This is a genomic window from Nonomuraea ceibae, assembly GCF_019396325.1.
GTDB lineage: Bacteria > Actinomycetota > Actinomycetes > Streptosporangiales > Streptosporangiaceae > Nonomuraea > Nonomuraea ceibae.
In genome coordinates this window covers 1-57671 of the sequence record NZ_JAHKRO010000034.1, presented here as the reverse complement: position 1 = coordinate 57671, position 57671 = coordinate 1, and the positions used below count along the sequence as shown (strand labels likewise).

51 protein-coding genes and 2 pseudogenes (1 of these 53 running past the window's edge) are annotated in these 57671 nt (G+C 68.5%); 28 read left to right on the top strand and 25 right to left on the bottom strand.

The window, feature by feature from the left end; translation table 11 throughout:
• The 4 genes from KME80_RS22055 to KME80_RS22040 all read right to left on the bottom strand — a co-directional run.
• A protein-coding gene (locus tag KME80_RS22055) for a hypothetical protein (RefSeq protein WP_219507915.1) crosses the window boundary here: on the bottom strand, positions 1 to 906 show its 5' portion. Its footprint begins 54 nt before the window's first position; the window shows 906 of its 960 coding nt (coding positions 1-906); its start codon is at positions 904 to 906; its stop codon lies beyond the left edge, outside the window.
• A 72-nt stretch (positions 907 to 978) separates the two neighbouring features.
• A complete protein-coding gene (gene asnB / locus KME80_RS22050; RefSeq protein WP_219507914.1) occupies positions 979 to 2823 on the bottom strand; it encodes an asparagine synthase (glutamine-hydrolyzing) in 1845 nt (614 codons plus the stop codon).
• Between the two features lie 64 nt (positions 2824 to 2887).
• The gene (locus tag KME80_RS22045) at positions 2888 to 4285 is read right to left on the bottom strand and encodes an aldehyde dehydrogenase family protein (RefSeq protein WP_308125877.1); all 1398 of its coding nucleotides are present in this window, start codon (positions 4283 to 4285) and stop codon (positions 2888 to 2890) included.
• 29 nt (positions 4286 to 4314) lie between these two features.
• A complete protein-coding gene (locus tag KME80_RS22040; RefSeq protein WP_219507912.1) occupies positions 4315 to 5262 on the bottom strand; it encodes a mevalonate kinase family protein in 948 nt (315 codons plus the stop codon).
• A 149-nt stretch (positions 5263 to 5411) separates the two neighbouring features.
• On the opposite strand from KME80_RS22040, the gene KME80_RS22035 reads away from it, so the two are divergent.
• Positions 5412 to 5903 (top strand): NUDIX domain-containing protein, encoded by a 492-nt coding sequence (locus tag KME80_RS22035; protein WP_219507911.1) that lies wholly within the window; start codon positions 5412 to 5414, stop codon positions 5901 to 5903.
• Between the two features lie 23 nt (positions 5904 to 5926).
• Here KME80_RS22035 and KME80_RS22030 read toward each other — a convergent pair whose 3' ends face one another.
• From KME80_RS22030 to KME80_RS22020, 3 genes are all read right to left on the bottom strand, one after another.
• The gene (locus tag KME80_RS22030; RefSeq protein ID WP_219507910.1) at positions 5927 to 7021 is read right to left on the bottom strand and encodes a radical SAM protein; all 1095 of its coding nucleotides are present in this window, start codon (positions 7019 to 7021) and stop codon (positions 5927 to 5929) included.
• 69 nt (positions 7022 to 7090) lie between these two features.
• Positions 7091 to 9151 (bottom strand): glycosyltransferase family 2 protein, encoded by a 2061-nt coding sequence (locus tag KME80_RS22025; RefSeq protein ID WP_219507908.1) that lies wholly within the window; start codon positions 9149 to 9151, stop codon positions 7091 to 7093.
• Between the two features lie 418 nt (positions 9152 to 9569).
• A complete protein-coding gene (locus KME80_RS22020) occupies positions 9570 to 10151 on the bottom strand; it encodes a flavoprotein (protein ID WP_219507906.1) in 582 nt (193 codons plus the stop codon).
• A 105-nt stretch (positions 10152 to 10256) separates the two neighbouring features.
• Here KME80_RS22020 and KME80_RS22015 point away from each other — a divergent pair, with 105 nt between their 5' ends.
• Positions 10257 to 11510: a helix-turn-helix domain-containing protein gene (locus KME80_RS22015; RefSeq protein WP_219507905.1), complete on the top strand. Its 1254-nt coding sequence runs from the start codon at positions 10257 to 10259 to the stop codon at positions 11508 to 11510.
• Positions 11511 to 11732: 222 nt separating this feature from the next.
• Here the strand turns inward: KME80_RS22015 and KME80_RS22010 are convergent, their stop codons facing one another.
• The 9 genes from KME80_RS22010 to KME80_RS21970 all read right to left on the bottom strand — a co-directional run bounded on the left by KME80_RS22010 (position 11733) and on the right by KME80_RS21970 (position 20139).
• A complete protein-coding gene (locus KME80_RS22010) occupies positions 11733 to 11912 on the bottom strand; it encodes a hypothetical protein (protein WP_219507904.1) in 180 nt (59 codons plus the stop codon).
• A 411-nt stretch (positions 11913 to 12323) separates the two neighbouring features.
• Complete coding sequence (locus KME80_RS22005; RefSeq protein ID WP_219507903.1) at positions 12324 to 12509, bottom strand: hypothetical protein; 186 nt, start codon at positions 12507 to 12509, stop codon at positions 12324 to 12326.
• Positions 12510 to 12778: 269 nt separating this feature from the next.
• Positions 12779 to 13567 carry a hypothetical protein gene (locus KME80_RS22000; RefSeq protein WP_219507902.1) on the bottom strand — a complete coding sequence of 263 codons (789 nt, stop codon included), beginning with the start codon at positions 13565 to 13567 and terminating at the stop codon, positions 12779 to 12781.
• A gap of 396 nt (positions 13568 to 13963) precedes the next feature.
• A complete protein-coding gene (locus KME80_RS21995; RefSeq protein ID WP_219507901.1) occupies positions 13964 to 14791 on the bottom strand; it encodes a hypothetical protein in 828 nt (275 codons plus the stop codon).
• The gene (locus KME80_RS21990) at positions 14788 to 15615 is read right to left on the bottom strand and encodes an SAM-dependent methyltransferase (protein WP_219507900.1); all 828 of its coding nucleotides are present in this window, start codon (positions 15613 to 15615) and stop codon (positions 14788 to 14790) included. The genes KME80_RS21995 and KME80_RS21990 overlap by 4 nt, the downstream gene beginning before the upstream one ends.
• Positions 15616 to 15635: 20 nt before the next feature.
• Positions 15636 to 16238 carry a GTP-binding protein gene (locus KME80_RS21985; protein WP_219507954.1) on the bottom strand — a complete coding sequence of 201 codons (603 nt, stop codon included), beginning with the start codon at positions 16236 to 16238 and terminating at the stop codon, positions 15636 to 15638.
• A 375-nt stretch (positions 16239 to 16613) separates the two neighbouring features.
• Positions 16614 to 17783: a methyltransferase gene (locus tag KME80_RS21980; protein WP_219507899.1), complete on the bottom strand. Its 1170-nt coding sequence runs from the start codon at positions 17781 to 17783 to the stop codon at positions 16614 to 16616.
• The gene (locus KME80_RS21975; RefSeq protein WP_246645405.1) at positions 17780 to 18709 is read right to left on the bottom strand and encodes an ABC transporter substrate-binding protein; all 930 of its coding nucleotides are present in this window, start codon (positions 18707 to 18709) and stop codon (positions 17780 to 17782) included. Before KME80_RS21975 ends, KME80_RS21980 begins: the two co-directional genes overlap by 4 nt.
• A gap of 635 nt (positions 18710 to 19344) precedes the next feature.
• Entirely contained in the window at positions 19345 to 20139 is a 795-nt protein-coding gene (locus KME80_RS21970) for an SAM-dependent methyltransferase (RefSeq protein ID WP_281427116.1), read from the bottom strand.
• A gap of 342 nt (positions 20140 to 20481) precedes the next feature.
• Here KME80_RS21970 and KME80_RS21965 point away from each other — a divergent pair, with 342 nt between their 5' ends.
• The 6 genes from KME80_RS21965 (at position 20482) to KME80_RS21940 (ending at position 28314) form a co-directional block, all read left to right on the top strand.
• Positions 20482 to 21678 (top strand): helix-turn-helix domain-containing protein, encoded by a 1197-nt coding sequence (locus KME80_RS21965; protein WP_219507895.1) that lies wholly within the window; start codon positions 20482 to 20484, stop codon positions 21676 to 21678.
• A gap of 1042 nt (positions 21679 to 22720) precedes the next feature.
• Entirely contained in the window at positions 22721 to 23638 is a 918-nt protein-coding gene (locus KME80_RS21960) for a hypothetical protein (protein WP_219507893.1), read from the top strand.
• Between the two features lie 101 nt (positions 23639 to 23739).
• A complete protein-coding gene (locus KME80_RS21955) occupies positions 23740 to 25551 on the top strand; it encodes an MFS transporter (protein ID WP_219507891.1) in 1812 nt (603 codons plus the stop codon).
• Positions 25552 to 25648: 97 nt separating this feature from the next.
• The gene (locus KME80_RS21950) at positions 25649 to 26389 is read left to right on the top strand and encodes a 2,3-dihydro-2,3-dihydroxybenzoate dehydrogenase (protein WP_219507889.1); all 741 of its coding nucleotides are present in this window, start codon (positions 25649 to 25651) and stop codon (positions 26387 to 26389) included.
• 58 nt (positions 26390 to 26447) lie between these two features.
• A complete protein-coding gene (locus tag KME80_RS21945) occupies positions 26448 to 27608 on the top strand; it encodes an isochorismate synthase (RefSeq protein ID WP_219507887.1) in 1161 nt (386 codons plus the stop codon).
• Between the two features lie 43 nt (positions 27609 to 27651).
• Entirely contained in the window at positions 27652 to 28314 is a 663-nt protein-coding gene (locus tag KME80_RS21940) for an isochorismatase family protein (protein ID WP_219507885.1), read from the top strand.
• A 195-nt stretch (positions 28315 to 28509) separates the two neighbouring features.
• Here the strand turns inward: KME80_RS21940 and KME80_RS21935 are convergent, their stop codons facing one another.
• On the bottom strand, positions 28510 to 28665 hold the full coding sequence (locus KME80_RS21935; protein ID WP_219507883.1) for a hypothetical protein: 156 nt from the start codon (positions 28663 to 28665) through the stop codon (positions 28510 to 28512).
• Between the two features lie 799 nt (positions 28666 to 29464).
• On the opposite strand from KME80_RS21935, the gene KME80_RS21930 reads away from it, so the two are divergent.
• The 9 genes from KME80_RS21930 to KME80_RS21890 all read left to right on the top strand — a co-directional run bounded on the left by KME80_RS21930 (position 29465) and on the right by KME80_RS21890 (position 38802).
• Positions 29465 to 30418 carry an alpha/beta hydrolase gene (locus KME80_RS21930; protein ID WP_219507881.1) on the top strand — a complete coding sequence of 318 codons (954 nt, stop codon included), beginning with the start codon at positions 29465 to 29467 and terminating at the stop codon, positions 30416 to 30418.
• Positions 30419 to 30422: 4 nt separating this feature from the next.
• Entirely contained in the window at positions 30423 to 31139 is a 717-nt protein-coding gene (locus KME80_RS21925; RefSeq protein WP_219507879.1) for a GPR1/FUN34/YaaH family transporter, read from the top strand.
• 28 nt (positions 31140 to 31167) lie between these two features.
• On the top strand, positions 31168 to 33066 hold the full coding sequence (locus KME80_RS21920) for an amidohydrolase (protein WP_219507877.1): 1899 nt from the start codon (positions 31168 to 31170) through the stop codon (positions 33064 to 33066).
• Positions 33067 to 33220: 154 nt separating this feature from the next.
• Positions 33221 to 33883: a hydrolase gene (locus KME80_RS21915; protein WP_219507875.1), complete on the top strand. Its 663-nt coding sequence runs from the start codon at positions 33221 to 33223 to the stop codon at positions 33881 to 33883.
• A gap of 10 nt (positions 33884 to 33893) precedes the next feature.
• Positions 33894 to 34442, top strand: coding sequence for a DoxX family protein (locus KME80_RS21910; protein ID WP_219507873.1), 549 nt, complete (start codon positions 33894 to 33896; stop codon positions 34440 to 34442).
• Positions 34439 to 35050 (top strand): Dps family protein, encoded by a 612-nt coding sequence (locus KME80_RS21905; protein WP_219507872.1) that lies wholly within the window; start codon positions 34439 to 34441, stop codon positions 35048 to 35050. The genes KME80_RS21910 and KME80_RS21905 overlap by 4 nt, the downstream gene beginning before the upstream one ends.
• A 112-nt stretch (positions 35051 to 35162) precedes the next feature.
• On the top strand, positions 35163 to 36026 hold the full coding sequence (locus KME80_RS21900; RefSeq protein ID WP_219507870.1) for an alpha/beta hydrolase: 864 nt from the start codon (positions 35163 to 35165) through the stop codon (positions 36024 to 36026).
• A gap of 11 nt (positions 36027 to 36037) precedes the next feature.
• The gene (locus KME80_RS21895) at positions 36038 to 36835 is read left to right on the top strand and encodes an alpha/beta fold hydrolase (protein WP_219507868.1); all 798 of its coding nucleotides are present in this window, start codon (positions 36038 to 36040) and stop codon (positions 36833 to 36835) included.
• Complete coding sequence (locus KME80_RS21890) at positions 36832 to 38802, top strand: copper-translocating P-type ATPase (protein ID WP_308125876.1); 1971 nt, start codon at positions 36832 to 36834, stop codon at positions 38800 to 38802. Before KME80_RS21895 ends, KME80_RS21890 begins: the two co-directional genes overlap by 4 nt.
• 110 nt (positions 38803 to 38912) lie before the next feature.
• On the opposite strand, the gene KME80_RS21885 is transcribed toward KME80_RS21890, so the two are convergent.
• The gene (locus tag KME80_RS21885; protein WP_281427105.1) at positions 38913 to 41171 is read right to left on the bottom strand and encodes an ATP-binding protein; all 2259 of its coding nucleotides are present in this window, start codon (positions 41169 to 41171) and stop codon (positions 38913 to 38915) included.
• A 297-nt stretch (positions 41172 to 41468) separates the two neighbouring features.
• Here KME80_RS21885 and KME80_RS53575 point away from each other — a divergent pair.
• Positions 41469 to 41678: pseudogene (locus tag KME80_RS53575) on the top strand (zinc finger domain-containing protein); the annotation flags it as partial.
• 136 nt (positions 41679 to 41814) lie between these two features.
• Positions 41815 to 42483: a phospholipase A2 gene (locus KME80_RS21880; protein WP_308125879.1), complete on the top strand. Its 669-nt coding sequence runs from the start codon at positions 41815 to 41817 to the stop codon at positions 42481 to 42483.
• A gap of 433 nt (positions 42484 to 42916) precedes the next feature.
• Here KME80_RS21880 and KME80_RS21875 read toward each other — a convergent pair whose 3' ends face one another.
• Complete coding sequence (locus KME80_RS21875) at positions 42917 to 43174, bottom strand: hypothetical protein (RefSeq protein WP_219507861.1); 258 nt, start codon at positions 43172 to 43174, stop codon at positions 42917 to 42919.
• A gap of 323 nt (positions 43175 to 43497) precedes the next feature.
• Positions 43498 to 43779, bottom strand: a complete 282-nt coding sequence (locus tag KME80_RS53230; RefSeq protein WP_372455374.1) for a LuxR C-terminal-related transcriptional regulator — start codon at positions 43777 to 43779, stop codon at positions 43498 to 43500.
• A 637-nt stretch (positions 43780 to 44416) separates the two neighbouring features.
• Between KME80_RS53230 and KME80_RS21865 the strand changes: the two genes are divergently transcribed.
• Positions 44417 to 44629 (top strand): hypothetical protein, encoded by a 213-nt coding sequence (locus KME80_RS21865; protein ID WP_219507858.1) that lies wholly within the window; start codon positions 44417 to 44419, stop codon positions 44627 to 44629.
• Positions 44630 to 45429: 800 nt separating this feature from the next.
• Here KME80_RS21865 and KME80_RS21860 read toward each other — a convergent pair.
• Positions 45430 to 45852 (bottom strand): hypothetical protein, encoded by a 423-nt coding sequence (locus KME80_RS21860; protein WP_219507856.1) that lies wholly within the window; start codon positions 45850 to 45852, stop codon positions 45430 to 45432.
• Positions 45853 to 46323: 471 nt separating this feature from the next.
• Entirely contained in the window at positions 46324 to 47679 is a 1356-nt protein-coding gene (locus KME80_RS21855) for an alpha/beta hydrolase (protein ID WP_219507854.1), read from the bottom strand.
• Between the two features lie 476 nt (positions 47680 to 48155).
• On the opposite strand from KME80_RS21855, the gene KME80_RS21850 reads away from it, so the two are divergent.
• A complete protein-coding gene (locus KME80_RS21850) occupies positions 48156 to 48485 on the top strand; it encodes a hypothetical protein (RefSeq protein WP_219507852.1) in 330 nt (109 codons plus the stop codon).
• A gap of 375 nt (positions 48486 to 48860) precedes the next feature.
• Here KME80_RS21850 and KME80_RS21845 read toward each other — a convergent pair.
• Positions 48861 to 49208: pseudogene (locus KME80_RS21845) on the bottom strand (STAS domain-containing protein); the annotation flags it as partial.
• A gap of 389 nt (positions 49209 to 49597) precedes the next feature.
• On the opposite strand from KME80_RS21845, the gene KME80_RS21840 reads away from it, so the two are divergent.
• Positions 49598 to 50536, top strand: coding sequence for a MerR family transcriptional regulator (locus KME80_RS21840; protein ID WP_219507850.1), 939 nt, complete (start codon positions 49598 to 49600; stop codon positions 50534 to 50536).
• On the opposite strand, the gene KME80_RS21835 is transcribed toward KME80_RS21840, so the two are convergent.
• A complete protein-coding gene (locus tag KME80_RS21835) occupies positions 50508 to 51485 on the bottom strand; it encodes an NADP-dependent oxidoreductase (protein ID WP_219507849.1) in 978 nt (325 codons plus the stop codon). The two genes, KME80_RS21840 and KME80_RS21835, sit on opposite strands and share 29 nt — an antisense overlap.
• Before the next feature lie 123 nt (positions 51486 to 51608).
• On the opposite strand from KME80_RS21835, the gene KME80_RS21830 reads away from it, so the two are divergent.
• Positions 51609 to 52595 (top strand): GlxA family transcriptional regulator, encoded by a 987-nt coding sequence (locus KME80_RS21830; protein WP_219507952.1) that lies wholly within the window; start codon positions 51609 to 51611, stop codon positions 52593 to 52595.
• A gap of 96 nt (positions 52596 to 52691) precedes the next feature.
• Positions 52692 to 52847: a hypothetical protein gene (locus KME80_RS21825; protein ID WP_219507847.1), complete on the top strand. Its 156-nt coding sequence runs from the start codon at positions 52692 to 52694 to the stop codon at positions 52845 to 52847.
• Between the two features lie 457 nt (positions 52848 to 53304).
• Here KME80_RS21825 and KME80_RS21820 read toward each other — a convergent pair whose 3' ends face one another.
• The gene (locus tag KME80_RS21820; protein ID WP_219507845.1) at positions 53305 to 53733 is read right to left on the bottom strand and encodes a MarR family winged helix-turn-helix transcriptional regulator; all 429 of its coding nucleotides are present in this window, start codon (positions 53731 to 53733) and stop codon (positions 53305 to 53307) included.
• A gap of 127 nt (positions 53734 to 53860) precedes the next feature.
• Here KME80_RS21820 and KME80_RS21815 point away from each other — a divergent pair, with 127 nt between their 5' ends.
• The 4 genes from KME80_RS21815 to KME80_RS21800 form a co-directional block, all read left to right on the top strand.
• Positions 53861 to 54748, top strand: a complete 888-nt coding sequence (locus KME80_RS21815) for an MBL fold metallo-hydrolase (protein WP_219507843.1) — start codon at positions 53861 to 53863, stop codon at positions 54746 to 54748.
• A gap of 18 nt (positions 54749 to 54766) precedes the next feature.
• Complete coding sequence (locus KME80_RS21810; protein WP_219507841.1) at positions 54767 to 55972, top strand: MFS transporter; 1206 nt, start codon at positions 54767 to 54769, stop codon at positions 55970 to 55972.
• 198 nt (positions 55973 to 56170) lie between these two features.
• Entirely contained in the window at positions 56171 to 56701 is a 531-nt protein-coding gene (locus KME80_RS21805) for a PadR family transcriptional regulator (protein WP_219507839.1), read from the top strand.
• A gap of 207 nt (positions 56702 to 56908) precedes the next feature.
• A partial coding sequence (locus tag KME80_RS21800; protein WP_219507837.1) for an alpha/beta hydrolase occupies positions 56909 to 57671 on the top strand: 763 nt, incomplete at its 3' end.

Genomic DNA, 57671 nt, shown 5'->3' with positions numbered 1-57671 from the left:
GTCTGACGGGTTCATGAAGATTCCCAGGCCCAGTTCGTAGGCGCCGATATGCTTGTTGATTCCGCTGGGCCGGCCGAATGCCAGTACTTCGCAGCGAAGGTGGCTGTGTTCATTCGTGGGGTTCACGTCGAAGAATGAGACTATGTAAGGATTGAAATATGCCGCTTGTGTTGCGCTGAGCGATTTTTTAACCAGATCTGCGAGCTCGGTGCACGCTTCGTCGTCGATATCGGCGAGGCTGATGTTGTGCTGCTTGGCGCTGATCCATATCTCGAAAGGCACTCGGGGTGCCACCGTTATATAGGCTGAGAAGCTGGGTGACTCGCATATCACTGTGTCGCGCTTGTGTGCAAGCTCTTCCTGATGGCAGATGCTGCACGAGGTGCGGGTGGCGCCGGTGGTGACGGCGATCCTTCTTGGTATGAAGGGTAGCCCCAAGAGCTGTCCATGGGGGTGCTCCTGGCTCTGGCCGAAGCGGTGCCCCGTAGCCAGGAAGGTAAAGATGGCTTCGATATTGTTCGTGTGAAAATGTTCACGGTGCCGATCGCGGAGGCGCTGCAAGAAGCGCGAGATTCTCCCGGAATCGCATTTATGCAGGAACTCGTTGTGCGTGGGGGTGTAGATGACCACATCATTGACGCCGGCCACACGATCGCAGGCGTTGTCGCGGGTCAGTAGCTGTCCCTGGCTGATGTCTGCGTAAGAGACGACGGGATGCTCGTTGGGGAAAATCAAGGAGTCATAGTGCTCCGTAGAGAGACGGGTGGGCGGGCAAAACGGGCATTGCTCGAGATGTGTGGCGGTGATGCTGATGCTCGGGTCTTGCTCGGCGCTGAGAAGAGGACTTATTCCTCCTCTTCCTGGGATCAGGAACACCCAGTCGGCCTGATCATTCAATCGTGCCATGCTGGCTATGCTGCTCATAAGGCTATCTCCGCGAGTGACAGGTGCGCGTTCAGGCGGGCCGGCGGCCGGTTATCACACCTTGAGGGTCGGTTGGTACGCGTCCATCCATGCCGCGATGTCCAAGGACCGTTCGAGGACGAATCGGCCGAAGGAGTCCGAGGCGCTGGTGCTGTTCGCGGCGTGTTTGAGGGCGGCTGGGTCGACGATGGTGAAGACGGCGTTGGATCGGTCGGTGAGCAGGTCCCGGGCTTGTATTTTCAGCAGGTCCATGTAGCCCAGATTCTGAGTTGACGGATAGGGCGACTTCTTGCGCTGGATGACGGAGAGAGGCAATAGGGGTGCCGCGACGCTGCGCAACAGCGACTTTTCGCAGCCGTCGTGGTGCTTCAGTCGCCAAGGGGCGTTATAGACCGCGCTGACGAGTCGATGGTCGCAAAACGGTACGCGGATCTCCAATCCCACGGCCATGCTGAGCCGGTCCTGGCGGTCCAGCAGGAGGCGAACGAATCGGGTGAGGTACAGGTAGGTGATTTTCCGCATGGTCCATTCGAGCTGGTCTTCTCCGGGGGCCCGCTCGATGGCGGACACCGCGGCGCTGTAGCTGTCCTGTACGTAGTCGGGCAGGGCCAGCGCTCGTTGGAACTCAGGATGAAACACCGACGGCTGGCGGGGGCTGATGGCGGCGTACTGCGGCAGGTGCGGGTCGGCGAGCCAGGGAAACGACGTCTCCGCTCGCCCTTGTGGGGAGAAGAACTGGTGGTAGCCGCCGAACAGCTCGTCTGCAGACTCCCCGGACAGCGCCACCACTGCTTGCTCACGGATGGCTTTGAACAGCAGGAGCATCGAGGCGTCCATGTCGCCGTGCCCCATGGGGAGGTCGTAGGCCCGAATCACCAGCTCGCGGATCTTCGGATCGGCCAAGGTTTCAGGGGTCAGCACCACGTCGGTATGGTGCGAGCGGACGTGTGCCGCGACCTCGTGCGCGAAGGGCGTGTCGGGTGCGGGTCGTAGTGCGTCTGGCCGGAAATCAGCCGTCTGCCCCTCGAAATCCACCGAGAAGCTGCGCAGTTGCTGTCCGCGGCCGGCCAGCTCCGCGGCCGCCAGGGCGGTTAAGGTCGAGGAGTCCAATCCTCCGGAGAGCAGCGTGCACAGTGGGACGTCGGAGACGAGTTGCCTCCTGACCCCCTCCTGCAAGATTCCCGCCACATGCTCCACAGTTTTATGCAGATCGAGGTTCGGCGACTCGGTTGTCAGCCGCCAGTAGACGCTCTCGCGCGACCCGTCTCGATCGACGACCACCGTGGTGCCCGGTTCGATCTCGGAGATGCCCGACCAGACGGATTGCCTTGGCGACTTCACCATTGAGAACAGCTCCCTAAAGCCGTCGAGGTCGACCGCGGCGGTCACTGACGGATGTGCCAGGATCGCCTTGGGCTCGGAACCGAACAGCACGCCGTTGTCGAGTGCGTGGACGAAGAGCGGCTTGACCCCCATCCTGTCCCTGGCCAGCACGAGCTTCTCCTCACGCCCGTCCCAGATGGCGAAGGCGAACATGCCGTCCATGCGCTCGGCCGCTGCCGGCCCCCACTGAAGGTAGGCGTGGAGCACTACCTCGGTGTCGGAGCGCGTTCGGAACCGATGGCCGGCGGCGCCCAGCTGCCGGCGGAGCTCGGCGAAGTTGTAGGTCTCCCCGCTGTAGACGATCACCACAGGCCCCGATGCCGTCTCGACCGTCATCGGCTGGTTGCCGTGCTCGACATCGATCACCGAGAGCCTTCGCTGTCCCAGTGACGCGTGAGGGCTGGTCCAGAGGCCTTGGCCGTCCGGTCCGCGGCATGCCAGCGTCGCTGTCATCGCCGCGGTGATCGCTTCGCTGGGGGCCCGTCCGAACTCGATCCAGCCGGCAATGCCGCACATCATCCGGTCCTTTCGTGAGACAGCGATTCCTGGTTCTCGGCCGATGCGGGAGGTCGCCGTGCGGTCACTGACCGGCGATGTTGAGGACCCTGGCGTCGGTCAATCCCAGGACGCCGTGGATTCCGCCCTCCGCGCCGAGCCCGCTCCATCTGCGCCCGCTGAAAGGCGCGCCGGGGATCTGCACGTCGTGCGTGTTGATGTTGACCACGCCCGTGTCGAGGCGTTCGGCGACGTCGCGCAACGTGTGCGGGTCTGTTCCCCAGACCGAGCTGGTGAGTCCGAACGTGGAGTTGTTCGCCCGCGTCACTGCCTCGTCGACATCCTCGTAACGCAGGACAGGAAGGGCGGGGCCGAACTGCTCCTCCGCGACGATCCTCATGCCGTCGGTTGCTCGCGTGAGCACCGTCGGCGGATAGAAGTAGCCGGGCCCGTCGTGGGCCCGGCCGCCTGCCGCGATCACGGCGCCCTCATCGACCGCCTCGGCGACGAGGGTTGTGATGCGCTGAAGCTGGGCCTGGTTTTGGAGGGGGCCCATCTGCACACCGTCGGTCATGCCGTTACCGACCTTCAGGCAATTGGCCTGCCAGGAAAGCTCTCCCACCAGCTGATCATGGATCGAGGCGTGCACGTAGAGGCGCTTGACGGTGGCGCAGATCTGGCCGCAGTTTCTGAAGGCGATCGCGCAGAGATCGGCTGCCACGGCTGCGGGGTCGGCATCGGGCAAGACGATGGCGGCGTCGTTGCCGCCGAGCTCGAGCACCAGGCGTTTGAGGTCGCTGGCCGCTGCCCGGGCAACCGCCTTGCCGGACGCCACTGATCCGGTGAACGTCACGGCACGTGTCGTGGGATGCCGTACCAGGGCTGAACCCAGGTCATCTCCACCGGACAGGAAGTTCGCCACCCCGGCGGGAAGGGTCTCCCGCGACAGGGCGCCGGCCAGCAGGGTGGTAACCGGTGTGAACGGGGACGGCTTGAGGACGACCGTATTCCCGCCGAGGAGCGCCGCACCCAGCTTCGACATCGCGATACTGAAGGGGAAGTTCCACGGAATTATGGCGGCCACCACCCCGCAGGGCTGTCGACCCACCTGCGAGGTGATCGGGCCATCGGCGGCGAGAACGTCGAGCGGCAGGGAAAGCTCCGCATAGGCGCGGAGAATCTCGATCCCAGCGGTGATCTCTTGTCGAGCCTCGCCCAGGGGTTTGCCCTGCTCGCTCGTCAGCGCTTCGGCCAGCAGGCCGGCGTCTCCAGCGAGGGCGTCAGCGAAGGTGCGCAGCGCCGATCTGCGCAGGGGTTCGTTCCCGGACCATGCCACCCCTGCCTGCGCGGCGGTCCGCATCGCTTCCGCCAGCTGGTGATCGGAGCAGATCGGAGCAGTGGTGAGCTGCGCGCCGGTTGCCGGGTTGAAGACCGGATAGCAGTGTTCGGACGGCGCTGCGCGTCCGTCGATGGTTTGCTGCACTGAATCCCAGGCCACACGGCCTCCCTTCGTCATGGCTGAATTCCCACCAGGGGCGGCGCGGCGCGGAAGCCGTCCAGCCCCTCGGCGACCTCGCAGTGATACACAGTCGTCGGCTGGATGTCCGCCTTGATCAAAGCCGCGCGCAGGGTGGCTTGCTCCTCGCGGGGATGCAGGGTGAACAGGCATCCGCCGTTGCCCGAGCCCGTCAGCTTGAAGACGTATCCCGTGGCGGCCATCGCGGCGTCACGTAGCCCTTCGATCCGGGGATCACTGAGTCCGTACCTGTCACGCATGAGCGCGTGGGCCTGGTCCATTCCCGCCAGCACGCCCTTGAGCTCGCGCTCGACGACCGCCTCCCACACCTGTGCGGAGACCGCATCGAGGTCGTGGACGTAGCTCTGCAAGCCGGCGCAGTGATCACGCTGCAGCCGGCGAAAGCGCCCGATCGCATCACCGCAGTCCTTGGACAGGCCGGTGTCGATGAGGGTCACCGACCATGGCGGGCCGTCAGCCGCACTACGAAAGCCGATCGTCGTGGGCAGGCCGCTGTCGCATCCCAGCGTGAACAACCACCCGCCACGCGCGATGGACAAGTGGTCGACGCCGCCGCCGCGGGTCCGCTCGAACTCAAAGCGGTAGGCGAGAGAGACCGCCTCTGCAGGATCCATGCCACACCGGCGCAGGATCTCGCGAAGCACGCCGATGCAGATCGACGACGATGTCCCCAGCCCTCCCGGGCTCGGGGCGGTACACGTGGCGGCCAACGTCGTGGGTTCGACGGTGACACCGCGATAGGCGTCGCGGACAAACTGCTCAAGATCCCGCGTCAGCGTCTCATGCTCAGGGCTGGACCACACGCTGCGGCCGATGTCGGTGACGGTGGTGGGCAGATCGATCGCGGCGCACACCGTGTGCCCGCCGAGGTAATCCAGGGCGTCGCCGGCCAGGCAAACACGTGTCGCCACGACCGAAGTCATGTCGTTCTCCTCCGCTAGTGAAGCTCAGCTCTGAACACTTTTCTGCCGGACAACATCACGTGACATCACGCTGCGCGGGTAAGATCACCTGCCGTGGCCGCGTGACGCGCTCGACTGAATGACGTGATAATGGGCGATGGGTGATTAGCGTGACATTTAGAGACTCCTACCTGGGCTTGTTGCGCCAGGAGGTCGGCTCCCGCTTGCTGCTCGTTCCCGGTGCTCAGGTCCTGCTGATCGACGACCTCGACCGCGTGCTGTTTCAGCGCCGATCCGACAATGGTGATTGGGAGATCCCAGCCGGCTCATGCGAACCCGGCCAGGACTTTCGTGGTGCGGCAGCAGCCGAGCTCGGTGAAGAGACTGGTTTGACGGTGGCACCCGATGACCTCATCCCGTTTGCGTGCTTGTCCGACCCTGCCGTGCATACGCTGCGCTATCCCAATGGTGATCTTGTCCACGCTTTTGCGATGTGTTTCTACTCCAGAACATGGACAGGAGACTTGCACGGGGATGACGAGGTGCTCGAACATCGCTTTCTGCCGATCTCCGATCCGCCGTCTCCAATTCATGAGCCGACCCTCGTCGTTCTCAATTTGTATTTGACATACAGGGCCTCGGGGATGTTCCAAGCGCGTTGAGGCCATCCCGATTGATGAGCCCGTTACAAGAAGCGGTCGAACTCTTCGCGGGGATGAGGATTCTCCGGCACCGCCGCCATGCCCGCGATCGCGAGATTGATGTCATTCCTTGCGCAGTGGAACCGGCAGTCACGGGACGGGTCGATGATCGACAGGTCGGCCTTCTCCCACAGCGCGGAGAAATCCTCGTCGACGGCATCGCCCAGCCGCGCCTTGTCATTGCCGCGGTGATAGGAGCAGATGTAGACACCATTCGGTGTCACCAGCGTGCGCAGCTGCGCGACCGAGCAGGTGTGATATGCCTTGCCCTGATGGGCGGGGCGCCGGTCCTCGGCAGAGGCGAACGTCGAGGAGATCTCCAGATCGAATGAGTCGTCGCGCAGATCCCGGGCCTGCTCGATCTGCGCGCGAACGGACCTCAGCAGGGCATCCGGCAGTTGGACGACAAAGTGCTGCTCGTCGAACAAGGTCTTCAGCTCGAAGTAGTCACAGCCGATGTCTTTGGCCAGACGGGCGGCGGCCAGGACCTCGTGGTGATTCGAATAGATCACCTTGCCCTCGTCGTCCATACGCGTGACGAGTAGGAACGAGTAGCCCAGGGCTCCCTTCTTCGTCTGGGCGAGCGCGCGCATGTTGGCGATGACCTTGTCGAACACGCTGCGGCCTTTGCGGTCCGGCCGCACCTGGCCGAAGGTCTCCGGGGTGGCGGCATCGACAGACACGCGCAGCCACGTCACGTACTCGGCTATCACATCGAGGTGACGATCGATCATCGTGCCGTTGGTGACGACTCCGATATGCAGGCCGGAGGTGCCCAGGATCTTGATGACATCGCGGGTGCCAGGATGAGCGAGGGGCTCGCCGCCGCCGATGAGAACCACGGCCTTGACTCCTGCCGTGCAGAGTTCGCGCGCCAGGGCGGCTAGCCGTTCTTTCGTGAAGCGTCCTTTGTTGAGAAGAGTCCCGCTGATGCATTCCGGGCAGGCCAGGTCGCAAAACGTCGTCGGGTCGAGATCCACAACGAGCGGGGCCGTCAGACGCTCGCCTGCGGCGACCTTCTTGGCATATGGCCACACGGTGTCCTGGGACAACTTCGCGACCAGGTCAAGGCGGCTCAAGATAACTCCTTGATGTTGTCGTTCAACGACAACGGATATCGGGTGAATTGATGGAGGGTCTGTCTTCTCTTAGATGGGAGGGCTTTCCATCAAGTCGTTGAAGAAGACACCCCGCCATCGCATCGACTCGTTGTCGGTGAAGTAGGTATTGGCGACGTCCCAGGTGTGGTTTTCTGGGGTGCACCGCCGGTAGATGTAGTTGAGGCTGTGCCCGCGGTACACGTGCCCGCCGGCGGCGCGGATGGCGATGACCATCTCGCCGTCCTCGTACCTGGGCACGAGTTTGAAGCCTCCCACGGCTTCGAAGGCATTGCGGGACAGCAGGACCGTGCCACCGGTTACTCTGCCGGTTTCCGTCATGGAACTGGGTAGCTCGGTCAGGATCTTGCGTTTTATCGTCTCGTCAGACTCTTCGAGATAGACGAATTCGGCAGGTGTCCCCACCATCTCCGCGCCGGAGTACTGGCGCGCGAGAAGCAGGTCTGACAAGTGATGGGGCCCGTACCAGTCGTCGTCATCCATTTTCGCGATGGACGAACCTGTAGCGCGCGCTGCGAGATGATTCAGCGCTTCGCCGAGAAGAAGGCTGCGCTCCAGCTCGACGACCGTCAGCTCTCCATCGTAGGCTTTGACAGCAGCGACGACCTCAGGATCGTCCCGCGATATGCCGTGCAGCCCGAGAACGAGCTCCACCGAGACGTCACGCTGACGAGCGACCTGCTGCAGGGCCCGCGTGAGCATCTGCCGGCGGCGCGTGCACAGAACGACGGACACCGGCCGCTGCTCAAGGACCGGTAACCGGCCCGCTCCCACCATGTCCTTCCAGCGGGCCTCCATTCCGAAGGCCGTCAATGCATATCGGCGAAGCCGGATACTGTACTGCTCCCGCCGCAACGGATCCTTGAGGTCTTCCACCGTCGCGTCACCGACCAGGTTCGTCAGCCCGTCGCCCAGCACGCCCCGCCAGCCGGCCCGGGGGCCGTCGAAGACCAGGGGCACACCGGCCGCGGCCAGATTCATCGTGATGCGAGCCAGCACACGGCCGTCATGGTGGGGGTCTGCAGCCTCCAGGCGCACGCCGGCCAGGCGTCGAAGCGCCTCGATCTCCACCTCAGAGACAGCTCCCGAGCCGGGCAAGCGCACATCCGACCGCCCGTCCGAGACCTGGAAACCGTACCCATCCCGCATCAGGCGCCCCACCGTGCCATCAGTGCGCTGGATGAAGCCCGTCGGGTTCACCGACCGCACATCAACGGGCGGCACCTGAGCGACCAGAGGATGGCTGAGCACGGTGCGCCGGCCACTGCTCTGACCGGCAGCGCGAGCGCCACCCGCGGTGCCAGCCCGTCCATCGCCCAGGAGCCCGCGGCGCGTGACGCGCAGATCCGCCCGGTCCTCAGGCATTCCCTGCAGGGCCGGCTGAACTGCCCCTGGTCCACTGGGGCCGGCGAGAAGACCGAGGCCCGCTGAACGGTGCCCGTCAAGACAACGCGACAGAGCGTTCGCCACCATCCCCGCGGGTGTGCGGTTCCTGAACAGGCACGTGATCTTCCACGCATATGCCGTGCCCTGCGCGACGGCGACACTGGTCGCGTTACGCCAGGGATCGGGCCGGCGGTTGGGAATGTCGCAGGAGAAATCCTGCCGCCAGACATCCTCATCGCCTACGGACGGGACCGGGATCGTCCGCCAGCGCGCCGCGGCAACGATGATGAACTCCACGTGCTCGGCGGCAGGCAGCAGGTCGTCAAGTTCCGTCATGCGCCGCAGGTCTGTGGGGGTGCGCGCCACGACACTGACGCCCTCGGCATCGACCTCCCGCAGCTGGGCGGGACCTTTGTCTTCGTCGAGGTTGACCGCCGCAGTGTGGGCGCCGAGCCCGTAATGCGCCGGGTGGAAGGCGTGCGCTCCATCGTCGAAGCCCATGTGAACGACGAGATGGCCGGTGCAGTGGCAGACGCCACGGTGATCGTTCACGAGCAGTTCGCCCGTGTCGACGCCGAGCACGCCACACAGCGTCCGCAGCGTTTCGAGATCCACCTGGGCGGAGGTTCCCTCCCAGATTTCACGGAGCTCACGCTCGTGCGGCATCTGGCCCGCAGTCGCCAAGACGTCGACCAGCGCTGCCAACTGGTGGATGCCGCGTTCGCCTGCAACGCGGCGGAGGTCCCATCTCACCTGCTGCCCCCACGAGCCGCGCCGGACGCTGCGCCTTCCGCGTCCGGTCTTTCGCCAGACGCAGCGACGGACAGATGACTGCCATGCACCCTGGCAGGCGTTGTGTGCGGCGCCGACGTCGAGCGGGCGCGCCAAGAGGGGGAGCTGGACCGCTGCCCGACCCGGGCCCGCCCGCTGCGACTGTTCCTGGGGCAGGGCAGCACGGTCGAGACGCAAGGGAGCGCCTCCACGTCCGTGTTCTTCGACATGGCTCGACGCTAGGCCCGCCCGTCCACCGGATACCCAACAAACTGTTGGGTATCGCCAAACACTCATGAACGTGCTATAAGTCCGCCGCTGTGCTCGCCGTGGCGCTCACGCCCCGGCGCAGTCAGGCGCGCGCGATGCGCTCCACACACAGTTGGTACATCCTGGTCAACTCCTCCTGCAGCGCCGCCCAGGGAAACGTGGCCGCCCCCGGCGCCCCCGAGGAGGGCTGGGGCAGCCGTGCCGGATCCAGCAATACCGAGATTCCCCAGGAGGTCAGCCGTTCCACGCTGACCGGGAACACCGGATGGCGGGCCAGAGCCACATTCGGCCACGGCACAGCGACCAGCGGCAAATCCAGACCGATCGCCTCGTTCAGCAGCCCCAGCGCGAGGGTGTCGGAGATGCCCCCCGCCCATTTGTTGATCGTATTGAACGTGGCGGGCACCACCGCCATGGCATCGGCCGGCGGCAGGACATCCGGGTCCTCGGGCCGCTTGTAGTCATGCCGCACCGGGTAACCCGTCAGCATGGCCAGCCGGTCGGCGTCCACGAACTTCTGCCCCGACGGCGTGGTCACCACGCACACCGTCCAGCCCCCCGCCTGCAACGCGGTAACCAGGTCCGGCAGCTCACCCGCAGGGCGACCGCCACACGCGATCACGTACAGAACGGGCTTTCGGTCACCCTGCCTGGCGTCGATCATCGTCAAACTCCTACCTCGCGGCGGAAGAGGCCGGTAGCGTCCCCTCAAGAGCGACGCAGCCGGTGCGGTCGGGGGCACATTACGGCCATCACACGAGGACGCGCCATGACCAAGACCAGCGCACCGATCGACGCAGTCGACCGGCAGATCGGCGCTGCCGTGCGCACCTTGCGCATGCACCGCGGGCTCACCCTCCGCGCATGCGCCGAGCTGTGCGGCAACAGCGAGGAATGGCTGCGCCTGATCGAATCCGGCCGCCGGCCGCTGGATCGGCTGTCCACCGTCATCACGCTCGGCATCGCCCTGGGCGTCGACGACCTCGCCGTCCTGCTCGGCCCGAGGCTCCGCCGCCTGCGCGGCACCCTGCACGACAGCGCGCACGTCCAGCATGAAGCAGTCCCCGTGCTGCAGAGGCTGCTGTCGACCCCCACCTACCCGCAGGAGACCACCCGCGACCTCGACACTGAGCCCGAACGCATCCGCCGCCGACTGTCGCTGGCCTGGTCCGCCTGGCACCGCTTCGATCGTCCCTACACCGCGCTCGGCCTCGTGGTGCCCGACTTGCTGCGCGACGCCCTGGCCCTGCACCGCGCCAGCCCCGCCACCGGCCGCCGCCTCACCTGGCAGTTACTCAGCGAAGCCTTCCAGATGGCCCAACGCTTCCTCTACTGCGTCGGCGAGCCACACCTGGCCGCCCGTGCCGCCGACCGCGCCATGGTTGCCGCCGAGGAAACCGACGACCCAGCCCTCATCGCCGTCTCCGCCTGGTCCTCGGCAATGGCCGCGCTCGGCCGCGCCGAAGCCGACGAAGCCCACGCCATCGCCCGCGACGCCACCACTCATCTTCGCCCCCTCCTGGCCACCTCCCCCGCGGCCATGTCCACCTGGGGCGCGCTACACCTGTTCGACGCCATCGCCCAAGCCCGGCTCAGACGCCCGGCCAGCGCCTGGCACAGTTGGAGCATCGCCCAGCAAGCCGCCGACACCCTTGGGCCAGAGCATCACCACCCGCTGACCATGTTCGGGTGCGCCAACGTGGCCATCTACGCCGTGGCCATCAACGTCGAAACCGGGCAGGCGGCCAACGCGATCCAAAGCGCGAGCCGAATCGACTTGAACACCATTCCTTCCACCAACAGGCGGGCCCAGCACCTCATCGACCTCGCCCACGGCCACCTGCGTCGCAGCAACATCGACGCGGCCCTCACCGCCCTGCTGGCCTCCGAGCAGCAAAGCGGCGAGCCCATCGCCTTCAATCCAGCGGCCAGCGCCGCCATCACGGAAATCGTCGAAGGGACCAAGCGCCCTCCCCGCGCCGCCCTCGATCTGGCCACACGAGTCCTCAAGGGCAAGACCTGACTGCCGGCATAGGTGGACAGCACGCCGGTCGGATCCGTGGCTCATCGGTAGCTTCTTGACGACGGGCGGGAGACGGCGGACGCCGATACCTCGCTGTGGGGCGAGCGCTGGCGATGCGGCTCGAGCAGCGGCTCCACCACGGGCCGTGTGGTCGCCTGCGGCATTCTCGCGTCCGATCGTGCTGCACGGGCTCACATCCCCGATGCTGGTGTCGGCGTACTCCTATGAGTGCTCCACCTTAGGGGCCTGCCCCACCTGTTCGGCGGTCAATCCGGTTTGGGCCGTGACGGCTGGTGTGACCGGGGCGAACGCGGGCGGCCTGATGAGCGAGGAGCTGGCCTCGAAGTCCATGACCACGAACGTCGTCGCCGCGAAGGCGGGGTCACCGGTCAAGCCGCCCATGTGTCCACCGTTCTCACAGGGTGCACGGCGGTGCCGACCCGCGCCCGCCGTATCGAGAAGAGCATGTCTGAGTGCTGGTCGTCGTGTGCCGTCATCGACCAATGAGGTCGGTTATCGCCTGTGTGGCAGCGTGGAGGTCCGGCGCGTTCCAGCGGCGCTCCCCGGCCCAGGCCTCGCTCAGCGACCGGTAGAGGTTCGACATCGCCGGCATGAACGCGGACGAGAGAGGCGCCGGCCGTGGCCACTGGCTCCGGGGCGCGGCACGCCGTCGGCGATCAGCTGGCGGGTTGGTATGTCGAGCCCGTTGGCCACGCACCAGTTCCACAAAACCTGCTTGCCGCAGTGCACGCCGTCGTACCCAGGCGGCTTTCGTCGGGTGTGCCGGGACTGTCGGCCAGCACGATGCGCGCATCACTCGACATCAGAAATTATGTCGCCGTGGGCTTCATGGTCTGCTGCCTGGCTCTGAGAGCGCCAGTCCCCAGAGGCTTCACGCTGGGCATCTACCTCATGGGCCAAAAGTCTGCTGATCAAGCTTTGCATCTGCGCTTCCTGCATGATCAGGTCCCAAAAGCGAGCTTCTCCCAGATATGTCATGCCCGTCCCTTCTGGCAACTCCATCGCGCCGCCCCGCTAAAGCCCCGCCTGAAATGAGCCTTGTATCCGAGACCTGCCCTGATGACTAACATTGGCAGCGCGACCCAGCCCTCGTTCCAGACGCGCAACATGACGGGATGGCCGAGCGTGGCACCGTTATAACGATCATGTGTCGCGTAGCCAGGCGCAGGACGCGGCTGCCAGTCGTTCGTGCACGTCCAATAACGGTGTGCCGCTCTGCCAGGCCATCCACTGATAGACCAGGCCGGTCAAGGCGACGATGGCGGCCACGTGCTCATGCGGGCTCTCATGCCAGGCGGGCTCTCATGCCAGGCGGGCAGTCCGCTCAGCAGGTCCTGGACGTCGTTGACGCGATGCCCGGCCATAATCAGGTGCGGGATCAGTTGCGCTGCTTCCACCCACGCGGGCCCCTTGCAGGCGTCATACCAATCGGTGAGACATAGCCCTTCGTGGCCGTGACGGGCGACACGCAAGGTGCGCGGGGACAAGCTGAAGTGCAGCAGTGTGTCGCCTCTGATGGTGTCCGGCGCGAAGCGGGACAGCGCCTGCGCGTACAGGCTCCGGCCGGGCAGCGTCGCGGTGCGCAGTAGCGTCTCGGCGGTGCGCCAGAACGCCTTGAAGCGCTGAGCCACCGGGGGCACGGGGAACGGGCAGGGAGTCTGCAGGCCAGCAAGCCGGGCAAGGAGCTCCATCGTGGCGGCAACATCCGGCGAACCGGGTGACAGATCGACCGCCGGATAGGCCCGCTGATCAACGACGGTCACGCCCCAAGGGTCTTGCCGCGTGCTCCATCGAACGGCGGGAACAAGCACGCGGGTCGACAGCGCGGGCAGAAGGGTCTGTTCCAGCACGATGCCGTCGGTCGTGGGATAGCCGAGCAGACCGGCCTTGCACAGCAGGCCCGGTCCGTCCACCGGCATCAGGGCGGTGAATCCGTGCGCGTGTCGGGTAAGCGGCTTGACCGCGGTGATCCCCAGCGCCTTGGCCATGTCGCGGCGGATCTGCTCTGGAAGGCTCGTCCAGTGCAGCTGGTTCATGACGTGCTGCTCTCCCTGTTTGGGGTTGGGGATCTGTGGCGAAGTGTTCTCGGCCGCCGCCACTCGCTGCCCGGAGGGCTGCGAGCGAGTGACTGCTCGATGCAGGCGTAGGTGGCTCCCTCGCTAGCTCCTGACGGCGGATGGGCCCTGAGCATGACAGCGGAAGCAGACCAGGGGATCAGGGCCGGGCGGCACCATGGGACGTAGCGCTCGCCCTGAGCACGTGATCATCCCACAGCTGTCTGTGCGGTACCGCTAGCCGAGATGTCCGTCCGGTCGGGCAGGTCCGGACCTCGCCCAGGTCCGGGCCTGCCCAGCCGCCGCACGGATCCCGCCTTCGTGCGGGAAGGGCACAACACCATAGCCGGGGGCAGGCTGCGGCATTGTGCCGTGGCTTCAGGTAGGGCGCGCGTGGCGAGCATGCATCGGCCCGCCGGCTTGGGAAGGGAGGTGCGAGGCGCGCTCACCCGTTTGGAGGAGCCGATGAGCCGCTGATGCAGCGGTGGCGGCGTAAGCAATCAAGGGCCGGCCGGTCGCACTCCGGCGTGCACTGATCCAGCAGATGCCGGCGCCGTCGGTGAAGGCGATCGTCTTATCGGCCAGTTCCGCCATGGCCACCCATGGATTGACGGGCATGACGTTGGTCGGGCCGCGAGCGGCGATCAGGTGCTTGAGGCAGACGGCCATGTCATACGCGGCGCTGGCGCGTTCCGCATTGGGCAGGCGCGCGGCGGTCAGGTCGTCAAGGCCCAGCGCGCCGTTGAGGTGCGCACGGACCGCGCCCGTCATCTCCTCTCGCGCGCTCACCGCAGTGAGCGCACTGCCTTCCGGCGCGTGATCGGCCATCACGGCATATGGGGCCGGATCTCGGGGCAGCGGGGCGAGTACCGCTTGCCGTCCGGGAGGCAGGCCGGTGACGAGCGCCTGGTTGACCAGCTCGGACAGCTCCCAGGCTGCCGCCGGCAGCGATGCCGCGGTGATCGTGTGCTGCGCGGCCGGCGAGGAGGCAGAGCCGGGCAGGTGCACGAACAGTCCCGGGGACATGACGCGCACGAGCGCGACTGCCTGCCCGATGAGCAGATGGGGGACGCCGCGCCTGAACACCAGGCAGGACGGCAGGTGCAGGTCTTCGAGGCAGGTACGCAGGCTGACAAGCAGCCGAGCCGGCCGCGCAGTGGCAGGAAAGGCAGCGGGCCCGCCGGGCCCGCGGGATCGGCTGCTCATGCCACCTTCTCCGGGTCAGGGATGGCGACTCCGCCGTAGAACCGGATACTCCGCGAGGCGCTGTCGGCGAGTATGGGATGTGCGGTGTGGTGAGGGCGCCACTGGTCGACGGGGACCAGACCCGGCTTCGTCCACGTCCACCCGTCTCCGAACAGGGCGGCAAACTGCGAGGCGGTGCGGACATGGATCGTCGTCTCGGCAGCGGCGTAGGCGCGCCGCAGCGCGTCGAGTTGATGCTCGGGGGTGCTGTGGTCACTGCACAGGTGTGAGACAAGCAGGCGTCCAGCCGGCGGCAGTTCACGATGCCAGGTGGCGATGAGCTGCGCGGCGTCTTCGTCGTCCATGAACTGCAGCAGGCCCGCGGCCACCACCACAGCGTGACTGTCGTCGGTCAGCATGTCCTGCATGCGCGCATGCTTGAGCAGCAGTGGCGTGTCACGGGCATCGAGTGTCAGTACTTCCGTGCGATCGTCGGTGGCGACGAGTGCGCGGAAGTGAGCGGTCGCGTACGGGTCGATGTCGACGAAGACCAAGCTCGCCTGCGGCTGAACGTCCCGGACGGCGCGGAGCATGCTGAAGTCGGGCGGCAGTCCGCAGCCGAGATCAGCGAAGCGGTCAAAGCCCAGGCTGGCGAGCGCGACGGCGGCTCGCGTGACGAAGTCCCGATGCTGGTGCAGGCGCCCGCGAAGGCCCGGCACCTGATCCAGAAGTTTCTCGGCCACCTGCCGGTCGGCGGCGAAGTGGTCCTTTCCGTGCAGCAGGTAGTTCGATATGCGTGCAGCGGACGGCCGCAGGGGCGTATCCGCGGAGAACAGGGTGCTCATGTCATGCACTTTCGAGGTCTTCACCGGCAGGTGCCGGCGGCAGTCTGGGGGCGTGGGGCCTGATCGCACTGATAGGTGGAGGAGAACTGGCGCGAGGCGAGGACGTGCTCGACCAGGTGGATGAGCGTGTCCTTGGCCGAGTCTTTCGAGCGGGCATCCAGGCGCACCAGCGGGATATGCGGGGCGAGGGTGAGCGCGTCGCGGACCTCGGCGTCGGCGTGGAGCTGGTGTCCGTCCCAGTCGTTGACGCCGATGAGAAAGGGAAGCTGCCGCTGCTCGAAGTAGTCGATGGGCGCGAAGCTGTCGGCCAGGCGGCGGGTATCGACCAGGACGACCGCGCCGATGGCCCCCTGGATCAGGTCGTCCCACATGAACCAGAAGCGGTTCTGTCCTGGTGTGCCGAACAGGTGGAGGATCACATCGTGGCCGAGTGAGACACGGCCGAAGTCCAGGGCCACCGTGGTGGTCGACTTGAGCGGGGTCATGGCGAGGTTGTCGAGACCCGCGGCGGCGTCGGTCATCACGGCCTCGGTGGTGAGCGGCATGATCTCCGAGATGGAGCCGACGAACGTGGTCTTGCCCACCCCCAGACCGCCGGCCACCACGATTTTCGTCGATGTCAGGGCTGGGTCTGGACCCCGGTTTGGGCCTGCAGAGCGCACTCAACTGCCTTTCTTGGATGCAGTGCCATCCCTTGTCGCGTCTGGTGGCGTGCCGCTGCTCGAGGCGACCGGCGGCGGGCTGCTCGCCAGGGCGGCAGCCTGCCGGTGCGGCCGGTGGTGGGTGGCGCGGGCCGTGAGGAGGGCGAGGGGGCGAGGCGGTCATCGAGACGCCGGATTGCGCGAAGTGCGCCGCACGATACTGCCTGCCTAGAACAGGGCCCTGGGGCGGGAGGTCCAGGGCGGATCAGCTGGTGAGCTCACTCGGGCCTTTGAGGCGCAACGCGGCGGTGACGCCGGAGAGCCGAGCTACCCCCGGCCGGGCTGGAGTGGCCGGGGCTACTGCTCATCCAGTTGGGCGACCATCAGGGACTGCCCACACGGCAGCATGCTGGTCTTGCGGACGCGCAGACCGGCGTTGCGCACCAGGCGGGCAAGCTCCTCGGAGGTGCGCACCCCGTCACCGGGGAACAGCGCCAGCATCCGCATGTCGGTGCTGTACCAGAGACTGCGGGCGCCGGGCAGACGGGGCAGCATGCCCTCCACGATCCACACTTCGCTCCCGGCCTCGGTGGAGCGCATGGCCCGCCGTACCTGGGTGAGCAGCGCCATCACGCGCTCGTCGCTGAGGTTGTGCAACACCGAGGACAGCAGATACACCTGCGCTCCGCCGGGGACACCGTCGAACAAGTCGCAGGCGACGAACTGAACGCGCCCGGCCACGCCTTGTTCCTCCAGGCGCCCGCGAGCGCGACCGACGACGTCGGGACGGTCGACAAGAATGCCCTGAAGCCCCGGGTGGGCGTGCAGGATGCGGGCCAGCACGCCGCCCAGACCGCCGCCCAGATCCGCGGCGGTGCGTGCGGTCGCAAGTTCGGGCAACGCCGCGAGGTCCTGGCCGACGCCCGCGCTGCGAGCGTCCATGAACCGATCGAAGGCGGGACCGAGCACACCGTCGACTGCCAGATACTCGTAGGGCGGCATCGCAGATGGTTGGGGGTGGCCCCTGCGGATGGTTTCGGCCAGATCGCCGATCGCGTCCTGCCAGTACGCCGATCCTGTGACCAGGACGGCGTGCCGCTGAGAGCGTTCAGCGCCGGCGGTGAGAACCTGGCCCAGATCGGTCAGCTGGTAGCGGTCGCCGTAGATGGCGACGAAGTCGTAGCCGTGCAGCCAGCGCATCAGCCGGCGCATTGCGCGGGGGTCGGCCTGGCATGCCTCGGCCAGTTCCTCGCAGCTGCGTTCCGCATCCGACAGCAGCTCGAAGACGCCAAGGTACACCGCGGCGTGCAGGGCGGCGAAGTCCGCCACTGCATTCATCATGTACTGGACCCGCTCGAATGGGGTGATGTCGAGCTCGTCGAGGTCCAGCAAATGCGCTCTGGCCGTCGTGCGCGTCCGTCGCGGCAGAGCCTTTCGCGCCGTCGGGTCGTCGCACCGGTCTCCGGTGAGATCGCCGGACTGGCTGGGCGCCTGGTCGGTGGGCTGATCGGTGGATTCGGCCTTCATGGTGCTCCTCCCTGGCTCGGGCCGGGTGAGGACGGCAGGACGGAATCGGAAGGCGGCGTGGAACTGGGCGGTGGAGGCACCAGGAGCTTGGTGACGTCGACCTTCTTGGAGATGTAGTCGTACTCGCGCATCAAATCGGCGACCCGCTGGATCCGGCTGGGAGCCAGGTCGAGGGGGAAGACGCCGATCGTGATGCTGCTGGCGGCGTTCTTGTCGATCTTCGTGTAGGTGGGCAGGAGATTCGTGACGAGTTGCCGGTCCGAGGCGACGTCGGCCTGCGCGCGCAGCATGGCGCGCTGGAAGGCCGCCACCGTGCCGGGATTGGCACGGGCGAACTCGTCCGAGGTAGCCCACCCGGCGATGGGCAGGTCCTCGGTCTGGCCGTCCATCATGTCGGCCAGCTTTCGGCCGCCGCTCAGGCCGTAGCCGGTGATGAACGGCTCGGTCATCCACGCCGCGTCGATTTGCCCGCGGTCCATAGCTACGCCCATGTCCGTGACCTTCATCTCGGAGATGTGCACGTCGTCCTTGGTCAGGCCAGCGACTTTCAACGCGGCTTCCAGGGTGAGGGTGCCGACGGAGTTCAGCGTCAGCACCGAGATGCGTTTGCCTCGCAGCTCGCTGACCGATCTGATCGGGCTGTCGCCCGGCACCATGAGGACGAACGCGTTGGGAGCAGCCTGGTAGGCGTCGGTGACGAGTTTGATCGTGCCGGGCGCCACCGCCTCCTTCTGGATGGCCGCCACGTAGTTCATGATCGCGAACTGTAGTTCGCCGCTCTGGAGCTTCGGCATCGCGATGCCGCCTCCCTGCACGATTACGCGCTCGACACGTAGTCCTTCGGCCGCGAAGTAGCCTTCCTTCTCAGCCGCGGGGACGGTGGCGCAGTCCGGGATGGGCATGATGCCGACCTTGATGGTCGTCAAGGGGCGACCGTTCTGCTCAGAGGTCGGCTGCGAACTGCCACACCCAACGATTCCTACTAAGAGCAGCAGCGAGATAACCGTATGTAATGTACGCATGGGTGAGTGATCTCCATGGGTGAATTTGGACGTTCGGTTCCCCGGTGCCGCCGGGCAACGGGCGTACCAGCTACATCAGAGGTCGAGTGGGCGGAGTTCCCGGGGCCGGTGCCACCTCCCGGCGGCCGGATCGGAACCGGAGCGTTCCGGGGAAGCTGGCTGGTCTGCGGGCGCGCATCTCCCCAACGCCCCGAGGCTCGTGTCGCTCCCAGGCAGCTGCAGCCACCGTCTGCGAGTTCCGGCACGCGACCGCCGGCTCAGCTCACCGGCGAGGATGGCCGCAGACATGTCCGCAGGGGAATCTTCCTGCCTGCCGTGGAGGGAGCCGAGAGGGTCGGCCAAGTCAGCCCTCGTCGGCGGCGGCGAGGCTGGCTGAGGTGGCGTCGCGCCCGGTCGCCTGGATCATGACGCTGCCATCGTCGTAGGCCAGCAGCGCTCGTCCGTGCCGGCACACCACAGGCTCTGCAGTTCCCCCGCCGGCGCCCGAGCCAGTCCACCCGCCGGACTCACCACCGCCGGACTCACCACCGCCGGCGCGCTCATCCCCGCCGCCCCACGCCGCCCACGATGTCCACCCGAACGGCATCCTCGGCCGCCAGCTCCACGGCCACCTCCGGACGCCACAACGGCACCCGCACCAAACCCGGCTCCACCAAAGCAGCTGCCGCCACCGTGAAGAACCCCGCGATGTCCTGCTCACTGCGCAGCGTCACCGGTGCGGATGCCCCCTCATACGGAGCCACCGCCCTAACGGTCGTCTCGGTCCACACCACGTGTGACACCACGAGGTGACTCCCCGCCTCGGTCTCCTGCATCAGGTACCGCGCGATCGCGTACGGGTCCTGCTGAGAGGCGATGAAATGCAGGCTCGCCACCAGCAGCACCGCCACCGGCTCGCGGAAGTCGAGCAGGCCTGCGGCACTCTCCAGGACCGCAGCCGGGTCACGCATGTCCGCCTGAACCATCTCGGTCCGCGCATCCCGCGCCAGAAGCGCCCGCCCGTGGATGGCCACCAGCGGGTCGTAGTCCACATACACCGTGCGTGCGCCCGGCACGACCGACTGAGCGACCTCGTGAACGTTTCCCATCGCAGGCAGACCGGTCCCAATGTCCAGGAACTGACGAACTCCCTGCTCAGCCAGATACCGCACCGCCCGGCCCAGGAACGCCCGGTTGGCCAGAGCGCACAATCTGGTGTCCGGGTTCAGCCGCTCCGCCGCCTCAGCCGCCGCCCGATCCACCGCCAGATTGTCTCTGCCCCCCAGGTAGAAGTCGTACATCCGCGCCACATTCGGCGTATTCGGATCGAGCGACCCCGGCCGCTCGGCTCCCAGCGCCCGCCGATTGCCCAGGAGATCCGCATCCAGCCTCTCCGAGACACCCCCGCTGCCCTTCCGTGCCACCGCTCTCGCCGTATCCTGTGCCATGGGTCAGGACCTCAATTCCTGATCAAGGCCCCGGGCCACCCCGGTGTTCACGCACCGGGGCCGGGGCCGCTTTGCGGCTACTTGCGCGTTGCGAGGCAGAACCGCGCTTGGCCTGCGTCACGCCCCATGGAACCGCCAACCGGGTTACCGTGGGAGATGTTGCCCGTTGCCCTCCAGCCCGGGGCAACAGGCAACAGCAGCGGGCAACACGGTCACCTGCCACCTTCGGTTCCGAGACACGGGCGTGCGATGACGACCTTCGGCGAGAAAGCGCGAGAGCTGATGAGCCAGCGTGGGATCTCTCTGCGCAAGCTGGCCGCGGCCGCCAACTACGACGTCGGGTACCTCTCCAAAATCCTCAATGGTCACAAACCTCCGTCAATGCCGCTCGTCCGGCAGCTAGAAGCCGTGCTGTCTGCGCCCGGGGGGCTCGAAGAGTTCGTACCGTCGCCGGCACGTTGCACGTCGGACGATTCACCTGCGGTCGACGATGAGCTTGCTGCCCTGGAGCTCTCGCGTCGCGCCGCCGCGAGTGACATCGGCGCGGAAACTCTCGACAGGCTCGAACGAGCCGTTGATGATCTTGCGACGGCCTACCCCGGCACACCTCCTCAGGAGTTGCTTGGCCGCATACGCAAACATCTGACCTACGTCGTGGGGCTGATGGACGCGAGGAAGACCCTCAGCGAACAGCGTCGCCTCCTTGTGGTCGGCGGCTGGCTGTCGTTGCTGGGATCCACATGCCATATCGATCTACATGAGCTGCCCTCCGCCACGGCCCGTCTCAGGACTGCTGCTCAGTTGGCGAAGCAGACTGAGCACCACGAACTAGCCGCCTGGTGCCTGGAAACCGAAGCATGGCAAGCGCTCACAGCGGGCAACTATCGCCGTGCTTTGACGCTGTCCCAAGGTGCCCAAGCCATTGCGCCTCGCGATGGATCTGCCTTCATCCAGGCAGTAGCGCAGGAGGGGCGTATATGGGCTCGGCTTGGAGCCGCCTCAGAGACACGAGAGGCGCTCAACCGCGTGGCCCGGCTTGTCTCCCCGTTGTCGATGCCCGATCGTCCCGAGCACCACTACCGCTACGACCCCGCCAAGAGTGACGCCTATGTGGCGACCACGCTTTCATGGCTAGGGGACCCGGCAGCCGAGCCGTACGCCCGTCAAGTGCTTGCGCGTCTGGAGTCAGCCACCGACGGGCCGCCGCGTCCGCGCAGAGCCGTCTCCGCCCGTCTTGACCTCGCTTTGGCACTCATCTCCGCCGATCAAGCCGACGAGGCCGGACATCTTACTCTGACCGCCATCACCAGCGGGCTCCTGGTGCCCTCCAGCTATTGGAGGGCCAGAGAAGTGATCAATGCCGTCGCCGCCCGCCGTCTTCCCGAGACCGCAGAGCTGCGCGAGGCATATCGTGAACTCTCCGATCAGTCCGGGCCGACCGCATAGCGAGTGGTCACGCCGTCGGCGGCGGAGTTCCGGTAGCGCTTAGTTCGTGTTCTGTGACAGCCCCTGGCGCTGATGGCCGCGCTGCGTGCCCTACGGCCCGCTGGACGCAGCGTAGACCTGCATGGGCTCAGCACCGTGAAGTACTACGGGCAGGGGGCAGCGCGCTGATGCCGGCGGGGCGCCCTTTGCTGCGCGGCGGGAATGTCCGCCAGAACGTGACCACTTGGTCATCCGGCAGGACTGGCTGGTCCGCGACTGCGAGCGTTGCCGGACTTCCTGCAGGCTCTGTGCGGCGAGCCGCTCTGCGACGCGGAACTACCGCTTGCCCGTGGCCGGCGCCGTTGCTCCCCACGCCGCCCGGGCAACAACGCGTTCGACCGGCAACCTGAGGACGCTGTTGTCACCGACGGGCTGAGCAGCATGACGCCGGTCCAGTTCAGTCCTTGCTGCTCACCTGCGCGCTGGAGAGCGTAGAAGGCAGTCGCCGCAGCGAAGGCCGCAGGCTGCCATCGGCTGTCGTGATGGGGCGGGCAGGTCTGGAGGTGGTCCTCGCGTCGAGGACACGAGTGCGGCTGTCGCTGACTAGGAGCGCGTTTCCCCGCAGGTATGGCTCGTGTTTGCGCCGCAGCCCCTCGTCTCCCCGTAGCGACTCGCTCGCCTCTGCGAGATTTCTCGACCAGGCTCGTTCGATCCGCTCGCGCAGGGCAGCCTGGGGCGTTCGATCACCGTGGTGATGGGGCCAGTTCCCGCTCCCCTGTCAGGGGCGGTCCGCAGCTCAGCCACCATGCCCCCAATTGTCACAAAGTCATCACAGTCCGACTTCACTGCGATCTTTACTAACAGTTCACGCATTCTCGTGCTTAACTTCGTCCGCGTACCTGACAAGTGTATCTGACTGTTTGTCAATCGACACGAGCAGCCGAACGGAAGCACACTCCTCGCCAATGTCACGACTAAGGCACCTTCAAACAGTACGGCCCAGAGGCCGACCTCTCGGTTCCGGCTCTGCACCTGCAAATGGAACCTTCCCGGGAGACTTCGCATGTCGTATCTGCGCGCTCACGCCTTCCAGGCCCTATCGCCGAGCCTGCTTCCCGACACCGAACCACCGCCCACCCCGCCCCCCTCAGGCACCCGCCCCTCGACGATCATCGCCGCCGAACTCGCACCCATCGGCGTCCGGCCCGGAGCCCGAACGGAAACCCTCCCCATGAATGCCACCGTGGCACGTGTCTGTGAACGGCTGGCTGGCTCAACCCGCCCTCAGGTCTCCCCCATGGAGCGAGGCCGTGTCCAGATTCACCTGCACGCCGACCTCGATGAGCGCCGCCGCTGGGTGCTGTCTCATCGCCTGCGCCGCGAACTGACGTTGGTGGGTTGGTCCGTCGAGGCGGACGCGTCCGGATTGCTGGTACACGGATGGAGCTCCCGCAGCCTAGAACACCGAATTCGGGTGCTGCGACTGGCACTCAGCGCCTTGCGGAACCTGAGGGCCACGATCGACGTCGTCTGCACCTTGACACAGCAGTGCCTGCGCCAGACTCCCCGCATCCTCCAGCAGGACGCGGCCTCCTCCGTGCTCGCTGATGTGGAGCGCGACCATCTACGCTGGCCGATCCGGCTGGCCGAGCTGGAAGGCCTGCCGCGATCCTCGTCCCGGCCCGCGCTCCAGCGTCAGCTGGACACCACCCTTGAACTCGAGCGACACCTCCAAGCTGCCTGCTCACGACACATGAACGTCGCTGGTCGGGCAGCCGAGGCCATGTGGCGGCATCTGGCCGACGGCGCCCTGGAGCCGGCAGCGGCGCGCCGAGCGGTCATCGACACGATCGGCCACGAGCTGTCCTCCGCCGACCGGCCGACATCAACCTTCCAAGGGCAGCACACCGCAATCAACCACGCGGCCCGTCGTCCCTCAGGGACTGGATGGCCCTCAACCGGACCAACGGGCACCCAGTGACTACCGCCCGGCTTCGAACCAGTGACATGCCGGTGAGCACAGCCCCGCGGATCGCGCGCCATCGTGATCGAGCAGCATCGCAACACGTGACAGGTGCGCGCATGGTCGTGCTGGTGGCCGTCGCCTCGGCTGCGATGCTCGTGATGACGGCCGACACAGTCGCCGCGACACTCGCCGTTGCCGTGCTGGCCACGCCGGCAACGGCGGAACCGGTCATGCCGGGCACGCTGGCGCACACACTCGGCCTGGAGGACCTGACCTGGATGGTGACGTCCTTCCTGGTCCCGTTCGCCGGCTTCCTGACCTGCGGCGGCCAGCTCGCCGACCGGCTGGGACCGCGTGTCGTCCTCGGTGCCGGCGCCGCAATCTTCGCCGGGTCGACCGCTGCGATGATGGCCGCGCCGAGCTGGCTGATTCTGCTGACCTGCCGCGCGGCGCAGGCCGGCGGCGCCGCGCTGATGATCCCGGCCTCGCTCAGCTTGCTGATAGCGCATCTGCCCGCCGCGCGCCGCCGCTCGGGTATCGGCTGGTGGAACGGTGCCGGCGGAGCGGGCGCGATGCTCGTGCATGCCGGCGGAGGGGCGATCGCCGCAGCGGGGGGATGGCGGGCGTTGTTCCTGCCCGGGCTCGTGCTGGCGGCCGCGCTGGTGTGCCTGATCCCGGCACTTCCGCACGACACCCGCCGCGCCGGGGCGCGGCCGGACGGGCCCGGCGCGCTCCTGCTGGCCGCCGGAGTCGGCGCCGCGGCGCTGGTCGTCTACCAGGGCGCGCACTGGGCCTGGACATCGACGCGTGTCCTGCTAACAGGCAGCATCGCAGTCGCGGGAGTGGCAGGCGCGCTGCTGCGAGCCCGCTCCCATCCCAACCCGGCCGTGCCCGTGCGGCTGTGGCAGCACGGCGGAATCCGCTGGGGCTGGGTCATGTCGGCTCTGTACGGGCTGATGTCGGCGCCGATCCTCGTCTTCGCTCCCGGCTATCTCGGCGCCGCCGAGCTCGGCGGGTGGCATGCCAGCATTGTGCTGGCGCCGATCTCCGCAGCGGTGCTGCTCGCCGGCCCGCTCACCGGCGCCCTGAGCCGACGGTGGGGGCAGCGGACGCTCGCCTACGGCGGCGCGATGGCCGTGATCGCCTCCGGCACGGCGCTGGCCTGGACCACACGTGAGCCTGCCGGGCCTGACCCACTGGCCGCTCTGGTGGCGTTGACCGGGCTGGGGGCAGGGCTGGGCATCGTCGCGACGGTAGCGGCCTCCGCCGCCAGCCAGACCCGGCTGCCCGACCAGATCGCCGCCACCGGCGCGGCCGGTATGACGATGCGCCAAGGAGGCGGAGCCCTGGGCGTCGCCGGCGCGGCCGCGCTTCTGGAACGCCCCTTCCTGACCGGTGCCGAGGCCGGCTACCACTCCATCCTGGCCGTGTGCCTGAGCGTCGCGGGCCTGGCCGGTGTGGCTGCGGTGATCCGGCCGCTGTGGCAGGCCTGGATCCGCCGCCGGTCCCTGGCACACCCGGTCACGGGCAGCACGCCGCAAATCGGCACCGCACCGTTGACCGTCCCCCGTGAGGCGCTCGTTCACCTGCACCAGGCGCTGCGCGAGGTGGCCCAGGCGGCCGACGACTGGCTGCTGCAGCATCAGCACTCGACAGCCCAAGTACCGGTGACTTGGTCCATGCCTCTGTCCGCGCCGCCCAGCCCGCCGCCCAGCCCGCCGCCGCAGCTGGTACCCACCATGCCGCCGGTGAGCAGTGGCAACATCGCCCGCCGCTGTGCCTGCCATCCCGAGCTGGACCCGCTCGAGGCCACCCTCTGGCACTCCACCCGCCACGTGCCGGTTCCGCACCGCCCTGCCCGGCAGCTGCTCCACCCCCTCCACGCGCCCGAGCCCACCTACTTCCTTGGAGACCCTCATGCCCGCTGAGCCGGCAACCCCGCCATCAGGCACCTCAGCGGCCGCCTCCCCTCACACCGTCGCCGCAACCGCCGTCCCAGACACTGACAACGCGAGCAACAGCCGAATGGTGGCGCTGGTGACCGGCGCCGCCGGCGGCATCGGCTCAGCCATCTGCCACGCCTTCGCCTCGGCGGGCGCGAGGGTCGCGGCCGTCGACATGGCAAAGCGGCCGCTGCGCGAACTTACTGCCGTGCAGCCCCGCCTCACCCCGTACGCCGCCGACGTGAGCGACGAGGCGGCCGTCGACGCCGTGGTGACCGCGGTGGAGCGGGAGCTCGGCCCGATCACCGTGTGCGTGCATGCTGCGGGGGTGCTGTCGGCCGCGCCCGTCGTGGACACCACGGCCGCGCAGTGGCGCGCCATGTTCGCGGTCAACGCCGAGGCGACGTTCGCCGTCGCCCGGGCGGTGGCGCGGGTGATGATCCCGCGCCGGCGGGGTGTGATCATCACTGTGGCGTCGAACGCGGCCAGCCTCCCCCGGGCCGACCTGGCCGCCTATGCCGCCTCCAAGGCCGCCGCGGCCATGTTCACCCGGTGCCTCGGCCTGGAGCTGGCGCCGTACGGGATCCGCTGCAACGTGGTCGCGCCCGGCTCCACCGACACCGCGATGCTGCGCGCCACCGGCCAGGACCCGGCCGCCGCCATCGCGGGCGCGCCGGAGCGCTGGCGGCTGGGCATCCCGCTGGGCCGTGTCGCCGACCCCGGCGACATCGCGGCCGCGGTCACGTTCTTGGCCAGTGATCAGGCCCGGCACATCACCATGCAGAGCCTGACCGTCGACGGCGGTGCCAGCCTCACCGGCTGACCTGCCCCGCTCCCACCCCGCGCCTCTGCCTCCGTCCGTCTCACCCCTGGAGTCCCCCATGTCCCTGTCTCTGCTGCCGGGCAAAGCCCCGCTGGTGCGCGACCACGTCGCCCCGCTCATCGGCCGCTACCGCCGCGACGACCTGCTGCTGTCCGGCGCCTCCTACAGCCTGCTGGCCCGGGGCGCGCGCACCCTGACCGGTGTCCGCCTCGCCGATCTGCCCGCCACGCTGGAGGCCTGCACAACCCTCGGCCGCGACGAGGTCGCGGCCGGGGCGATCACCTTCGACGGCACCTCCTGCCGCATCACCTTGTGCGACGAGGTCAGCTGGTCCGGGCCGCTCAGCGTCCGCGAATGCTTCCGCTGCGGCCACCCCGATTGGCAGATCACCCCGACGCCGAGCGAGGACGACTACGTCAAGACGGTCGAGCTCGCCCGCGACCGCATCGCTGCCGGCGAGCTCGACAAGGTGGTGCTCGCCCGCACCCTGGACCTGACCGGCCGCTCCCCTGTCACGGTGCGCGACCTGCTGATCCACCTCGGCGGACGCGGCGCGCACGCCTACGCGATACCGCTGGGCGGCGAGCGCACTCTCGTGGGGGCCAGCCCCGAACTGCTGGTGGCCCGCCACGGCCGCACCGTGACGGCCAACCCGCTGGCCGGGTCGGCCCGTCGCAACCCCGCCGACCCCACGCAGGACCGGGTGATCGCCGATCGGCTGCTGATGTCGGCCAAGGACCGCCGAGAGCACCACCTCGTCGTCGACGCCGTGCGCGCCGCGCTGGCGCCCCACTGCGAGCAGCTGCACGTGCCCGAACCGGCCTTGCTGGCCACCCCCACGATGTGGCACCTGTCCACGCCGATCACCGGACGCCTCGCCGATCCGGCCGCCTCATCGCTGACGCTGGCCGCCGCCCTGCACCCCACCCCTGCCGTGTGCGGCAGCCCGACCGTGGCCGCGCACGCCGCGATCTGCGACCTGGAAGGCCAGATGGGCGTCGAGCGGGACTACTACGCCGGGCTGGTCGGCTGGCAAGACAGCGCCGGCGACGGCGAATGGGCGATCGCGCTGCGCGGCGCCGTCCTGGAGGGCCGGCACCAGGTGCGGCTGTACGCCGGCGCGGGCATCGTCGCCGGCTCCGACCCCGACAGCGAACTCGCCGAGACCAACGCCAAGTTCCTGACCATGCTGCGCGCCCTGCACGCCGACATCCGCTAGATCATCCCCCGCTATCCGCTCCCTGTGAAAGGACTCCCTCGTCATGTCCCTGCCCGCCATTCCCGCCTACCACATGCCCCACTGCCCGGCAGGCGGACGGGTGTCGTGGCCGCTGGAACGCGAGCGCGCCGTCCTGCTCGTGCACGACATGCAGCACCACTTCCTGCGGCCGTTCCCGCAGCAGGCGGCGCCGCTGGCCGATCTGATGTCCAACGTGGTCGCCCTGCGCGAAGCCTGCGCCGAGAGCGCCATCCCGGTGCTGTTCAGCCGCCAGCCGGGCGGCCAGAGCCCCGCCCAGCGCGGCCTGCTCCTCGACTTCTGGGGGCCCGGCCTCAGCGCGGAGCCGGCCGACACAGCGATGCCCGATGCCCTGCGTCCCCGCCCGGGCGACCACCTGATCACCAAGACGCGCTACAGCGCCTTCCACGACACCCACCTGACCGCCCTGCTGGCCCAGCTGGGCCGCGACCAGCTGATCATCTGCGGTGTGTACGCCCACATCGGCGTCCAGGCCACCGCGGCGGATGCGATGATGCGCGGCATCCAGCCGTTCGTCCCCTCCGACGGCGTGGCCGACTTCAGCCTCCAACATCACCAGCAGGCGCTGCGCCACATCGCCGACCTGTACGGCCGCGTCTCCTCCACCCGCGACATCATCGTCGCACTCAAGCAGCCACGGCGGCTGACTGCCGCCGGCGCACGTTAACCTCCCGCACAATGACCTACCCCGCGCTGCCCGGCCAGACCCTCTCGCCTCCGCACAGCACCACGACGGTAAAGCTAGCCCGCCGCCCGGCGACCACCCGAACGTGCACTACACCAGCGCCGTCAACCTCTACGACGTGGTACGGATGCTGCAACGCGACAGCCGGCCGACCGCGATGGGCGAAGCAATCAACACCTACGGCCGCATTTCAAGAGTCTGCCATGTGCTCTCGCGCTGATCGACGACGAAGGCATGCGGCGCGGCATCACAGGCATCCGCAACCTTCAGGAAGGCCGCCACGACCTGGCACAGAAAGTCTTCCACGGCCGCAAAAGCCAGGTGTTCCAGCACACTACGAGGTCATGAAAGATCAATTAGGAGCTCTGGGCATTGTTTTGATGCCTGGTGCTGTGGAACACGGTCCACATCGACGACGCGTTGCGGCAACTGCGGGGAACAGGGCCACCCGGTGCTGGACGACGACGTCGCCGGGCTCAGTCCATTTATACGAAATCACATAAACGTGCACGGCAGGTATTCGTTTCAGCGTCCGCAGCTGGGCGGCGGGCTTTACGCGCCCCTGACTCCGATGATGAGGGCTGACGTTCGTGGGGAGATGCAACCGCCCGCCTGGGGGGAGCGGGCGGCGCATCATCGAGAGGCCGGCCTGACACCGTAGAGCGTGGCATCCGGGCCCCCGGCCCCGTTGTCTGGAGGACGACAAATATGCCTCGCCGCCCATCGCGCGATGTGCCTGATCGCTGATGCCGGCCAGTACGGCGCCGGTCTGCAGTTGCGCGGGTGCTGAAGGCCATTGACAGGCCATCCGGTCGCCCAGCTGGGACCGGCAAATTGCCGCGCCAGCCCGACAGCCTGACCACGGGCGAGGCCTTCCCGAGGGTGCAGCCCGGGCCTGAGAACGCCTTGCACACATCAGAGGGTCTCTGGTCCGTCAGGCGGTCGTGTTCGCCGGCCCGCAGTGGTGGCGTAGTTCTGCATGTGGTTCTGCATGGTGTGCCTCTCAGCTGCTTGCTTGTATGGCGGTGCACGCGGAGCCGAGCCTCGCCAGCACCTGCTGGATGGAGTAAAGGCACACGCAGCCATGTGCTGACGTCGTTGAGATCCCCGGTCCTTCACCTTTGGAGCGATCATGAGCAAGCCTGTCCTCGAGCCTGCCGCGCAGGCCTTCGCCGAGGCGACCTCCCGGCCGCCGTTCCTCTTCCAGCTTCCTCCGCAGGAGGGACGCAAAATCGTCGACGATGTCCAGTCAGGCCCCGTCCACCTGCCTGCCGTGGACGAGGAGTGGATCACCGTGCCCGGTGGACCCACCGGCCAGGTCAGGGCCCGCATCGTCCGCCCGGCGGGCAGCAGCGGCGACCTGCCCGTGATCATCTACATTCACGGCGCGGGCTGGGTGTTCGGCAACGCCCACACCCACGACCGGCTAGTGCGCGAGCTCGCCACCGGCGCGGATGCCGCCGTCGTCTTCCCCGAGTACGACCTGTCGCCCGAGCACCGCTACCCGACGGCGATCGAGCAGAACTGGACGGTCGCCCGCTGGATCGTCGCCGAAGGCGCCGCCAAGGGCCTGGACGCCACCCGCATCGCCGTGGCCGGCGACTCCGTCGGCGGCAACATGAGCGCCGCCCTGGCCCTGATGGCCAAGCAGCGCGGCGGGCTGGAACTGCGCCAGCAGGTGCTGTTCTACCCGGTGACCGACGCCGCCTTCGACACCGGCTCCTACCAGGAGTTCGCCGAGGGCTACTTCCTGCGCCGCGACGGCATGCAGTGGTTCTGGGACCAGTACACCACCGACGAGGCCCAACGCGCCGAAATCACCGCCTCCCCGCTGCGCGCCACCTCCGAAGACCTGACCGGCCTCCCACCGGCACTGATCATCACCGCCGAGGCGGACGTGCTGCGCGATGAGGGTGAAGCCTACGCGGGCAAGCTGCGGGCGGCCGGGGTGCCGGTGACCGCCGTGCGCTACCTCGCCATCATCCACGACTTCGTCATGCTCAACGCACTGCGCGAAACCCACGCCGCCGCTTCCGCGATCGAACTGGCCGCCGGCACGCTGCGCCAGGCCCTCGCCAAGAGCTGAACCGATGACCACCAGCGACAGCCTCCCCACCGAGCAGGCATCACCCGGCGGCCGGCGCTTCGAACCGGATCTGCGCGCCATGACGCGGATCAACCTGAGGCCAATCGCCTCTCCGATGCCGTTGGGCTTCTACGCGGTGGCCATCGCCTCGGTGATGATCGCCACCCTTCAACTGGGCCTGTTCCCGCCGGACGCCGGTCGCGCGGTCGCCCTAACCATCGTGCCGGCCTTCGTCCTCCAGCTCATCGTGGGGATCGTCGCCTTCGGCGCGCGCGACGTGATCGCGGCCACGCTGATGGCCTGTTTCTCCGGCATGTGGCTGGCCAGCGCACTGGTGCTGGCCCTCGATGCGCCCGGCGGCGGCGCCGTGCTGGGTGTGCTGAACCTGGTCTTCGCCCTGTTCGCCGTGTTGATGGCAAGCGTGGCCCGGCCGAAGCGGGCGCTGTGGCTGGTACTGGTGGTGGCCGTGCCCCGCTTCGCCGTGGCCGCCGCCGCCAACCTGACCGACATCACGTGGCTGGCGATCGCGTCCGGCGTGCTCGGCCTGCTACTGGCCGCCGTGGCAATGTACGCCGCGTTCGCGCTGATGCTCGAAGACATGCGCGGCCACGAGGTACTGCCGATCGGCCGCAGCGGCCCCGCCCACCACGCCGTCGAGGGCGACCTGGCCGTCCAGTTGCGCAACCTCGAACGCCAGGCTGGGGTCCGCCGCACCCTGTAGCCGTCCGCTCATCGTGAAAGAGAAAACCATGACCACGATGCCAGTCGCCGGTATCACCCCCGCACCACTTCAGAACGGGCACGAGCCCGCCGACCTGGTCGTACGGAACGCGAAAATCTTCACCGGAGACCCCCGCAACCCCGCCGCCACGGCCATCGCCGTCCACGCGGGCCGGGTCGTCGCCCTCGGCGACGACCACGACATCGCCGGACACGTCGCAGCCCGCACCAGGGTGGTGGACGCGCTGGGACGGCGGATCGTCCCCGGCTTGAACGACTCCCACCTGCACGTCATCCGCGGCGGCCTCAACTACGTGCTGGAGCTGCGCTGGGACGGAGTCCGCTCATTGCGGCAAGCCCTGGCGATGCTGCGCGAGCAAGCCGGCCGCACCCCCAAGGGCCAGTGGATCCGGGTCGTCGGCGGATGGACGGCCGAGCAGTTCGCCGAGCGGCGCATGCCGACCGCGGCCGAGCTGACCGCCGCCGCCCCGGACACGCCCGTCTTCGTCCTGCACCTCTACCAGTCGGCCATCTTGAACCGTGCCGCCGTTCAAGCAGCGGGCTTCACCCGCGACACCCCCGACCCCAAGGGCGGACAGATCGTCCGCGACCGCGACGGCAAGCCGACCGGCGTCCTGCTGGCCGCCCCGAGCGCACTCATCTTGTACTCCACCCTGGCCGGCGCCCCCACCCTCGACGACGCCGACAAGAAGACCTCCACCCGGCACTTCCTGCGCGAGCTGAACCGCTTCGGCCTCACCTCCGCCATCGACGCCGCCGGCGGGTTTCAGAACTTCCCCGACAACTACCAGACCGTCATCGACCTGGCCCGCGCCGGCGAGCTGACCCTGCGCATCGCCTACCACCTGTTTCCGCAGACCTCCGGTCAGGAACTGGCGGACCTGAAGCGGTGGATCGAAACGGTGCGCCCCGGCGACGGCGACGAGTGGCTGCGGCTCAACGGCGCGGGCGAGAACCTGATCTGGGCCGCCGCCGACTTCGAGAACTTCTCCGAACCGCGCCCCGCCCTCGCGCCCGGCTATGAGGCGGAGCTCGAGCGGGCGGTGCGGCTGCTGATGGAGCACGGCTGGGGCTTCCGGCTGCACGCCACCTACGACGAGACCATCCGCCGGGACCTGGCCGTGTTCGAGAAGCTGGCCGCCGACGGCCTGTTCCCGGCCGGAACCAGGTGGCTGTTCGACCACGCCGAGACCGTCTCACCGGCCAGCCTGGAGCGCATCGCCGCGCTCGGCGGCGCGATCGGCGTGCAGAACCGCATGTCGTTTCAGGGCCGGGCGTTCGTCGACCGCTACGGCGCCGCCGCAGCCGCCGGCACCCCGCCCGTTCGGCAGATGCTGGAGCGCGGCCTGCCTGTGGCGGCGGGCAGTGACGCCACCCGTGTCTCCTCCTACAACCCGTGGGTGGCACTGCACTGGCTCATCACCGGACGCACCGTCGGCGGGCTGCGCCTGTATCCGCCCGGCCAGCTCCTCTCCCGGGAGAAGGCGCTGGAGCTGTATACGCATGCCGGCGCCGCCTTCACCGGCGAGCAGGACATCAAGGGCGTGCTCAAGCAGGGCTACTACGCGGATTTCGCAGTGCTCAGCCACGACTACTTCGCCATCCCCGACGAGGCCGTCGCGCACATCGAGTCGGTGCTGACCGTGGTCGGCGGCCGCATCGTGTACGCCGCGGCCGACTACGACGGCCTGGACGAACTCCTGCCGCCGATCAGCCCCGCCTGGAGCCCGGTCGCCCATTTCGGCGGCTACCAGGCCACTGCCGGTCCCGGCGTCGCGGGGGCGCGCCAGGCCGACCTGCTGGGCGAGGCCGCCGCGGACGCCGAGCAGCACCATCAGTGGCGCATCGCCCGCGGCCTCGCGCCAGGCTTCACGGCCGCGTCCTTCGACCCCTGCTTTCCCCTCTGACGCCCACACCGCGTCAGCTCTCGATTCTCCGCGCCACGACAACACCCACGCGCGTGGCAGGCCACCGGAACGGTACGGCGGGCGGCCGACATCCGCCCGCCCGCACCACCGCATTTCCCGCCCGATTTCCATCCCATGATGAAAAGGAACGACCATGATCAACCTTGCCGACGTGCACGCCGCACCCAGCCCCGACCTGCTGACGCCGGACAACGCGATGATGCTGTTCGTCGACCACCAGCCGCAGATGTTCTTCGGCGCCTCCAGTTCCGACCGGGCCGGTGTCATCAACGCCACGGTCGGCCTGGCCAAGTCCGCGCGGGTCTTTGACGTCCCGGTCGTGCTGTCGACCGTGGCCGCCGAGTCCTTCTCCGGCCCGATCCTGCCGCAGCTGGCCGAGATCTTCCCCAAGCACGACGTGGTGGACCGCACCACGATGAACGCCTGGGAGGACCCGGCGCTGGTGGACGCCGTACGCGCCACCGGCCGCAGCAAGATCATCCTGTCCGGGCTGTGGACCGAGGTGTGCGTGGTACTGCCCGCCATGTCCGCGCTCGCCCAGGGCTATGAGGTGTACGTCGTCGCCGACGCCTCTGCCGGCGTCACCCCTATCGCCCACGAGCACGCCATGCAGCGCATGACCGCCGCCGGCGCCATCCCGGTCACATGGCTGCAGGTGCTGCTTGAACTGCAGCGTGACTGGTCGCGCGGCGAAACGTACGCACCCACCTTGGAGGTAGTCAAGGAGCACGGCGGCGCCTACGGCATGGGCGTGGTCTACGCCCAGTCCATGCTCGGCTCGCACGCCGGCGGCTGACCCCAGCCCCATGACGACAGATCTGGGCCTGCTCATCCTGCGCCTGGTCGCGGGGCTGCTGCTGGCCGGCCACGGAGTGCAGAAGGTCAGCTTCCGGCTCGGCGGTGCCGGGCTGGCGGGCGGGGCGCAGGAGTTCCGGCAGGACGGCTTCCGCGGCGGGGCGCTGACCGCCCTGGCCGCGGGCGCCACCCAGATCGGCGCCGGGCTCCTGCTCACCTGCGGAGCCCTCACCCCGCTGGCCGCGGCCGGGGCGGCCGGGGTGATGACGGTCGCGCTCACCGTCAAACGGCGCAACGGCCTGTGGGTGCAGAAGGACGGCTACGAGTATCCGCTGGTTCTCATCGCCGTCTTCGCCACGCTCGCGCTGACCGGGCCCGGCCGCTTCTCCGCCGACCAAGCTCTGCATCTGCTGCCCTGGCCTGCCTGGCAGGCCGCCCTGGCCGTGGCCGGCGGAATCGGCAGCGGCCTGGCCGTCCGTCTGTTCCTGCACCGTCCCTCCGCCACGAGCACCGGCCCGCCCGGAGCATCCCGCCCTTCACCCGACCGGAGCCCACCATGACCTCACCCTCGGCCACCACAGCCCCCGATGACAGTCGGCAGCCGCCGGTGCGCGGCGGCACCCAGCCGCTGCTGCTCCAGAAGGGCCACGAACTGCAGCCCTTCGGCACCGTCAAGCAGCTGCCGATCGGCCTGTCCTACGACGCCCGCATGTACGGCTGCCAGCGGCTGAACCGGCTTCTGGCCGACACCCAGATGCTGTACGGCCTGTACAAGAAGCACCACTGGCTGCTGCGCGGCGCCACCTTCTACCAGCTGCACCTCCTGCTCGACAAGCACGCCGTCGAGCAGCTCGCGATCGTCGATGCCCTCGCCGAACGGGTGCAGAGCCTTGGCGGCGTCGCGGTGGGCGATGCCCGCCACGCCGCCGAGATTACCCAGGTGCCGCGCCCGCCCGACGGGGTCGAAGAGGTGCCCGCCATGCTGTCGCGGCTACTGCAGGCGCACGAGACGATCCTGATCGACGCCCGCGACGCCGCGACCCGGCTGGCGGCCCTGGGCGACGACGGCAGCAACGACTTGATCGTCTCCAGCGTGATCCGCAACGGCGAGACCCAAGCGTGGTTCCTCGCCGAGCACCTGGTGGACACCCCGCTGACCCGCATTTGAGAACGTTCCGGCGCACGCGGCAACGGCCGACCGCGCGCCGGGATACCAGCGGCCCGCAGTGTGCGGCCCGCCACTCATCGCCCTGCCCTCCTCTTGTCTGAAGGACGGATTCATGTCATCGACTTCCGAGGCGTCCTACGCCCGAGACCTCGCCCTGATCGAGCGTGCCAATGCCTCCGGCCGCATCCCGGTCGTGTTCGTGCACGGGCTGTGGCTGCTGCCCACCAGCTGGGAACGGTGGACACAGGTGTTCGCCGACGCCGGCTACGCGCCCATCACGCCCGGCTGGCCGGATGACCCCGACACCGTCTACGAGGCCAACGCCCATCCCGAGGTGTTCGCCCACAAAACCGTCGGCCAGGTCGCCGACCACTACTGCGACCTGATCGGCAAACTCCAGCGCAAACCCGCCATCGTCGGCCACTCCTTCGGCGGGCTGCTCACCCAGATCCTCGCCGGGCGCGGCATGTCAGTCGCCTCCGTCGCCATCGACCCCGCCCCCTTCCAGGGCGTCCTGCCGCTGCCGATCTCCTCGCTGCGCTCGGCCGCACCGGTGCTGACCAACCCGGCCAACATCCACCGCGCCGTCCCCCTCACCTACGAGCAGTTCCGCTACTCCTTCGCCAACGCCGTCAGCGAAGACGAAGCCAAACAGCTGTATGAGACCTTCGCCGTCCCCGCCCCGGGCGCACCGCTGTTCCAGGCCGCGGTCGCCAACTTCAACCCCTGGAGCGAGACCAAGGTCGACAGCACCGCCGAGAACCGTGGCCCGCTGCTGCTCATCTCCGGCGAGAAGGACCACACCGTCCCCTGGGCGATCACCAACGCCTCCTACAAGAAGCAGGCCCGCAACGAGCACGCGATCACCGAGATCATCGAAATGCCCGGCCGCGGCCACTCCCTGACCATCGACAGCGGCTGGCGCGAAGTGTGCGGCACCGCCCTGACCTTCATCCAGCGCTTCGCCTGCCCGTGAAAGGAACCCTCGTGCCGATCGTCAAGCGTGGCCGGGCCTTCGCCGCCCTGCTGGCCGCCTGCCTGCTCGTCCTCGCCCTGGGCGGCAGCCCGGCCCAGGCGCGCGACGCCAAGCCCACCATCGTGCTGGTGCACGGCGCCTTCGCCGACTCCTCCGGCTGGAACCCGGTCATCCAGCGTCTGCAACGGGCCAGCTTCCCCGTCCTGGCGCCGGCCAACCCGCTGCGCGATCTGGCCGGCGACGCCGCCTACCTCTCCAGTGTCCTCGACACGATCCCCGGCCCGGTCATTCTGGTCGGCCACTCCTATGGCGGCGCGGTCATCACCAACGCCGCCCGCGACCGCACCAACGTCAAGGCGCTGGTCTACCTGGCGGCCTTCGCCCCCGACGAGGGCGAGAGCGCGTTGCAGCTGACCGGCCGCTTCCCGGGCAGCAGACTGCCCGACTCGATCATCGCCCGGCCCTACCCGGGCGGCGTCGACGGCTACATCGACCCGGCCAAGTTCCGCCCCGTGTTCGCCGCCGACCTGCCCGCCAACACCGCCCGCCTGATGGCCGCCACCCAGCGGCCGGGCAGCATGGCAGGGCTGAGTGCTCCCAGCGGAGCCCCGGCCTGGAAGACGATCCCGTCCTGGTACCTGGTCGCCGGCTCCGACCACGCCATCCCGCCGGCCGCTCAGCGGTTCATGGCCGAGCGCGCCGGCAGCAAGAAGGCCGAGATCGGCAGATCCTCGCACGTGGTGATGCTCTCGCATCCTGATGCGGCCACTGCGCTGATCCTCGCCGCCCATGTGGGAACTCGCACGTGAACGCGCACGGCCACCATGACCCGGCGGTCTTCCGCCGCCGGTTCTGGCTCAGCCTGATCTTGTCGGTACCGTTGGTGGTGACCAGCCCGATGGTGGGCCAATGGTTCGGCTACAGCCTTCAGGCGCCCGGCCTGTGGCTGGCCGGGCCCGTGCTAGGCTCGATCGCCTACTTCTACGCCTGGTGGCCGTTCCTGGCCGGCGCCTTCCACGAGATCCATCATCGAACGCCGGGCATGATGCTGCTCATCTCGATGGCCGTCACCGTCGCCTACGCCGCCTCTGTGGCCACCACCTTCGGCTGGCTCGACCTGGACTTCTGGTGGGAACTGGGCACGCTGGTCACCGTCATGCTGCTGGGGCACTGGCAGGAGACCAAGGCCATCGGCCAGGCGCGAGGAGCGCTGTCGGCCCTGGCGGCGCTTCTGCCCGAGGAGGCCGAGCTGGCCGACGGTACCCGGGTGCCACTGTCCGGCCTGCGGGTCGGGGATCTGGTCCTGGTGCGGCCGGGGGGCCGGATCCCGGCCGACGGTCGTGTGATGGAGGGCGAAGCCGGCATCGACCAATCCATGATCACTGGGGAGTCGCGGCCTGTCGTCAAAGGCACCGGGGATGCGGTGGTGGCCGGAACGGTCGCCACCGACTCGGTGCTGCGCATCCGGGTGGAGGCGGTCGGGGCCGACACCGCGCTGGCCGGCATCCAGCGGATGGTCGCCGAGGCCCAGGAGTCCAGGGGCCGCGCCCAGGTACTGGCCGACCGGTTCGCCGCCGCGCTGTTCTACGTCGCGACGCTCACCGCCATCGCCACGTTCACGCTCTGGTCGATCGCGGGCGAGCCACGCGAAGCGGTGGTGCGCACGGTGACCGTCCTGGTGATCGCCTGCCCGCACGCCCTGGGCCTGGCCATCCCGCTGGTCGTGGCCCTGTCCACCACGGTCGCGGCCAAGGCAGGGATCCTCATCAAGGACCGGCTGGCACTGGAGCGCATGCGCATGGTCGACGCGGTGCTGTTCGACAAGACCGGCACCCTCACCACGGGCACCCACACCCTCACCGCCGTGGCCACCTACGACGGCCTCAGCGAGCAGGCGGCGCTCGACCTGGCCGCGGGCATCGAAAGTGTCAGTGAACATCCCTTGGCCAAGGCGATCGTCGCGGCCGCCCCCGCCCCACGCCCGGCCACCGACTTCCGGCCGCTAGCCGGACGCGGCGTACGGGCGACCGTGGACGGCCTCCCGTACGCCATGGGCGGCCCGGCGCTGCTGCGCGAATTCGATGCCCACGTCCCGGACGACCTGCCGCGCCAAAGCGATGGCGACGCCATCCTGCACCTGCTCGCGCTCACCCCGCAGCCGCACGCCATCGCGGCCCTCACCCTGCGCGACGAGATCCGGCCCGAGGCGACGGCCGCCGTCTCGCAGCTGCGGCGGCAAGGCATCGCCTCCATCGTCATGATCACAGGCGATGCCCAGCCCGTCGCCGAGAACGTCGCGGCGGAACTCGACATCGCCGAGGTCTTCGCCGAGGTCCTGCCCTCCGACAAGGCTCGTGCCGTCGCCGAGCTTCAGCGCCGCGGACGGATCGTGGCGATGGTCGGCGACGGCGTCAACGACGCCCCCTCCCTGGCCCGTGCCGACGTCGGCATCGCCATCGGCGCGGGCACCGACGTGGCCATCGAGTCAGCAGGAATCGTGCTCGCCTCCTCCGACCCCCGCGGGGTGGCCGCCGTGACGCGGTTGTCACGGGCCTCCTACCGCAAGATGATCCAGAACCTGTCCTGGGCCGCCGGCTACAACCTGATCACCCTGCCGCTCGCCGCCGGCGCCCTGGCCTGGGCAGGAGTAGCACTGAGCCCGGCGGTCGGCGCGTTGCTGATGTCCGCCTCGACCATCGTGGTGGCACTCAACGCCCAACTGCTGCGCCGGGTCCAGCTCACGCCGCGCGTAGGCCCGTCGCCGTGCACCGTCTGACCAGCCTCTGGCTCGGGCGACCGGCCCGGCCGACGCCGTGAGACGTCCTCGCAGCCGACGCCGCCCGGATGCACCCGGCGGCCCAAATACCGGACGGCACGCTCGCGCTACTACTGCCCATCAGGGGACATGGTCGCCAGGTCGTGGCAGCGGGCGCTCGCCTCGGCGTGCCCGATCGCCTGGTACACCTCGGCCGCCCGCGCATAAGCCTGGCGGCTCTCGCCGCTACGGCCCTCCTCGGCCAGAAAGGCCGCCAGTGTCTCCAGGGAGCGGGCCTGCGGGGCCGGCAATCGAGCTTGCTCCATGAGGCTGATCGCCTCGGTAAGCTTGCTGATCGCCTCGGAACGGTGGCCGAGCAAGCCCAGACATTCCCCGATGCGGGCCAGCGCGATCGGCCGGGTGAAGGCCGCGGCACTCGGCGTCATCCCCGACTGGTCGTCGTCCAGCAGCGCCCACAAACCGAGGTACTGCTCCAGCGCCTCGGGGTACTGCCCGGCGTCGCGCAGGCAGGTGCCCAGGGCGCCGAGACACTGGCTGTAGGCATCGATGTTGCCGCCTGCCTTGAAGATCTCCGCCGCCCGGGTTTCCGCCGCGATGGCCTCATCAAGACGTCCGAGCCTGCGAAGCGCGCCTCCTGCGGCGTGGTGGGCCGAGGCGAGCTGCGCCGTGGCCGCACTTCGGGTAGCGAGCTCCACTACCTGGGCGGTGTAGCGCAGCGCGGTCTCCGGATCGTCTCCCGGCACCAGATGGGCCCAGGCGACCTGGTTCAGCTGCCGGGCCTGGCGTGCTGGATCACCCAGGGCAGCGGCGGCCTCGGCACCGAGGGCGAAGACCTCGTGCCAGTGCGGCGCGTGCATCCACCGGTCGGAGAACCAGTACATCGACTCGGCTACCTCGACCACCGTCGCATGCTCGCCTTGACGGGCCGCTGAACGTAACGCTTCCAGCCAAGCCGTCGCCTCCGCCTGCAGCCAGTCGCTTGCCTCCTGCTGACTGCCGAGTGGGACCAGAGATTGCCACTGTGCCGGAGGCGCGCCGTGGTCGGGCTCGAACCAGCGCCCCGCCACCGTGGCCGTCTCCAGCAGCCAGTCGTCCATCCGCTGGCGGGCCTGCCGCTGGAGCGTGATGGGCTCCTCTTCGGCCAGGCGCGCCCGGGAGAACAGCCGGACCAGGTCGTGGAAGTGATAGCGACCCGCGTAGGCAGATTGCAGCAGGCCGAGATCGACCAGCTCCTCCAGAGCGTCCTCGGCCTGGTCCAGGCCGGTCTCGGCGAGGACTGCGGTCAACGGCACCCCGAAGTCCGGCGCCGTGACCAGCGTCAACCGCCGGAAACCTACCCGAGCCGGGAGCGACAGCTGCCGATACGACAGCGCGAAGGCGGCGGCCACCGACAGATCCCCTGCCGACAGTGACTCCACCCGCCGTTCCTCATCGCTCAATCGGGCGGCTAGGTGCTCAATCGTCCAGCCAGGCCGGGTCAGCAGCCGGTTGCCGGCGATCCGCAGCGCCAGGGGGAGGTTCCCGCACAGCCTCGCCACCTGGGCGACGCTGTCTGAATCGGCCGCCGCCCGCTGCGCGCCGACGATCGCGCCCAGCAGCCGGGCGGAGTCCGCGGCGTCCAGGTTTGCCAGCGGCACCTGGTGAACGCCCTCCAGCCCGGCCAGCACCTTGCGACTCGTGACGATCGTCAGGCTGGGGCCGCCCGAGGGCAGCAGGGGGCGCACCTGCGCTTCATGGGCGGCGTTGTCCAAGACGATCAGACAGCGCCGCTCCCGTAGCAGGGCGCGGTAGTGTCCCGCGCGCTCCTCCTCATCGCCCGCTATGCGCTGCTCGGGCACGCTCAAGGCCTTGAGCAGCCGTGACAGCGCCGCGCCCGGGTTCAGTGGGACGGCGTCCATACCCCGCAGGTCCACGTAGTAGCGGCCACCGGGAAACACCTCTGTCAGCTGCCCGGCGGCATGCACGGCCAGAGCCGTCTTGCCGACCCCCGCGCTTCCGGAGATGGCGGCCACCAGCGCGGCGTGACCGGTCCCGGCCTGCCCGGCGAGCCGGCGCAGCACATCCAACTCCGGCCAGCGACCGGTGAAGTCATCCACGCCGCGAGGCAGCTCACACGCACCCGGCGGCGGACTCGTCGGCCGATACCGGCCCGCCCTGGCCGCCTCGGTCAGCGCTGATCGTTGTTCATCGTCAAGTTGCAAGGCCTTGGCCAGCGCATCCACGGTGCGCTGCTGCGGGCCTCGACTGTTGCCGCGTTCCATATCGCTGATGGCCCGCGCGCTCACGCCTGAGACATCGGCAAGCTCCTCCAGCGTCAACGTCGCTCTCTGCCGCAGCCGCCGCAAGAGCAGGCCAAACGAACTGACCATCCATCCCCCTGGAAACGTTCACACCCGCCCGCAGCTCCAACGGGGCTCTCCGGTATGTAGGAGGAGAATCTACTCGGCGCCCGTCCACCGTGATCAGGGTGTCCACGAATCGGACACAGCCATGGTGTCCGGCGCCGTCATGGTTCTCACAAACGGTCTATTGCCAGAGAAGATCGCCAGTCGGCGCTCGAGGTCGGTTTCGATCGACCTCGGGAGCGGTTTCCTTCTCAGAACTCGTTCTCATGCAAGCTGGCCAATCCTCGGATTCTGGGAATTGTTTGTGAGAATATCCGGGGCATGGCCGACGTCCGGGCACCGTGCGAACACACCGAAACAGTCTTTCCGTCCGCTATCGACGAGGAAGCCACCCGTGACGCTGGTGAGGTCGAACGTCACCCGTGCCCGCGATGTGCGGTCGCGGCCGGTTCGCCGTGCCGATCGCGTGCGGGTGCTGTGACCGGCACCTACCACACCGGCCGATTCACGAAGGTCGCCCGGCTGGCAAAGCTGCTGCGGGTTCTGACCCCAGCCGACCGCAACCCGGGCCAGCCGTGGCGGCCCGGTACGCCGCCGCCCGCCGCCGACCGATCCTCAGCCGACATCCGGATCGGCTACGCCCGCTGCTCCGCGCTCACCCCAGGAGCTGCAGTCGCAGCTGGACGCGCTGGCCGCACACGGGATCAGCCGGGAGAAGATCTTCGCCGAGAAGATCTCGCCCCGGGTCAAGGTGCGGCCCCAGTTCGAGGCCGCGCTCGCGCTGGCCCGGCAGATCAAGGCGCACGCCCCGCACTGCCGAGTCATCCTCACCGTCTATGAGATGAAGCGACTAGGCCGCGACGCCGCCGAACTCACCACCCTGGCCGACCACCTGACCGCACATGGCCTGGTACTGGAGATGCTCGCCGGGCCGCCTGGCCGGCATTTACGATCCGGCCGTGCCCGGTTCACGCATTGGGAATGCGAGGTCGAGTACGTCGCCCACTACGGATGGCACTATTCGACGTCCAGGCCCACGCCTACCGGGTTCTATGTCATCGGTATCGATCATGATCAATGTTCATCGCCGACCGGTAGCTATCCGGGTGGGTACGACTTCACCGCCGCCTGCGAAATGCATGACTTCGGATACGGAGTCACTGGGAACTACTATAAAAAGGCGATTTATTATAATACCCCTGACAAAAAGACGGCGGTCGATGAAGTCTTCTATACTACTCTGCTTGATCATACCTGCGCTTCGTACGCTAAGAATGAGCCCTTTTCATCCAAGGCTGCGCCGGCCAGGCGGCCTCCACTCGTACCCTGCCTCTGATACCGCGCCTGAGGACAGGCGCGGGTCGCTCCACCAGGCGATGCGGGGCATGCGACGTGACTGGGATACCTGCATCGAGGTGTTCGGCAGCGCCACCCGCTGGCCCGCAACCGCCCCTGAGGAAGGCGGTTGGTACGGTCACGTAGATCTCTGGGGACCCGGGCACCCCCGGCAGAGCGGCCCGCGGTCGTCCTGCAGCGCGCGCTGGACCAACGGCCACAGATGGGTGGCGCTCTGCGACTTCAGCCAGGCCTCGGCCGCCGAGACCAGCGAGTTTCCCGTCGAAGCTTCGAGATGTCCAGAACCCTAACGGCAGCCAGATCGGCAGGTCGGCGCCATGTCGACGCTGCAGCGCGACCGATTGCGGCTGAGGAGAGCAGGTCTGTTGCCGTGAACCGCAGAAGATTGGACTTGCCCGCTCCTGAGCGGCCGATCAGCAGCCGGTACTTGCTCGCGGCCAGCCACTCATCGCCACACCCGCGTTCGGCGTCACTAGCGAGGACCGGCTCACGCGGTTGAGCAGATGGCGAGCGGATCTGAACGACTGCCGGCGGGCACCCAGGCGGGTGGCGATGTAGACAGGCCCGTCGACAAGTTCTTGCGTGGAAGGCTGCTTGTAACGGGTCGGCTCAGGCAAGTCGATGTCGAGCATCTCGGACTGCTGATGGCTCGGATCGACGTCAACGATCACGAACGGGTAGTCCGGACCTGCACCATCCACAGAGCGAAGCGGACTCCGTCCCAGACCTACCAGCGCGTGATGGACGTCGACCTCACCGAGGCCAGGCGTGCATTGTGCCCCCACGTCCGAGCAGCATGGGCCGAGCTGAAACGGCTCACTTTCGGCCGACTCCTCCGAACAGCGCGAGCGACCGGCGTTTCGGCCGGCCAGCATCCGCGCCGCCGCACGCGCCCACCACGAGGACCCGCAGCCCCGTCGGCGAACAACCAGACCGCGACGCCCGAGGATCCGCAGCTCGCCTCGCTCGACCGCGGCGGCCCCATACCCGCCGATCAGAGGTCCGCCTCCCTCCGCGCGACTACCTTGAGCTTGCGAAGGATCTTAGAGACGTGCTCCTGGACGGTCCGACACGACAGGAACAGCGCCTGCGCGACCTCGCGGTTGGTGCGGCCGCCGGCCAGCAACTCGGCGACATCCCGTCCGCGTGACGAGACCTCGTGACCATAGCCTTCTCGTACGCACACGCCAGCTCGGCCAGCACTCCGGTATCGCCCGGAGAGAGGGGAGCGGCCTCCTCGGTGAGCCGAACCGTCTGGTAGGGCAGGCCAAGACATTCATAACGGCGAATCGCCACAGCGAGCCGGGCGCGGCACACCACCAGATGCCCGGGGCCGGGCGTATGGGCGGCGAGCCCGGCACGCATGTCCTCAACCAGCCTGCGCGCCTCACCGGCCCGACCGGCCGCCAGGTATGCCTCGACGGCCTGCGGCGCCAGCCCACCCGCCCACACCCACAAGCCCATGCGAGGGAGCAGGGCGATCCCCCGATCGGCGTACGCGCAGACGGCGCCAACATCGCCCCGGTTCAGCAGCATGGTGACCATGCCTGCGCCGGCGGCGTTCGCAACGGCGATGATGGCGGAATTGGGCTGGGACATGCGGGTCGCCTGGCAGCAGGACTCGGCGCGGTCCCAGTCGCCGCGTGTCCTTGCCAGCCAGTCCAGGACGAGCTGCAGCTCGCTGGTGACCGGGAGCAGATTGGCGTCGGTCTGGGCCATCCGGTCGGCTCGTTCGCGTAGCCCCTCCCACGCACCGGCGAGCCAATCCAGCCGGATACGGCTGGATTGGACGGCGCCGATCACCTACGCGGCCCCCGTCTGCGTGGCGAGGCTCAGCCCGGTGTGCAGGCGCTCTCGCGCATCGACGTCGTCGCCGATCCACGAGCAGGCCTCGGCAAGATTGCAGTGTCCCCGTGCCAGTTCCCGCATCTGTTCCACGCCCCCGGCTCCCGCGGTGGTGCCAGCAGGGCGACGCGCTGCCGGACGCCGGGATCGCCGGCGCGAGCCGGGCGCCCACGGTGCTGGCCAGCACCGTGGGCACGGGCCCGGGCGCAAGCGTGCCGAGCGCGTTTCCGACCCGGCCGAGCCAGGCGCGGGTGCCGGCGATCGCGGTGCTGCCCCAGTAGGGCAAGGCAGGGACCGCCATCTCGCGCAACATTCGTTCGCGACACTCGTGCAGCGAGCCGATGGCCAGCTCGATGTAGGCACGCCCACGGTCCCTCTCCCCGGTCTTACAAACCAGCACCAGGCCGAACCAGCAGCAAGCCGAACCAGCAGCAGGCCGAGCCAGAGCTGGACCTCGCCACGCGCCGCGCCGGACAACCGAGGGCCGCAGAGCAGCCGCTCAATCTGCGCGATCACCTCGTCATGGTGCAGACCGGGGAGAGCGTACTGACACAGTTTGATCGCCAGCTTGTACACATCCGGCGCAGGGACGGACGGGTCGGCTACGGTGGCGCACAGCAGGCCGACGGCGGTCGGGGACTCCCCGACGTCGGCGTCGGGGAGCTCGCTGTAGCGCAGCCAGTCGGCCCATAATCCGACATGCTTGGCGTGCGCGGCCCGCCGCACCAGCGAGGGCGGGTGCATGCCGGCCAGCGCCGGACCGCGGGCACGCGCAGCTCCTGCCGGAACGGGCCGGGCAGCGCATCGTAGACGCCCCGCTGGGCCAGGACCTGGCGGTATCCATACTCGTTCTCGGCGCTCACGACGAGGACGGCGTCCTCCAGCAACCGGGTGCCCTGATCGCGGCCTGCGCCTGCGGCAACGGCGGCCGGCAGTTCCGCGGTCGCGGGGACGCCGAGAACGGCTGTCGCCCGACGAATTGAGTCTGACGCTGTTGGTCGGCGGCCTCGTGACGCCCGGAGGGCGTCGCGCTGGTGACCGGGCGAGCACCACGCGATCAGAGCAAGCAGGGCACTGCAGCTCAGTCCGCGCCGATGACCTCCAGCGCCCGCTGATCAGCGGCGGCGGCAGCCGTCTGGTCGCCGCACCGCTCCCACTCCAGGGCGGCGGCGGCGAACGCCTGCGCCGCCCGGGATGGAGCACCCATCTCGGTCAGGTGCTCAGCCGCCGCCTGCAAGGAGCGGGCCGCCTCCCGCGGCCGCTTCTGCAGACGCAGCGCCTGACCGATCACCAACTGCGCGCCCACGCCGAGCATGCGGGCCTCCGGACAGCTTCCGGCGACCTGCCCGGCCAGCCGCTGCGCCACAGCCGCGTCACCCTCAGCCAGGGCGACCCGCGCACGCGCCAGCGCTTCGTACGCCTGATCCAGCGCTGCGGGGACACCCCCATCGCGTGCAGCGTCGACCTCACGCAGCCACCGCCGCGCCTGCCGCAGCTCCTGCACGCTGACCAGCGATCGCCGCCACCATGGCCAGACCCGCGATGGACGTTCGACACGTCGGCCGCATGATTCACTCCTCAGTTAACCTCACTTCACCCGGCACCGGGCTACGGCTCCTTCCGGCTTGCGGCGGTGGGCTTTCGTCGTCGTCGACCGCCGCGCGTAGGCGGTGGGGCGCGGGTCCTCCGTTCTGCTATTGCTGTGACCGGACCACGGGAACTGCCCGGTGGGTAAGAGCTGGCGGCCGGGGCCGGCCGCCAGGCCGTCCATCATCACCTGACCGCCCTCGGCGCCCGGCTTTTGCACATCAACGGCTGACACTGCTGAAAGGGAGTCAAGCCGCTGCCCTCGCCCGCGGCATCACCGGCTGCGCCCTGCCATATCCCAGCTCAGCCAACGACAACCAGACGGCCTGGTTCTGCCGCCCTGTCTCCGGTACGCTCAAACGCCACGCGCTCTACAGTGGAGATCGTTTCAGCTGGGGCAGGTAACGTCCTGCCCGGGCAGATTCCCACTGCGCAGGTAGTCGTTGACGGCCCGGTCGGCGCAGCGGACCGGGCGATGTCCGCTCACCCCGCGGCCGTACACGCCATGGGCGCGGATGTTCGCGGTCACCAGTCGCGAGCCGGTGAGTTTGCGGTGCAGCGCCAGAGCGCCCGCGTAGGGGACGTTGTTGTCGCGGCGGGCCTGCAGCATCAGAACGGGTACGGCATTGCCCACCGTGGTGCCGGGCTCGCGGCGCTCCGCCTGCCAGAAAGCGCACGGGGCGATCATGCCGTTGACGAATGGGCCGAACACGGGCTGGGTGGCCCGGCTGCGTACAGTTTCGCGCCAGTACGTCTCCGGGTCGTCCGGCCAGCCCCCGGCGGGCCAGCCGCCGTCGCCGCACATGAACAGAGCCCCGCCTACCATGCTGTCGGCCAGGTCGGGAGACTTCAGCAGCTGAAGCAGGCCGGCGAGGACTGGACCGGGCTTGACCGGCTTGTCGGCGGCGGCCGTGACCAGGTCGCGCACGAGCCCGGCCAGCGCCGCGTCGTTCTCCTTCTGCTGGATGAACTGCCTGAGCAGCAACCGGATCACGGGGGCGGTCAGCCGCGTGTCGCCGGCGGAGATCGGCCGCCATTCCGCGCGGTCGAGCATCTTCTGTACGGCCGCGCGCACCCGCTTACCTGACCGGCCGAGCCGATACTCATCGTGGCGGCGGGCCACCCAGCCTGCCCACTCGTCCAGCGCATCTTCCAGTGGCTCGCCCGCCCGCTGGAACAGCTCGTACTGGCTGGCCTCCGGGTCGGTGGAGGAGTCGATGACCATGCGATCGGCCCTGTCGGGGAACATCTGGGTATAGACGGCGCCCAGATCGGCCCCGTAGGAGACGCCGTAATAGGAGAGTTTGCGCTCGCCGAGCGCGGCACGGATCACGTCCATGTCCCTGGCTACGTTGCGGGAGGAGGCGTGCGGCAGCAACTCCGCGTTGTCCTTGTGCTCCCCGCAGCGCCTGGCCAGGTCGCGGGCGTCGCGTACCGACGCCTCGAAGTCCGCGCGGGGGGACGTCGTCTTCCCCGGCGCCCGGGTCGAGGTGGCCGGGGCGCAGGTGATGGGCGTGCTTTCACCCAGGAAACGCGGGTCGAAGCCGATGAGGTCATAGCGCTGCGCGACGTCCTTCAGCGCGGGACGCAGCTCCAGCGTGTGGGCGAGCCCTGCCCCGCCCGGCCCTCCCGGATTGGACAGCAGGATGCCGCGCTTGTGGGTGCGGGACTTGGCCGAGACCCGCGAGACGGCGATCTGGATCGTCCGGCCGTTCGGAGCATCGTAGTCGAGCGGCACTGTCACCTTCGTACACTGCGCTCCGGCTTGGCGTAGTTCCTTCTGCGCGGCCGAGCAGGTTGTCCATGTGAGCCGCTGGCGCTCGTAGGCGGGCGAGTTCGGCGTTGAGTCCGCTGCCGCAGGTACGATCCCGTTGAGCAGGACGGCCAAGCCCAGCGTGATCGTTGCCGTGGACGTGACTCGCATCATCGTGTTCCCTTGATTGGGGGCGTGGACGCAGATGACGCTAGGGGCGCGCGAACGGGGCGGCATCGACCGAATGACCGAACGCGACCGACCAATCGGCCGATCTTGATCCACGCGGCAACCCGCCACGGCTCGCACAGCCGGCTCCCTCGCGAGGGATGACTCAGCGGACTCGGTGTCGATGCCCATCCTGGCCCGGATGCCGGGGACGAGGTCGCGTTGCGGCGGCCACCTCGTCATCGGCGGGCGGATGTGCCAGGCCCACCAGGCCGCAGTCGTCGACGTCAGTGCGCCTCTTGCGAGTGCGGATAATCGCCACAGGGCTGAGCGCCTACTACGTCCGCAAGGGCCTGCAATGGGTCAAGGACAAGGCGGCCCTGGAGCACCTAACCCCGCTCATCTGGCCCTCGATGCAGGGGTATGGGTTTTGCGCCGACCCCGCCGACTGTGTCAGCTATGAGCGGCGCCAATTCCACACCGAACTCACCCGGATCACCCGGCTGATCACCGCGACCGTCGGGCCACACGGTGGCGCACGCTCCCACGACAAGTTCGCCAGGATCATCCTGGCCCAGCTTGAAGGCGTCCGCGCCACGTTCGAGTCCCTGGCCACCGACCAGCCGTGAGGCCGGCCGGACCGGTCTGATCACGGGGGCTGACCGCACCCAGCCCCTCCGTTCTGCGCACCCCTCGCCTTCCAGCACCAGTGCTGGGGGCCGCCATGCGCCGACGCCGCTGCCCGTCCGGCCCGTTCGGTGACGCCGATGGCCGCAGCGACATCCCGGCTCCGCACACGCGGATCACGGGCGAGGATCACCAGCACGCGCGCGTAATTGGTCAGAAAGGTGCAGGTGGGAACACGATCTGCCGGGTCCCTGATGTCCATGAGCCTTCCGCCCGAAGAACGCTCACGCCTTGCAACACCTGAACAGCTTATGGCGAGAACAACTTCAGACGACCTTGATCGGCATTTGCCCGGGACCAGGTCATGCCCGGTGATCTCACGATGGTTCGGCTTCGCCGGGAGACTCCGCCGACGCCGCCGGCTGTCCGAGCGATGATGCCCTCAGCACGACCTGGATGGCCTCCTCCACCGACGCCTCCACCTGGAACGCGGTGCGTAAGCCGGTGATGGTCAAGATACGCCCCAGATGGGCCGGAAGCGCAGACAAGACCAGGGTGCTCTGCTGTTCCCGGCTCTGGCGCAGCAGCAGCACCAGCACGCCGACGCCCATCGAGTCGCAGAACGTCAGCCCACCAAGGGCCACCACCAGTCCGGCCGGCTGCGTAGTCGCCCAGGCGTCTTTGATCTGCTGGTTGAGTAGCCCGGCGTAGGCGTGGTCGAGCTCGCCGACCGCGCGACGATGAAGTCCCCATGCACCCCGATCGAAACGCTGAACCGCTCGGCGGCGTCGTCGTCATCGTCACTCATAGACCACCATCCTTGGGCCTCACCCCCGCGCAAGCAACATGGAGCCACTCTGAGAGCAGGCCGAAACGCCACGATCACGGCGACCCACCGGGATATGACCAGGCACTAAATGTGCAGAGGCTTCGGGAGGGGGATTCGCCGTTTCGGCTGTCTGGCGTCGGGCGGCGATGGGGAGCTGAAGATGTGGATCAGACGCGAGGTAAGGGACCGTCAGCGCCGGTGGCGACGTTTACCGCGTCCCCGGCTGGCCATTGCCGAGGCAGGTGGGTTGACCTGTACCCCCAGGTACGGGTTTAGGTTTTGGTCGTGCAGGTTGGTGAGTTGGCGCGGCGTACTGGTGTCACGGTGCGTGCTTTGCGGTACTGCGAGATGTCCGGGTTGGTCGTCCCGCATCGTCGTCCGAACGGGCACCGCGAGTACGACCCGATCGCGGTGCGATTGGTCGAGCAGATCCGCTCCCTCACGGCCTTGGGCCTGACGGTGGAGGAGACTCGTCCGTTCGTGGAGTGTCTGATCAGCGGCGCCGAGTCCGGAGACGTATGTCCGGCGGCACTGGCCACGTACCGACGCGCCATCGACCAGTTGGAGGAGCGCATCGAGCAGCTCGCACGGCAGCGTGACGCGCTGCGTGCCCTGCTCGAGGCGGCAGCCGAGCAGGTGGTGCGGCCGGATATCGGTCATCGGCGCAACGTCGAGGCCACCGATCCCGCCGACCTCGCCGGCGTTCGCCTCCCTCATCTGGCCTTGCGCGCCACGGACGGCAGGACGGTCCGCCTGGGGACCTTGGGCGCGGAACGTAGTGTGCTGTTCCTCTATCCACTGACAGGTCGACCAGGTGTGGACCTGCCTCAGGGGTGGGCGACGATCCCGGGTGCGCAAGGCTGCACGGAGGAGGCATGTGGGTTTCGCGACTACCATGCCGAACTGCTGGATGCCGGCGTGACCGGGGTGTCATCAACACCGACTTCGGCAAGCACCAGGCATTCTTCGAGGGAGCCCCACCTTTGCTGGCATGGTCTTCCTTCGCGCGCTGCTCGAAACCGTGCACTGATCAGTGAGCCGATATCCCGACGAGCTGCGGCTGCCTTCCAACTCGCCCGCCTCAGCCCATCCGTCCGGTTCGATCGTGCTCACCATGCGTCACAGCATTGGCCGCCACGTACCGGCTCACCTGATGGGCGAATCCTCTGCCGGTTACGGCGGCCGTGCTTGAGGGTCAGCGACCACACGCGCGCGCGACAGTGAGCACGATCTTTCCGGCGGTACGGCCGGTCTCGCCGAGCTCGTGCGCCTGAGCCGCCTGCTCGAACGGCAGGACGGCGTCGACCTCGACGCGCAGCCGCCTCGCCTCGACGAGCTCGGCGATCGCTGCCATCGCTGCATTGTCCGGCTCGACGAGGACGGAGCCCGCCCAGATGCCGCGCTCCCCGGCCTGGCGAAGGACGTCCTCGTCAGGCTCCGATGCGAGCTGGACAAGGGTGCCACCGTCTCGCAGCGTCCGTAGGGAACGCGCCCCATAGTCACCACCGATGCTGTCGATGACCAGGTCGACGTCGCGGACCGTCTCGGCGAAGTCCCTCTCGGTGTAGTCGATCACGACGTCGGCGCCCAGCTCACGCACGAAGGCGTGCTTGGGCGCACGAGCGGTGCCGATCACGTACGCACCGAGATGCTTGGCCAGCTGCACCGCCAGATGGCCGACCCCGCCGGCCGCGGCATGGATCAGCACGCGCTGGCCCGGCTGCACGTGCGCGGTGTCGCACAGGACCTGCCATGCAGTGAGCGCCGCCAATGGCAGCGCCGCCGCATGTACGTGGTCGAGGCCGGCCGGTTTACGAGTGAAGTGTCGCGACGGTGCGGTCACGTACTCGGCATAGCCGCCCGCCTTATGCGGGAAGCGCGGCATGCCGAAGACCTCGTCACCCGGCCGGAAGCGGGTGACCCCGAGGCCTACCGCCTCGACCACGCCGGACACGTCCCAGCCGAGGATGGCAGGCGGATCGCTCAGCAGCATGCCGTGCGTCCGTGACTTCCAGTCCGTGGGATTGACGCCGGCCGCGTGCACCCGGACCAGGACCTCCGTCGGCATCGGCTCAGGACGGTCCACCTCGGCCAGGGTCAGCACCTCGGGGCCGCCTGCGGACTCCTGGATGATCGCGCGCATCCGTGCTGCCGCCGTCGTGTCCTCGCTCATGGGAAGAACGCTCCTTCAAAGCCGGGATAAATGCGCCGCTGACTGCGGCGCCGGTGACCAGCCTGCGCGATGGGCAAGGCCGGAAGAAGTGGCATGATTGCCATTGTGCGCAAGGATCACGCCATGCATCGCGTCGTTGTACTCGCCCTCGACGGCGTGATCCCTTTCGAGCTGAGTATTCCGTCCCGCGTCTTCGGCACCGCCGTGGGCCCGGACGGCGAATCGCTGTACGAAGTCATCACCTGCAGCGTCGATGGCCGCCCTGTACGGAGCGCGGCGGACTTCACCATCGCCGTCGAGCATGGAGCCGAAGCCCTCGCCACCGCGGACACTTTGATCATCCCCGCCGCCTACGGTTCCGGGACGATCCACGAGCTGGGGCAGCTGCCGAACCCGCTCCGCGCCGCTCTAGCGACTGTGCGGCCGGGCACGCGCATGGTGTCGATCTGCGTCGGATCGTACGTGCTGGCGGCGATGGGCCTGCTCGACGGCCGTCCGGCGACCACCCACTGGGGCCATGCCGACCACTTCCAGCGGCTCTTCCCCGCTGTCCGGGTCGATCCGGATGTGCTGTTCGTCGACGATGGCGATGTGCTGACCTCGGCGGGCGCGGCCGCCGGGGTGGACTTGTGTCTGCACCTCGTCCGCCGCGACCACGGCAGCGAGGTGACGAACCAGGTGGCTCGTGGCTGCGTCGTTCCGCCATGGCGCGAGGGCGGCCAGGCCCAATACATCGAACGGCCCGTCCCGGCGCCGTCGACGGCCGGTACCGCGCACACCCGCGCCTGGGCCCTGGAACGCCTGCACGAGCCGCTGCCGCTGCCGGAGTTGGCCGCGCATGCACGGATGAGCGTACGCACGTTCATCCGCCGCTTCCGCGAGGAGGTCGGCATGCCGCCGGGACAGTGGCTGATCCGGCAGCGCGTGGACCGGGCCCGTCATCTGCTGGAAGCCAGCGACCTGCCCGTCGACCTCATCGCCCACCAGACCGGTTTCGGCACGACATCCTCGCTCCGCCACCACCTGCGCGTGGCGATCGGTGTCTCGCCGATGGCCTATCGGCGCACCTTCCACACGCACGAATCGCCACCCGAGCACGCCGAGGACTGACGCGTGGGGACACACCTGGCCCAGGCAGCGATCGAGGTGTTGCCGCTGCACCGCCGACGTGGTGGCTGGTGAGGAATCCCAGGTGAGCACGCACCCATGCAGCTGGGTGAGCATGTGGCCGTCGCCGTCGCCGTCGATCTCGGCCTGGCGGGTCCGTTGACGCACCGCGGTCTCGGTCAGGTCGAAGTCCTTGGCCACGTGACCGACCGAGCGGTCACCGCGCCAGCACAGTTCGACGATCTTCGGCCTTGAACTCCGGCGTGATCGAGCGGCGAGGACGCGGCTTCCTTTTCCCCATGCTTTCCATCATGGACATCCTTCCGGGGACGAACCTCTGGTCTCGGATGTCCGCCACACCGGATCAAGCCCGCAGATCCTGACCTCGGCGGCCTGTCCGCCGCCCGCTGTGTCGAGCCGTTCGTGCTGGTCTGGATATCGCTCAGCGACGCCCTGCGGACCTGCGACTGCGGCTTCGCGGTCCTTCGCTGACGGGGGGACCCCTGCGCCGGCACACGTTTCGAAATCCCCGTATGAGACGCTGACCGGCCGGTGGTTGTGGGGTCTTTCAGCGTGACGGGGCGGGCATGTGATGCCGGCCCCGGCCGAGCGCTGTCGCGGTCTCATCGGCGGCAAGGTCGATCGCGCCATGGTCGTCGGCGTCTACGAGCCCGCCCGACACCGTCCCGGTGCCGGGCGGGCAGAGGGCAGCTCATGTGCGGACGAGGGCCTGTTCGAGCAGGTCCTGAAGGGCGCGCTGCTGCTGGGGGGTGAGGGCGGCCAGCGGTGAGTCCTGGGTGAGGAGTTCGAGGAGACGTTCTCGGAGGGCGTTGCCCTCGGGGGTGAGGACGAGCTGTTTGGCGCGGCGGTCGGTCGGGTGTGTGCGGCGTTCGATCAAGTGCTGCTTTTCGAGCTTGTCGACGATGAAGGTGGCGTTGGAGGGCTCGCAGCTCATGCGTTCGGCGAGCTCGCGCATGGTCATCGGCCCGGTCAGCTCCCGCAGGGCGGTCGCCTGGGCCGAGGTGAGCCCCAAGGTCACCGCGCGTACACGTACGTGATCGGCGATCTGCTGGGCCAGCCCGTTCACCAGGCCGCACAGCTCCCGCTCGGCGACGGCCCGCGGGGCCGGGGACGTGGTCATGCGTCCATCCTAGCAAATCCATCAAGCATGCATATTTCAAGCTTGTGTATTTCAAGCTTGATGTTTATGGTGTCCTGGACGCCGCCGACGAACGCGGCGCCGATCCGCCAGAGAATGGAAGACGACCATGACCAGCTTCACGCTTGACCGGGACGAGCGGCTGCGGCGGCCGGGAGGGATCCGCTCGACATGGCTGGGCGACATGAAGGTGTCCTTCGTGCCGGACGGAGCCATCCAGGGCAGGCCGCGCAGCTGGCTGCCGGACACCACCAAGGAATTCTGGGCCGCCCACCCCCAGTACCTGGACGCCTCCGGCCATCTGGTGGCGAGCATCGGGGGCCTCCTGGTGGAGAACGGCGACCGCGCCCTGCTGATCGACGCGGGGTGGGGGCCGGTGTCACTGCCGGCCGAGCCGGGCAGTCCCAACGGCGCCGTTCGCGGTGGCGCACTCCTGGACAGCCTGGCCGAGCTGGGCCGCAGGCCGGAAGAGATCGAGGCGGTGGCCTTCACCCACCTGCACATCGATCATCTCGGCTGGGCCTGGCATCCCTCCCCGGGACGTGACCAGCCCGCGTTCACCCAGGCCGCATATCTGGTGGCCGAACCGGAATGGGCCCACCGCGACCTGCCCGCACAGGGCGTCACCGAGGAGGAGGCCGCCGCGCTGACACCGCGCGTCCGCACGGTGACGGACGGACAGGAGATCTTTCCCGGCGTGCGGGTCCAGTACGCCGGCGGCCACACGGCCGGGCACACGCAGTACGTCATCACCGGGGGCGGCACCCGGCTGATCGCCTTCGGCGACGCCCTGCATTCCCCGATCCAGGCCGACCACCCCGAATGGTCGTGCCTCTACGACCATGACCCGGTCCGCTCCGCCGAGCACCGCCGTCACCTCGTGGCCGAACTGGAAGAGCCGGACACGATCGGCTTCGGCGTCCACTTCGCCGACGCGGTCTTCGGGCAGGTCCGCCGGGACGGCGCCGGCCCGGCCTGGCGCCCCCTGGACGCCTGACCCCCCACAGGAAAGATCATGACCACAACACTCCCCCTCCGCCTGCCCACCCGCTCGTCCACAGGGCACTGGCCGGCAATCATCGCGACCGCGCTGACCGCGACCGCGGCAGGGATGCCCGGCTTCATCGTCGGGGCGCTGGCCCCGACGATGGGGGCGGACCTGCACATCTCCCGCAGCACCGTCGGACTGGCGATGAGCCTGTTCTACGCCGCCACCGCTTTCGGCTCGCCCATCGCCAAACGCGTGGCGGCACGGCTGCCGGTCCCCGCCACCCTCACCGTCGCGGCGCTGGTCGCATCGGCGGTCTTGGTGATGACGTCACGGGTGACCGGGCCGGGAATGCTGACGGTGACACTGTTGGCGGGCGGGCTGAGCAACGCACTCGTCCAGCCGGTGGCGGGCCGGCTGATCGCGGCCCGCGTCCCGGAACACCGGCGTTCCCTGGCCGCGGGCATGATCGGCGCGGCTCTGGGGGCGAGCGCCCTCGTCCCCGGCCTGCTCGTCGCCTTGGCCCTTCCGGCATACGGCTGGCGAACCGCCCTGCTCATCGCGGCGGCCGCCGCGCTCATTCCGGCCGCCCTCACGCCACTGGCCCGGACATCCGGCGCCCCGCAGCCTGTCAGGCCGAAGAATGCCGGCGGAACCCGCGACAAGCAACGGACGATCAGGCGAGTCCTCGGCCTCTGGGCACTGGCCGCGGCGCTCTCCGCGACCGGCAACAACGCGGTGGCCACCTACTTCGTCGAACTGGGCACCCACTCCGGATTGAGTACCACCCTCACGGGCAACTTGCTGTCACTCAGCGCCCTGTTCGCCATCGCCATACGCATCACCGCCGGCGCACTCACCGACCGAGCTCCTCACCGCAATTCCGCAGTGATCGTCACAATGATGCTCACCGGCGGGCTCGGGCTGGCACTGATCGCGATCGGGACGTCAACGACCTTCGTTCTCGGCGCGTTCCTGACCTTCTCCGCAGGCTGGGGCTGGACCGGACTCCTGCTCGCCACCACGCTGCGCCTGGTGCCCGACAGGACCGAGGACGCCGGGCACACCGTGCAGATCGGCGTCTACGCAGGCGCCACCATCGCACCGTTCGCCTTCGGCGCCCTCTCCAGCGCCTTCGGGTTCCCGGCCACGGCCCTCGTCGCCGCTGCGGCCGCCGCAGCCGCAGCGACGTCGATGACGGCCGGGGCCCTGCTGCTGCGACGAGCGCGATAGCCAACGCACCAGACCACCCGACCGGACGGCGGCGGGATCGGCCCTGCCGAAGCCGACGGATCATGACCTCAGGTTCTGCGAGCCTCCCGACGGGAGGAGGACCAGTGGCAACCGTCGCCTCCTCACCTCCACGGGCACGACAGATAGCCTGTCCAGCAGCGCTTTGACGGGTGCCGGACCCCGGCGAATGAGGAGACGATGTCGGCGACGCGACTGCTGGTCCTTGGCGTGGTACGGCTGCACGGTCAGGCACACGGCTATCTGGTGGGCTCCGAACTGGAGTCGTGGGAGGCCGGGCAATGGGCAGGGCTCAGGTCAGGCTCGATCTACCACGCACTGCGTCAGCTGGCCAAGGAAGGTCTTCTGGACACCAGCGAGGTGCACGAATGGCCGGGCCGCGTCGACTACGCCATCAATGCCAAAGGCGAGGCACAGTTCCTCGAGCTGCTCACAAACGCCCTGAAAGTTCCCGATCGGCGCCCGGAACTGCTCAACGCAGCCCTCGTCCTGCTGCCCGCGCTGCCCGAGGAGGAGGCGATCGCACTGCTCAAGGAGCGGGTACTCGCATTGGAGGAAGAGCGGGCACAGATTATGGTCGCCGCCCAAGAGCACAAGCGCCCCAGGAACGTGACCGCGTTGTTCGCCCTGCGCGCTGCGCAGGCGGCGAGCGAGGCGGCATGGATCCGTGACCTGATCGGGCGATGGGAACGCGGTGAGGAGCCGGTCTGATCGGCCGCAGACCGGTTTGACGATATGTGGACGGATAAGCAATAGTTCGATACCCAAATTTGGTTACCCAAATTTGGGTCCCTCGAAGGGAGTCCCATGCACAACTCGACAGCGATACTGCAACCGCTCGTCTCGACCCCCGCAACCTCAATCCCCGTCACGGCGAACGCCGCCCCCGCCTGCCGGGCAGACAGCACCAAGGTGGCAATGACCTCCAACGGCCCCACCGACCAGCACGTCGCCGACACGCTGTGCCCACCGCTCGGCGATGCCACCACCGTTCAGCTGCTCATCCCCGGCGGCCTGTACGGCCATGCCTCCGGGCGGATGCGCGGCGACCGACGTCACCCCTCCCACAGGGAGACGACGACGGCCGCCGAGGACGCCACGCCGGCCATCGACCGTCTCGGTAACCGGGTGAGCTCCTCCCCACCGAGCGCCCCCTCCGCGCAGCACACCCACCAGATCGTCACCCACGAACTCATCCGGCAGCTGCGCGAGAGCCATCCAGGCAGGAGCCGGTTCGCCAAGACCGTCCTGACCAGCCACTGGCTGGGCTCAACCCGCGCGCGCACTGCGGCCTCCGCACAACCAGCGGAGGTGGACGGCGTCATTCCGCCCGGCGAGTCGAGCGCGCCGAACAAGGCCGCTGCCGAGCAGATGAGCACCAAAATCCACCACGCCCCCCACGGCCCCCGCCTCGCCGAGCCCCCGCTCCACGACGGCTACCCCACCACCCCGCCCGGCGTACGGGCCGCCGCGTACCACCACAGGCCCGAGCCCCACCCCAAGCCCGACCCCAAGGCCATCGACGCCGACCGAGCCACCCCGACGAACGATGTCCTCCCTCCCCGCGACCCCCGCACCCCGCCCCCGACCAACAAGCACCCCCAGGCCCCCGTACAGACCCTCAACGGCGAGCAGGACAACCTGCTGACCGGAGTCACCCGGCAGGCCGCTCACGGGACCC

Bases quoted from the DNA above. Each gene is read 5' to 3' on its own strand.
- asnB (WP_219507914.1), bottom strand. From the start codon at position 2,823: ATGTGCGGCATTGCCGGCTGGATCGAGTTCGGACGGGCCCCCAGCGAA.
- KME80_RS22040 (WP_219507912.1), bottom strand. From the start codon at position 5,262: ATGACTTCGGTCGTGGCGACACGTGTTTGCCTGGCCGGCGACGCCCTG.
- KME80_RS22020 (WP_219507906.1), bottom strand. From the start codon at position 10,151: ATGATCGACGCCAGGCAGGGTGACCGAAAGCCCGTTCTGTACGTGATC.
- KME80_RS22015 (WP_219507905.1), top strand. From the start codon at position 10,257: ATGACCAAGACCAGCGCACCGATCGACGCAGTCGACCGGCAGATCGGC.
- KME80_RS22010 (WP_219507904.1), bottom strand. From the start codon at position 11,912: ATGGGCGGCTTGACCGGTGACCCCGCCTTCGCGGCGACGACGTTCGTG.
- KME80_RS22005 (WP_219507903.1), bottom strand. From the start codon at position 12,509: ATGACATATCTGGGAGAAGCTCGCTTTTGGGACCTGATCATGCAGGAA.
- KME80_RS22000 (WP_219507902.1), bottom strand. From the start codon at position 13,567: ATGAACCAGCTGCACTGGACGAGCCTTCCAGAGCAGATCCGCCGCGAC.
- KME80_RS21995 (WP_219507901.1), bottom strand. From the start codon at position 14,791: ATGAGCAGCCGATCCCGCGGGCCCGGCGGGCCCGCTGCCTTTCCTGCC.
- KME80_RS21990 (WP_219507900.1), bottom strand. From the start codon at position 15,615: ATGAGCACCCTGTTCTCCGCGGATACGCCCCTGCGGCCGTCCGCTGCA.
- KME80_RS21980 (WP_219507899.1), bottom strand. From the start codon at position 17,783: ATGAAGGCCGAATCCACCGATCAGCCCACCGACCAGGCGCCCAGCCAG.
- KME80_RS21965 (WP_219507895.1), top strand. From the start codon at position 20,482: ATGACGACCTTCGGCGAGAAAGCGCGAGAGCTGATGAGCCAGCGTGGG.
- KME80_RS21960 (WP_219507893.1), top strand. From the start codon at position 22,721: ATGTCGTATCTGCGCGCTCACGCCTTCCAGGCCCTATCGCCGAGCCTG.
- KME80_RS21955 (WP_219507891.1), top strand. From the start codon at position 23,740: ATGGTCGTGCTGGTGGCCGTCGCCTCGGCTGCGATGCTCGTGATGACG.
- KME80_RS21950 (WP_219507889.1), top strand. From the start codon at position 25,649: ATGGTGGCGCTGGTGACCGGCGCCGCCGGCGGCATCGGCTCAGCCATC.
- KME80_RS21945 (WP_219507887.1), top strand. From the start codon at position 26,448: ATGTCCCTGTCTCTGCTGCCGGGCAAAGCCCCGCTGGTGCGCGACCAC.
- KME80_RS21940 (WP_219507885.1), top strand. From the start codon at position 27,652: ATGTCCCTGCCCGCCATTCCCGCCTACCACATGCCCCACTGCCCGGCA.
- KME80_RS21930 (WP_219507881.1), top strand. From the start codon at position 29,465: ATGAGCAAGCCTGTCCTCGAGCCTGCCGCGCAGGCCTTCGCCGAGGCG.
- KME80_RS21925 (WP_219507879.1), top strand. From the start codon at position 30,423: ATGACCACCAGCGACAGCCTCCCCACCGAGCAGGCATCACCCGGCGGC.
- KME80_RS21920 (WP_219507877.1), top strand. From the start codon at position 31,168: ATGACCACGATGCCAGTCGCCGGTATCACCCCCGCACCACTTCAGAAC.
- KME80_RS21915 (WP_219507875.1), top strand. From the start codon at position 33,221: ATGATCAACCTTGCCGACGTGCACGCCGCACCCAGCCCCGACCTGCTG.
- KME80_RS21910 (WP_219507873.1), top strand. From the start codon at position 33,894: ATGACGACAGATCTGGGCCTGCTCATCCTGCGCCTGGTCGCGGGGCTG.
- KME80_RS21905 (WP_219507872.1), top strand. From the start codon at position 34,439: ATGACCTCACCCTCGGCCACCACAGCCCCCGATGACAGTCGGCAGCCG.
- KME80_RS21900 (WP_219507870.1), top strand. From the start codon at position 35,163: ATGTCATCGACTTCCGAGGCGTCCTACGCCCGAGACCTCGCCCTGATC.
- KME80_RS21885 (WP_281427105.1), bottom strand. From the start codon at position 41,171: ATGGTCAGTTCGTTTGGCCTGCTCTTGCGGCGGCTGCGGCAGAGAGCG.
- KME80_RS53230 (WP_372455374.1), bottom strand. From the start codon at position 43,779: ATGTCTTGGCCTGCCCTACCAGACGGTTCGGCTCACCGAGGAGGCCGC.
- KME80_RS21835 (WP_219507849.1), bottom strand. From the start codon at position 51,485: ATGAGCGAGGACACGACGGCGGCAGCACGGATGCGCGCGATCATCCAG.
- KME80_RS21830 (WP_219507952.1), top strand. From the start codon at position 51,609: ATGCATCGCGTCGTTGTACTCGCCCTCGACGGCGTGATCCCTTTCGAG.
- KME80_RS21825 (WP_219507847.1), top strand. From the start codon at position 52,692: ATGCAGCTGGGTGAGCATGTGGCCGTCGCCGTCGCCGTCGATCTCGGC.
- KME80_RS21820 (WP_219507845.1), bottom strand. From the start codon at position 53,733: ATGACCACGTCCCCGGCCCCGCGGGCCGTCGCCGAGCGGGAGCTGTGC.
- KME80_RS21815 (WP_219507843.1), top strand. From the start codon at position 53,861: ATGACCAGCTTCACGCTTGACCGGGACGAGCGGCTGCGGCGGCCGGGA.
- KME80_RS21810 (WP_219507841.1), top strand. From the start codon at position 54,767: ATGACCACAACACTCCCCCTCCGCCTGCCCACCCGCTCGTCCACAGGG.
- KME80_RS21805 (WP_219507839.1), top strand. From the start codon at position 56,171: ATGTCGGCGACGCGACTGCTGGTCCTTGGCGTGGTACGGCTGCACGGT.